Annotated in this window: 47 protein-coding genes (2 of these 47 cut by a window edge); 26 read left to right on the forward strand and 21 right to left on the reverse strand. The window is 37.1% G+C overall.

The window, feature by feature from the left end; all coding sequences use genetic code 11:
* The 4 genes from MM236_RS08160 to alr form a co-directional block, all read left to right on the forward strand.
* On the forward strand, nt 1-372 hold the 3' portion of the coding sequence (locus MM236_RS08160; RefSeq protein ID WP_241274469.1) for an Atg14 domain-containing protein. 108 nt of this gene lie to the left of the window's left edge; 372 of the gene's 480 nt are visible here — the last part of the coding sequence; the start codon falls outside the window, past its left edge; the stop codon is at nt 370-372.
* A 262-nt stretch (nt 373-634) separates the two neighbouring features.
* Nucleotides 635-3,250, forward strand: a complete 2,616-nt coding sequence (gene clpB, locus MM236_RS08165; RefSeq protein WP_241274470.1) for an ATP-dependent chaperone ClpB — start codon at nt 635-637, stop codon at nt 3,248-3,250.
* Between the two features lie 369 nt (nt 3,251-3,619).
* The gene (locus MM236_RS08170; protein ID WP_241274471.1) at nt 3,620-4,753 is read left to right on the forward strand and encodes an amidohydrolase; all 1,134 of its coding nucleotides are present in this window, start codon (nt 3,620-3,622) and stop codon (nt 4,751-4,753) included.
* Between the two features lie 76 nt (nt 4,754-4,829).
* Entirely contained in the window at nt 4,830-5,984 is a 1,155-nt protein-coding gene (gene alr, locus MM236_RS08175) for an alanine racemase (RefSeq protein ID WP_241274472.1), read from the forward strand.
* A gap of 21 nt (nt 5,985-6,005) precedes the next feature.
* Here alr and MM236_RS08180 read toward each other — a convergent pair whose 3' ends face one another.
* The 4 genes from MM236_RS08180 to MM236_RS08195 form a co-directional block, all read right to left on the reverse strand.
* A complete protein-coding gene (locus tag MM236_RS08180) occupies nt 6,006-7,085 on the reverse strand; it encodes a fatty acid desaturase family protein (RefSeq protein ID WP_241274473.1) in 1,080 nt (359 codons plus the stop codon).
* Between the two features lie 174 nt (nt 7,086-7,259).
* Nucleotides 7,260-7,727: a pyrophosphohydrolase domain-containing protein gene (locus MM236_RS08185; protein WP_241274474.1), complete on the reverse strand. Its 468-nt coding sequence runs from the start codon at nt 7,725-7,727 to the stop codon at nt 7,260-7,262.
* Between the two features lie 122 nt (nt 7,728-7,849).
* Entirely contained in the window at nt 7,850-8,632 is a 783-nt protein-coding gene (locus MM236_RS08190) for a hypothetical protein (protein ID WP_241274475.1), read from the reverse strand.
* 407 nt (nt 8,633-9,039) lie between these two features.
* Nucleotides 9,040-9,807 carry a superoxide dismutase gene (locus tag MM236_RS08195; protein ID WP_305037097.1) on the reverse strand — a complete coding sequence of 256 codons (768 nt, stop codon included), beginning with the start codon at nt 9,805-9,807 and terminating at the stop codon, nt 9,040-9,042.
* Nucleotides 9,808-10,147: 340 nt separating this feature from the next.
* On the opposite strand from MM236_RS08195, the gene dapF reads away from it, so the two are divergent.
* The 5 genes from dapF (at nt 10,148) to MM236_RS08220 (ending at nt 17,254) form a co-directional block, all read left to right on the forward strand.
* Complete coding sequence (dapF, locus tag MM236_RS08200) at nt 10,148-10,927, forward strand: diaminopimelate epimerase (RefSeq protein WP_241274476.1); 780 nt, start codon at nt 10,148-10,150, stop codon at nt 10,925-10,927.
* A gap of 150 nt (nt 10,928-11,077) precedes the next feature.
* Nucleotides 11,078-14,455 carry a preprotein translocase subunit SecA gene (gene secA, locus MM236_RS08205; RefSeq protein WP_241274477.1) on the forward strand — a complete coding sequence of 1,126 codons (3,378 nt, stop codon included), beginning with the start codon at nt 11,078-11,080 and terminating at the stop codon, nt 14,453-14,455.
* A gap of 11 nt (nt 14,456-14,466) precedes the next feature.
* Nucleotides 14,467-14,991: a hypothetical protein gene (locus MM236_RS08210; protein ID WP_241274478.1), complete on the forward strand. Its 525-nt coding sequence runs from the start codon at nt 14,467-14,469 to the stop codon at nt 14,989-14,991.
* Nucleotides 14,992-14,994: 3 nt separating this feature from the next.
* Nucleotides 14,995-16,182, forward strand: a complete 1,188-nt coding sequence (locus MM236_RS08215; protein ID WP_241274479.1) for a M20 metallopeptidase family protein — start codon at nt 14,995-14,997, stop codon at nt 16,180-16,182.
* Nucleotides 16,183-16,477: 295 nt separating this feature from the next.
* Nucleotides 16,478-17,254 carry a S1/P1 nuclease gene (locus MM236_RS08220; protein ID WP_241274480.1) on the forward strand — a complete coding sequence of 259 codons (777 nt, stop codon included), beginning with the start codon at nt 16,478-16,480 and terminating at the stop codon, nt 17,252-17,254.
* 60 nt (nt 17,255-17,314) lie between these two features.
* Here the strand turns inward: MM236_RS08220 and MM236_RS08225 are convergent, their stop codons facing one another.
* Genes MM236_RS08225 through MM236_RS08240 form a run of 4 tightly spaced genes read right to left on the reverse strand, consistent with a single transcriptional unit; the run spans nt 17,315 to nt 23,539 of the window.
* Entirely contained in the window at nt 17,315-18,907 is a 1,593-nt protein-coding gene (locus MM236_RS08225) for a hypothetical protein (RefSeq protein WP_241274481.1), read from the reverse strand.
* A 12-nt stretch (nt 18,908-18,919) separates the two neighbouring features.
* Nucleotides 18,920-20,086, reverse strand: coding sequence for a DUF4249 domain-containing protein (locus tag MM236_RS08230; protein ID WP_241274482.1), 1,167 nt, complete (start codon nt 20,084-20,086; stop codon nt 18,920-18,922).
* The gene (locus MM236_RS08235) at nt 20,086-22,830 is read right to left on the reverse strand and encodes a TonB-dependent receptor (protein ID WP_241274483.1); all 2,745 of its coding nucleotides are present in this window, start codon (nt 22,828-22,830) and stop codon (nt 20,086-20,088) included. The genes MM236_RS08230 and MM236_RS08235 overlap by 1 nt, the downstream gene beginning before the upstream one ends.
* On the reverse strand, nt 22,823-23,539 hold the full coding sequence (locus tag MM236_RS08240; RefSeq protein WP_241274484.1) for a hypothetical protein: 717 nt from the start codon (nt 23,537-23,539) through the stop codon (nt 22,823-22,825). Before MM236_RS08240 ends, MM236_RS08235 begins: the two co-directional genes overlap by 8 nt.
* A 236-nt stretch (nt 23,540-23,775) precedes the next feature.
* On the opposite strand from MM236_RS08240, the gene recG reads away from it, so the two are divergent.
* Nucleotides 23,776-25,869 (forward strand): ATP-dependent DNA helicase RecG, encoded by a 2,094-nt coding sequence (gene recG / locus MM236_RS08245; protein WP_241274485.1) that lies wholly within the window; start codon nt 23,776-23,778, stop codon nt 25,867-25,869.
* A 92-nt stretch (nt 25,870-25,961) separates the two neighbouring features.
* Here recG and MM236_RS08250 read toward each other — a convergent pair whose 3' ends face one another.
* Nucleotides 25,962-27,173, reverse strand: a complete 1,212-nt coding sequence (locus MM236_RS08250; RefSeq protein WP_255742351.1) for a DUF4221 family protein — start codon at nt 27,171-27,173, stop codon at nt 25,962-25,964.
* Nucleotides 27,174-27,183: 10 nt separating this feature from the next.
* A complete protein-coding gene (locus MM236_RS08255; RefSeq protein ID WP_241274487.1) occupies nt 27,184-27,423 on the reverse strand; it encodes a hypothetical protein in 240 nt (79 codons plus the stop codon).
* Between the two features lie 394 nt (nt 27,424-27,817).
* Here MM236_RS08255 and MM236_RS08260 point away from each other — a divergent pair, with 394 nt between their 5' ends.
* The 9 genes from MM236_RS08260 (at nt 27,818) to MM236_RS08300 (ending at nt 41,064) form a co-directional block, all read left to right on the forward strand.
* Nucleotides 27,818-28,921 carry a Fic family protein gene (locus MM236_RS08260; protein ID WP_241274520.1) on the forward strand — a complete coding sequence of 368 codons (1,104 nt, stop codon included), beginning with the start codon at nt 27,818-27,820 and terminating at the stop codon, nt 28,919-28,921.
* A 53-nt stretch (nt 28,922-28,974) separates the two neighbouring features.
* Nucleotides 28,975-29,175, forward strand: a complete 201-nt coding sequence (locus MM236_RS08265; RefSeq protein WP_241274488.1) for a hypothetical protein — start codon at nt 28,975-28,977, stop codon at nt 29,173-29,175.
* 64 nt (nt 29,176-29,239) lie between these two features.
* Nucleotides 29,240-30,538: an amidohydrolase family protein gene (locus tag MM236_RS08270; RefSeq protein WP_241274489.1), complete on the forward strand. Its 1,299-nt coding sequence runs from the start codon at nt 29,240-29,242 to the stop codon at nt 30,536-30,538.
* Nucleotides 30,539-30,860: 322 nt separating this feature from the next.
* On the forward strand, nt 30,861-31,448 hold the full coding sequence (locus tag MM236_RS08275; protein WP_241274490.1) for a pseudouridine synthase: 588 nt from the start codon (nt 30,861-30,863) through the stop codon (nt 31,446-31,448).
* A 334-nt stretch (nt 31,449-31,782) separates the two neighbouring features.
* Nucleotides 31,783-32,754 carry an AAA family ATPase gene (locus tag MM236_RS08280; protein ID WP_241274491.1) on the forward strand — a complete coding sequence of 324 codons (972 nt, stop codon included), beginning with the start codon at nt 31,783-31,785 and terminating at the stop codon, nt 32,752-32,754.
* 193 nt (nt 32,755-32,947) lie between these two features.
* Nucleotides 32,948-35,770: a TonB-dependent receptor gene (locus tag MM236_RS08285; protein ID WP_241274492.1), complete on the forward strand. Its 2,823-nt coding sequence runs from the start codon at nt 32,948-32,950 to the stop codon at nt 35,768-35,770.
* 23 nt (nt 35,771-35,793) lie between these two features.
* Nucleotides 35,794-37,779 carry a beta-helix domain-containing protein gene (locus tag MM236_RS08290; RefSeq protein ID WP_241274493.1) on the forward strand — a complete coding sequence of 662 codons (1,986 nt, stop codon included), beginning with the start codon at nt 35,794-35,796 and terminating at the stop codon, nt 37,777-37,779.
* Between the two features lie 71 nt (nt 37,780-37,850).
* On the forward strand, nt 37,851-38,408 hold the full coding sequence (locus MM236_RS08295) for a hypothetical protein (protein ID WP_241274494.1): 558 nt from the start codon (nt 37,851-37,853) through the stop codon (nt 38,406-38,408).
* 475 nt (nt 38,409-38,883) lie between these two features.
* Nucleotides 38,884-41,064, forward strand: a complete 2,181-nt coding sequence (locus tag MM236_RS08300; protein WP_241274495.1) for a TonB-dependent receptor — start codon at nt 38,884-38,886, stop codon at nt 41,062-41,064.
* 820 nt (nt 41,065-41,884) lie between these two features.
* On the opposite strand, the gene MM236_RS08305 is transcribed toward MM236_RS08300, so the two are convergent.
* The 3 genes from MM236_RS08305 to MM236_RS08315 form a co-directional block, all read right to left on the reverse strand.
* Complete coding sequence (locus MM236_RS08305; RefSeq protein ID WP_241274496.1) at nt 41,885-42,769, reverse strand: hypothetical protein; 885 nt, start codon at nt 42,767-42,769, stop codon at nt 41,885-41,887.
* Nucleotides 42,750-43,142 carry a hypothetical protein gene (locus MM236_RS08310; protein WP_241274497.1) on the reverse strand — a complete coding sequence of 131 codons (393 nt, stop codon included), beginning with the start codon at nt 43,140-43,142 and terminating at the stop codon, nt 42,750-42,752. Before MM236_RS08310 ends, MM236_RS08305 begins: the two co-directional genes overlap by 20 nt.
* A 190-nt stretch (nt 43,143-43,332) precedes the next feature.
* Nucleotides 43,333-44,466 carry an ATP-binding protein gene (locus MM236_RS08315; protein ID WP_241274498.1) on the reverse strand — a complete coding sequence of 378 codons (1,134 nt, stop codon included), beginning with the start codon at nt 44,464-44,466 and terminating at the stop codon, nt 43,333-43,335.
* A 526-nt stretch (nt 44,467-44,992) separates the two neighbouring features.
* Between MM236_RS08315 and MM236_RS08320 the strand changes: the two genes are divergently transcribed.
* Nucleotides 44,993-45,385 carry a hypothetical protein gene (locus MM236_RS08320; protein ID WP_241274499.1) on the forward strand — a complete coding sequence of 131 codons (393 nt, stop codon included), beginning with the start codon at nt 44,993-44,995 and terminating at the stop codon, nt 45,383-45,385.
* Between the two features lie 72 nt (nt 45,386-45,457).
* On the opposite strand, the gene MM236_RS08325 is transcribed toward MM236_RS08320, so the two are convergent.
* From MM236_RS08325 to MM236_RS08355, 7 genes are all read right to left on the reverse strand, one after another.
* Nucleotides 45,458-46,039, reverse strand: a complete 582-nt coding sequence (locus MM236_RS08325; protein ID WP_241274500.1) for a hypothetical protein — start codon at nt 46,037-46,039, stop codon at nt 45,458-45,460.
* Nucleotides 46,040-46,265: 226 nt separating this feature from the next.
* Nucleotides 46,266-46,661: a DUF2846 domain-containing protein gene (locus MM236_RS08330; protein WP_241274501.1), complete on the reverse strand. Its 396-nt coding sequence runs from the start codon at nt 46,659-46,661 to the stop codon at nt 46,266-46,268.
* Nucleotides 46,662-46,982: 321 nt separating this feature from the next.
* Nucleotides 46,983-48,014, reverse strand: coding sequence for an ACR3 family arsenite efflux transporter (gene arsB / locus MM236_RS08335; RefSeq protein ID WP_241274502.1), 1,032 nt, complete (start codon nt 48,012-48,014; stop codon nt 46,983-46,985).
* A gap of 210 nt (nt 48,015-48,224) precedes the next feature.
* A complete protein-coding gene (locus tag MM236_RS08340; RefSeq protein WP_241274503.1) occupies nt 48,225-48,836 on the reverse strand; it encodes a low molecular weight phosphatase family protein in 612 nt (203 codons plus the stop codon).
* Nucleotides 48,837-48,996: 160 nt separating this feature from the next.
* Nucleotides 48,997-49,539, reverse strand: coding sequence for a DUF6428 family protein (locus MM236_RS08345; RefSeq protein WP_241274504.1), 543 nt, complete (start codon nt 49,537-49,539; stop codon nt 48,997-48,999).
* A 181-nt stretch (nt 49,540-49,720) separates the two neighbouring features.
* The gene (locus MM236_RS08350; RefSeq protein ID WP_241274505.1) at nt 49,721-50,050 is read right to left on the reverse strand and encodes an ArsR/SmtB family transcription factor; all 330 of its coding nucleotides are present in this window, start codon (nt 50,048-50,050) and stop codon (nt 49,721-49,723) included.
* Between the two features lie 281 nt (nt 50,051-50,331).
* A complete protein-coding gene (locus tag MM236_RS08355) occupies nt 50,332-51,096 on the reverse strand; it encodes an energy transducer TonB (RefSeq protein ID WP_241274506.1) in 765 nt (254 codons plus the stop codon).
* Nucleotides 51,097-51,352: 256 nt separating this feature from the next.
* Between MM236_RS08355 and MM236_RS08360 the strand changes: the two genes are divergently transcribed.
* The 6 genes from MM236_RS08360 to MM236_RS08385 all read left to right on the forward strand — a co-directional run bounded on the left by MM236_RS08360 (nt 51,353) and on the right by MM236_RS08385 (nt 56,827).
* Nucleotides 51,353-51,724, forward strand: coding sequence for a hypothetical protein (locus MM236_RS08360; RefSeq protein ID WP_241274507.1), 372 nt, complete (start codon nt 51,353-51,355; stop codon nt 51,722-51,724).
* A 265-nt stretch (nt 51,725-51,989) separates the two neighbouring features.
* Nucleotides 51,990-52,373 (forward strand): hypothetical protein, encoded by a 384-nt coding sequence (locus MM236_RS08365; protein ID WP_241274508.1) that lies wholly within the window; start codon nt 51,990-51,992, stop codon nt 52,371-52,373.
* A gap of 215 nt (nt 52,374-52,588) precedes the next feature.
* Nucleotides 52,589-53,425, forward strand: coding sequence for an MbnP family protein (locus MM236_RS08370; RefSeq protein WP_241274509.1), 837 nt, complete (start codon nt 52,589-52,591; stop codon nt 53,423-53,425).
* A gap of 4 nt (nt 53,426-53,429) precedes the next feature.
* Nucleotides 53,430-54,494 carry a cytochrome-c peroxidase gene (locus tag MM236_RS08375; protein WP_241274510.1) on the forward strand — a complete coding sequence of 355 codons (1,065 nt, stop codon included), beginning with the start codon at nt 53,430-53,432 and terminating at the stop codon, nt 54,492-54,494.
* Nucleotides 54,487-55,446, forward strand: a complete 960-nt coding sequence (locus MM236_RS08380) for a hypothetical protein (protein ID WP_241274511.1) — start codon at nt 54,487-54,489, stop codon at nt 55,444-55,446. The genes MM236_RS08375 and MM236_RS08380 overlap by 8 nt, the downstream gene beginning before the upstream one ends.
* 124 nt (nt 55,447-55,570) lie before the next feature.
* Complete coding sequence (locus tag MM236_RS08385) at nt 55,571-56,827, forward strand: hypothetical protein (RefSeq protein WP_241274512.1); 1,257 nt, start codon at nt 55,571-55,573, stop codon at nt 56,825-56,827.
* A gap of 260 nt (nt 56,828-57,087) precedes the next feature.
* Here the strand turns inward: MM236_RS08385 and MM236_RS08390 are convergent, their stop codons facing one another.
* Nucleotides 57,088-57,671: the 3' portion of a porin family protein gene (locus MM236_RS08390; protein WP_241274513.1), read on the reverse strand. Its footprint extends 94 nt past the window's final position; 584 of the gene's 678 nt are visible here — the last part of the coding sequence; its start codon lies off the right edge, out of view; its stop codon occupies nt 57,088-57,090.

Consider the following 57,671-nt stretch of genomic DNA (forward strand, 5'->3'; position numbering starts at 1 on the left):
GTAGCTGAAATGAAAAGAGCCGCCAAGGAAGAAAAGCAAGCCTTGAAGGAAGAAAAAGCAGCACTTAAAGCCGAAGCAAAAGAATTGAAAAGAATAGCTGCGGAGCAAAAGGCAGAAGAAAAACGCCTTAAAAATTTGGAAAAGGCGCAAAAAGGGTATGACAAGGCATTGACTAAGAGGCAAAAAGCTGAAATCAAACATTCCCAACAAAATCTTAAAATAGAAAAGGCTGTTCGAAAGGGCACTACAAACGATAAGATTGCCAAAATGGAACTCAAATTGAAAGAGTTGGAAATAGACGTAGAGAAAGCTAATTCCGAGATTGGGAAATATGAACGTGACCTAAAGAGATATAAATCAAAAGAAGATTAATTTTCTAGTCAAGATCATATATATATATATATAAGTTTTTTTTAAAGAGGCTGTACTACTTAAAATAGTACAGCCTCTTTTTTTGTCTGACTGTGATTTAGGGACAGTGTGAGTAATAAGCTTTCATAACTTCTGTATAGACAAAATGACAGTTTTTTCTTAAATCCGAGTATAATATCTGTCAATATTTCCGAAAAATTACACAAAATCCAATTGGTTAATTATTTGAGTATTTCAGTGTAACCACAAAATCAAACAAAAGATGGATTTCAAACAATTCACTACAAGATCTCAAGAAGCTATCCAAAAGGCTGCCGAGATTGCAATGTCGAGACAGCAGCAAGTAATAGAGCCAGGTCATTTGCTTAATGGAATCCTTACAGAAGATGAAAACGTAACAGATTTTATTTTCGAAAAATTGGCAGTAAATAAAAAGATTATATCACAAAAGCTGGAAGATATTATCAAAAGCTACCCAAAAGCTGATGGTCAACAAGCCTATCTTTCAAATGCTACAAATCAAGTATTGAACAAAGCAAAAGATTATCTGAAGACCTTTGGTGATGAGTTTGTTGCGATTGAGCATCTGATTTTGGGGATTTTGGCTGGTTCAGACAAGCCTGCGCAAATTTTAAAAGATCAAGGCTTAAAAGAAAAGTCATTGATAGAAGCGATTAAAGAACTTAGACAAGGAAATAAAGTGACAGACCAAAATGCAGAATCAAAATATAGGGCTTTGGAAAAATATTCCAAAAACCTGAACGAACTTGCCAAAAAAGGTAAAATAGACCCAGTAATCGGAAGAGATGAGGAAATCAGGAGAGTCTTACAGATTTTGGCAAGACGGACAAAGAACAACCCGATTTTACTCGGTGAGCCAGGAGTTGGAAAAACCGCCATTGTGGAAGGTTTGGCACAAAGGATAGTAAGTGGAGATGTACCGGAAAATCTAAAAACCAAGACTTTGATATCCTTGGACATGGGATTACTTGTCGCAGGAGCCAAATATAAAGGTGAGTTTGAAGAAAGGCTCAAAGCTGTGATCAAAGAAGTGACTGATTCAGATGGTCAGATCATTCTTTTCATAGATGAAATCCATACTTTGATCGGTGCTGGTGGAGGTGGGGAAGGTGCGATGGATGCTGCCAATCTTCTGAAACCAGCTTTAGCCAGGGGAGAGCTTCATGCTATTGGAGCTACCACACTCAAAGAGTATCAGAAATATATAGAAAAGGATAAGGCTCTTGAAAGGAGGTTTCAGGCTGTAATTGTCGATGAGCCAGATGCTGCGGATGCGATTTCCATTCTAAGGGGCATCAAAGATAAATATGAATTACACCATGGTGTGAGAATTAAAGATGACGCAGTGATATCAGCTGTAGAACTTTCCCAAAGGTATATTTCTGATCGGTTTTTACCTGACAAAGCCATTGATCTCATGGATGAAGCTGCTGCCAAACTCCGAATGGAAATCGATTCCTTGCCCCAAGAATTAGATGAATTCAACAGAAGAATCATGCAGCTTGAAATTGAACGGGAGGCGATTCGAAGAGAAAATAATAAAGATAAAGAAACTGTATTGAGTAGAGAGATAGCTGAGCTATCGGAAAAAAGACAAAGTATCAAAGTAAAGTGGGAAAGTGAAAAAGCTGTAATCACTGGGATCCGTACAGAAAAGGAAAATATTGACAAACTTAAACTAGAGGCCGAACAAGCTGAACGTGCGGGGGATTTTGGCAAAGTGGCAGAAATCCGTTACGGCAAGATCGTAGAAGCAGAGAAGAAGCTCGATCTATTCAAGTCCCAATTAGTAGAGATGCAGCAAGGATCTCCACTATTGAAAGAAGAAGTAGATCATGAAGATATCGCTGCGGTAGTTTCCAAATGGACTGGAATTCCACTTTCCAAAATGATCCAAAGCGAACGGGAAAAACTACTCTATCTAGAAGAAGAGCTAGGTAAAAGGGTTGCTGGTCAGACTGAGGCAATCACGGCATTGTCTGACGCCGTGCGTAGAAGTAGGGCTGGATTGCAAGATCCAAAGCGTCCAATAGGTTCATTTATCTTCATGGGAACTACAGGAGTCGGAAAAACTGAATTGGCAAAAGCTCTTGCAGAGTACCTATTCAATGATGATAACGCCATGGTGAGGATAGATATGTCAGAATATCAAGAAAGACATGCAGTCAGTAGGCTTGTTGGAGCTCCTCCAGGATATGTAGGCTATGATGAAGGAGGGCAGTTGACAGAAGCAGTTAGAAGAAAGCCATACTCAGTGGTGTTGTTGGATGAAATAGAAAAAGCCCATCCTGATGTATTCAATATCCTTTTGCAAGTGTTGGACGATGGAAGGCTTACAGACAATAAAGGAAGAGTCGCTAATTTCAAGAATACAATTATCATCCTCACGACAAATATTGGCTCTAGCTTAATTCAAGAACGTTTTGCAGAAATTGAAGATTGGAATAAAGAAGAGATCTTGGAAAAAACCAAAACTGAAGTCTATGAACTATTGAAGAAATCGGTTCGTCCAGAATTTCTAAACAGGATTGATGAAACAATCATGTTTGAGCCACTCACTGAGAAGGTTATCAGAAAAATCGTAGATATTCAGTGGAAAGAAATCCAAAGCCGATTGGCAGATTCAAAGATTGATATTGAAGCGACAAAAGAAGTGCTTGATTACTTGGGCAAAGTTGGTTTCGATCCTCAGTTTGGAGCTAGACCACTCAAAAGAACCATGCAAAAACTGGTGCTGAACGAACTCTCCAAACAGATCTTATCAGGATATATCAAAAATGACTCTGCTGTTCTCGTAGATTTAGATGCAGAAAATCAAGTGTATTTCAAAAATATTGAAAATTTATTAGTTAGTTAGTATTAGTAGTGAAGCCTCGGAGCGATTGTTCCGGGGCTTTTTTGTTTGTCGACCTACCATCCTGCTTGCTAGCCTGTAGCAACAAATGTACAACACTCTTTGACCATTACTAAATTTCTCCATTACCCAGTTATTATCAAATGTCCTGTGAAGGTGTTTATATGATTGGAAATTGAACAGAATGAAAGATGTGGAGTTGGTATGTAAGGCGATGAAAGGGAAAGAATCATTGGGATAATTTAAGAAACTGCAGTGATTGTTGTAATACGCTTTTTTTAATTTCTTTTCCTAAGGAACAATCCCCGTACAATTTTTGTCAGTTAAAGAAGTAATGTTATATTCAATTTTTAACCTAAAACCATCAAATCAATGGAGAAAGTGATTTTCAACCAACTCAAAGAATTCAGGAAAACATTGCATCAGAACCCTGAACTATCAGGAGAAGAAAAGGAAACTGCCGCCCGAGTGGCAAATTTTTTTGAAAAGATTAAGCCAGATTTGACTATCAATAAGCTTGGAGGGCATGGAGTGGCTTTTGTATTTGAAGGGAAAGAGAAAGGAATGACTACCCTTATCAGGTGTGAGCTTGATGCTTTGCCAATCGTAGAGAACAACAATATAAAGCATCAAAGCAATGTCTCAGGTGTATCGCATTTGTGTGGACATGATGGCCATATGGCCATTGTTGCGGGACTAGGTTTGCAGCTCAAAGACCATCGACCCTCAAAAGGTCGGGTAGTATTGCTTTTTCAGCCTTCTGAAGAGACTGGAAAAGGTGCGGAATCGGTGATTAAGGACAATAAATTTCTCAAAATTAAACCTGATTATGCTTTTGCTCTTCACAATCTCCCAGGATATGACAAAAATCAGATTGTGATGAAAAAGGGTGCGTTTGCAGCGGCTTCTGTTGGTATGATAATTAAATTGAAAGGAAGAAATGCCCATGCATCGCATCCAGAAGCTGGCAATAGTCCTGCAGAAGCAATGTCCAAGATCATCGTCGCTTTACAAAAATTGCCCGATGCCATGAAGAAGTTCACTATGATCACTGTAATCCATGCTAAGCTTGGAGAAGTTGCTTTTGGGACTACACCTGGAGATGCTACAGTGATGGCGACTTTAAGGGCTTACGAAACTGATACAAGGGATTTGCTCGTCACTTATGCAGAAAAACTTTGTTCACAAATTTCAAAAGAATATGGACTTGAAATTTCATTTGAATATGTTGAGGGATTTGATGCGACACATAATAGTGAAGAAACATGGGAATATGGTAACGAAGCTGCTAAAAAACTAAAGCTTAAGACCAAGCATATCAGAATTCCTTTTCGTTGGTCAGAAGATTTTGGACACTTTTCCAATCATACCAAAACGCTTCTTTTTGGTCTGGGAGCTGGCAAAAAACAACCACAACTTCATGAAAACAATTATGATTTCCCTGATGATATCATCCCAACTGGAGTAAAGATGTTTGAAGAAATCATCAATCAAATCCATAGATAAAGTTTCTTCAGTTTCCTGAAAGTCATAACAACAATCCATTTTCCCTGTTTTTTCATCAGGGTCTATCAAGCCATTTATGAATCATACTTCCTATATCGAAATAAGCAAATCAGCTTATAAAAAAAATATTCAATTCTTGAGATCTGAAGTGGGTGAAAATACCACGATCTCAGCAGTGATCAAGGGAAATGCCTATGGTCATGGGATCGAAAACATAGTACCTATAGCAGAAGGTGTTGGTATTCGACACTTCAGTGCATTCAGTGCAGCGGAAGCGCTCAGGGCTTACAATGCAAGTAAAAAGCAATCTGAAATAATGATTATGGGAATGCTTGAAAATTCTGATTTGGTGGAATTGATAGAGAAGGGTATTAGTTTTTTTGTATTCGAGTTTGATAGACTTGAAGAAGCAATCAAAGTTTCAAAAAAACTTCGGCTCAAAGCCAAAGTGCACATTGAAGTAGAAACTGGGTTTCACCGAACTGGTTTTGAATGGGAAGACAGAGAAAAATTACATAAAATCCTGAATTCAAATCTAGACCATTTGATTCTTGCTGGTCTATGCACCCATTATGCTGGAGCAGAAAGTGTGTCGAATTATGTGAGGGTTAGGGACCAAATAAAAAAGTATTTGGCCTACAAAGATTGGCTTCTCGAAAAAGGTCTTGAATTTGAAAAGTTTCATTCGGCTTGTTCAGCGGCTACATTCAGTTATCCCGAAACAATCATGGATATGGTAAGAATAGGAATAGCATCTTATGGATTTTGGCCCACCCAAGAGACTTACATGTACAAATTCAAGACATTACCTGAAAACAACAAAAACCCACTGAAGCGCTTGATCAATTGGAAAAGTACGATCATGAGTTTGAAAAAAGTCAAGATGGGAGACTTTATCGGTTACGGCTCCAGCTACATGGCTCCAAGAGACATGGTTATCGCACTAATACCAATTGGATATTCCAATGGCTTTAGCAGATTGCTAAGCAATCAGGGAAAGGTTTTGATTTCTGGTAAGATCGTGTCTGTGGTAGGTACAGTGACTATGAACAGCATCGCTGTCGACATTACAGATCTGAGCGGTGTCAAGAAAGGTGATGAAGTAGTATTAATAGGTAAGCAAAAGAAAAATGAAATCACAGTAGCTTCATTTGGTGAGTCCACACAGCAGGTAAACTATGAATTGCTTACCCGTCTGCCTTTAGACATCCCTAGAGAGGTTATTGCGTGATTTTATTTTCTAAATTTTTTATTAAGCTGCTTGTCCAGCTTTTTTAAGGAAGTTGTAGTGAGACTTTAGCGCAGAAAAAAACGATTCATTGTCATGATAAGGCAAGTCAAACTCGTGTGCCGTTTCTTTGACTATTTCTGAGATAGCTGGATAGTGTATGTGGCAGATTTTTGGGAAGAGGTGATGCTCTACTTGAAAATTCAAGCCACCACAAACAAAAGCTGCCAATTTGCTTTTTCTGGCAAAGTTTGCAGTCGTTCTCATCTGGTGTGCTGCCCAAGACTCTTCGATGTTTTCATCTTCTTTCGGATGTGGAATATGTGTCTCTTCTACTAGATGTGCCAATTGAAATACCAACCCCAAGACCAATCCCATAGTGAAATTCATAGCCAAATAACCAATCAAAAATTGCCACCAAGTGATATCCATAATTACTAATGGCAAGATAATGTACATTGTGTAATACAAAACCTTATAGAAGAACAAGTTGAAATATTCAATTTTTGGATGGTTGTTGACATGTGCCCCAATCCTCGTTTGGAAAAATTTGACATAATCCTTTCTGAAAAACCAAGAAATAGAAGCAAGAGAATATAGGAAGAAAGCATAAAAATGTTGATACCTGTGTATTGGTTTGATCTCTTCATCCTTAGAAACACGAATCAAGCCAGGAGCCACGTCCAAATCACCATCATGACCCATAATATTGGTATATGTATGGTGTACTTTGTTATGTGTTATTTTCCAAATATAAACGTTGGCACCGATCAAATTGAAGATATATCCCAGAGAATTGTTGACCCATTGTTTTTTGGAATAGGAGCCATGTAAGGCATCATGACAAATATTAAAACCTATAAATGACATGGTAGCGCCAAGTCCTATTGCTAACAAAAGACTGCCCCAAAGGGAAAATGCTTCAAAAAGAATCAGAAAGTAGAAAGAAACAAACAGAGTAAGGTATAGAATGGTCTTGAATACCATCAGACCATTGGCAGTTTTAGATATATTATTACTTTGGAAATAATGGTCAATTCTAGATTTAATCGTAGCAAAAAACTGAGAATTGTTCGAGTCGACGAACTTGATGGATTGGTTCATATTGGTAATTGGAATAATTTAATTTATGATGGCTGGGTATGGCCTTTTTGTAAGTTTACCATTTGAATTGTTTTCAATCAGCTTCCTTACTTCACAGAATTAAGATATTCTTGGCCTTGCTAGGACTTGCGTTAAAATAGTAATGTGAACTGTTTTAAAGTTAGGGAATAAATATTAGTAAGCCAAAATCTTCTTTAAATCTGCTGGTGAATAATTGACAGATTTAAGGGTTTTTCTATCTCCCTCTCTAAAGACTAGATAAAGTTCCCCTTCCTTTTCATAGAAACAAGAAACTCCTTTGTCTTGATAATGTTTGACAGTCGTTTCTGCTTCAGAAATGTCTTTACAAGCCTTACTCATGTTAGAACGCTGTACCTCGTCAAATAATTCCTTGAATCTATCTGCCAAACCGAATTCCAATATGGCTCCCGAGAGTACGTATTGTATATCACATAACGCATCTGCTACTTCCACCAAATCATTGGTCGCTATGGCCTCCTCTAGCTCCTTTAGTTCTTCTGCAATCAGTGATACACGCAAGTCACACCTCTTTTTGTCGGGAATCTGTGGACTTGTAAGGATTGGGTGCTTGAAGGTTTGATGAAATTCAGCGACTGCCGAAAGTGTACTCGGTTCTACCATAAGAGAATGGGTTTTTGTTTTATGCAATTGAATTTAATCTTAAAGAAAACAAAAAAGGCCGAAATTTAACGGCCTTTTTTCAAAAAAATATTTCTTGAAGAATGTATTTGGGAAACTATGTTTTATTTTTTCTTCAGAACAACTGACGACTCAATGTTACTTTCTATTCTAGATAAAATAGTAGCATTCCCATCAGCACTATTTGGACCTATATCGATTCTTCCATCAGAATTTGCATCTACAGCAGTGCTGAAATCTATTCCTGCAAAAAGCTTACTCATGTCAAATGTAAGAACCATTTCAGTTTCACCATCTACTTCTATTCCTGTTGCATTTTCAGATTTAGCTTTTAGAAGCTTTTCATTTGTCAGCCAAATTGTAGCTACTTTCCCATCAATTTCACCTGCGATCCAGAGAGATTTTTCGAACATTGGGTCATTTTCATTTCCTTCTGTCTTTTTGAATAGTCTAAAATCAACCTCTGTGTAGTTTCCATCAGGGCTTCTGCCTTCTGCGAGTGTAGAAACCGCCACATTGCCATTGTTTACAAGGATGAGGTTTCTCGACTTTGAAGCTTCTGTATGGAATGTCGTATTTACATTTGTTTTGAATGTAATGTCTCCGATGCTTATTCCAGCCAAAAGATCCGCTTTAGCAGCATATTTCATTTCGACGTCCTTTGTTCCAACAGAAAACTGGCTTACTTCAAATCCATTCACATTCACCCTTTCATTGATACGGGCGCCAGCAGTATTGTTATTGGAAGCTGTAGCACTTAGCGCTACATTGCTTTGTGGTTCATTTGCATTTACATCATCATCTTCAGTACAAGAAAAGGAGATTAGCCCGATAGCTAGAGCAAAAGCAATTTTTTGATAGTTTTTCATTAAAATTTTCATCTTCATAATAAGTTGGTTTAGAACCGTACCTACGCAATGCCTATGCCAACGATTGGATTAAAAAATGACATTATATTGAGATTTTAGACCTTTTTACTGTTAACTTTTACTTGGAGGAGTAAAAACAATAAGTTTAGTCTTTATCTGCAACCACATTTTGCCTAATGCACCAAATATCAAGAAACAAAAAATCGAAAATTATAGATGAAATGAAAAAGGTGAAAGTAAAAAGAACACATCTTTTCAACTTTCACCTTTTGACTATTTTTATTTAAATATTATGACTATCCGATTACATTCAAAAAGATATACAAAATGAAATGCATTAGATCAATCGATACCCATACAACTATTTGATTAATAACATTTTTACGCTGTGGAATAAACAAAGATAATCAGCATAAATCAAGAAATTAAGTCAAGGCGTCAAACCTTTCAGATACAGCTTTCCAATTGATGACATTCCACCAATTCCCTATGTAGCCACCTCTATCGTTCATGTATTTCAAGTAGTAGGCATGCTCCCATACATCTATTCCCAGCAAAGGAGTACCCTTGAAATCGGAAACATCCATCAATGGATTGTCTTGGTTTGGTGTAGAACCTACAGCGAGCTTTTGGTCATTTCCAACTACTAACCATGCCCAGCCTGATCCAAACCTCGTTTTACCGGCATCTTCAAATTTTTTGACAAATTCATCGAAGCTACCAAACTCAGCGTCTATTGCTGCAGCAAGATCTCCTTCTGGCTTCCCTCCAGCATCTGGTCCCATTGTTTTCCAAAACAATTCGTGATTATAATGTCCACCTGCGTTATTGCGCATTTTTGTAGAGTACTTTGATATATTCATCAAGACATCTTCAAGTGGTTTGCTCACATCTACACCTTCTTCGGCAGCTGCTTCGGCTAAGTTTTTGGCATAGCCAGCAGCGTGCTTAGTATGATGGATTTCCATTGTCATGGCGTCAATATGTGGTTCGAGTGCATTGTAATCATATGCGAGTTGATTTTGGTCAAAGCCAGTACTTAGCATTATTTTTTCTTCTTCGCTGGCTCCACCTCCACAAGCTGAAAGAAAAGCTGAACCAATGACACTGGATCCAAGGCCTAGGGCAAATGTAGCTTTAGAACTTTGACTCAAAAATACTCTTCTTGATACATTAAAGGATGATTTTTTCATTTTTTTATGGTTTTCCTTTTAATTGATTGCGTTTTTTAGATAGTTTTTTTGGGTAGATTATATTCAATTTGGCCTAAGTTAAAGATTTCATGCCGATAATAAAACCATATTTCGGACAATAAGTCTGATTTTATGACAAGTTGCTTATGTTTGTAGAACCATCTACCCTTGGTTTGGTTTTTGAATTAAGGTTTTTTCCTTAATTCTACCAGTAGGATTAATTTGGTGAATGAATGTTATAATTTAGCTTCCCATCACTAATTGGAAAAAGTAGTTTGAGCTCTCTATAGGTAGAGTTCCATTTATGATGGCAAGTAATGAGCAATTGAGATTTAGTAAAATGGAAATATCTTTTTATAAATATCAGGGAACTGGAAATGATTTCGTCATGATTGATGACAGAAGCGAAGTTTTTCCTGAAGGAGATCTAAATCTCGTACAGCAGCTTTGTGACCGAAAATTCGGGATCGGTGCTGACGGTTTGATTTTGATTAGAAACAAAGAGGGCTATGATTTTGAAATGATTTATTTCAATGCGGATGGCTCGCAAAGTATGTGTGGCAATGGAGCGAGATGTGCTGTTGCATTTTCCAACTTCTTGGAAATAGTAGCCTCAGAAGCATCTTTCCTTGCGATAGATGGTCCACATCAAGCGAAGATTTCAGGTGATATCGTTTCTTTGGGAATGGGGGAAGTAAAAAGTCTTTCCAATTCTGGACAGGATTTCTTTGTAAATACTGGGTCTCCGCATCATGTCAGATTTGTAGAAGATGTAGCACAATATCCAATAGTGGAAACTGGTGCAGAAATCCGATATAGTAAAACATATGAACCTGGAGGGACAAATGTGAATTTTGTAACACCACTTTCATCAGATGAAATTCATGTGAGGACTTACGAAAGAGGAGTGGAAAACGAAACACTCTCGTGTGGAACTGGTGTCACCGCCTGTGCCCTTGTATATGGATACCAAAATTCCCTCAATGAAGTCAATATCAAAACCCAAGGAGGCAAACTGAAAGTGAAATTTACAGCTTCGGCAAATGGTTCGTTCAAAAATATCACTTTGATCGGTCCAGCGAAACAGGTTTTCCATGGAAAATGGAAAAGTGACCAATAAAATTTTCCTTTGAAGGTGAAGTATAAATAATTAAAAGAAGAAAAATGGAATTGTGATTTTTGGGTTTTTTAATACCCCAACATTCATTTCCTTATTTTCTATTGTAATAAAAACAAAGTAATTTTAAGCCGCAATTATATAAAGCATGATATGTTAGAAATTATAGCAAAAGGTCTGGCAAAAGTTTTTGGAACTAAGTCAGATAGAGATATAAAAGAGTTGACTCCGAAAGTAGCGTTGATCAATCAGGAATTTGAGAAACTCAAAAACCTTTCTGATGATGAATTAAGAGGAAAAACAGCCGAGATCAAGTCAATTATCAACAGTGATTTGAAATCTTTTGATGACAAAATAAAAGGTTTCAGAGACCAAATTGAAGCTTTGGCACCAGATAAAGTCCATGAAAAAGATGCTCTTTACAATGAAATCGACAAGACCGAAAAGGAAAGAGATGAAGCCTTGGAAGTTGTATTGGAAAAAGTAATGCCATTGGCTTTTGCAGTAGTCAAAGAAACAGCCAGAAGATTCAAAGAGGTGGGAAGCCTGAAAGTCAAAGCAAATCTTTATGATAAAGAATTGGCAGTCAAAAAGGCAAACGTTGAGATAGTAGGAGAAGAGGCTATCTGGCACAACAAGTGGATGGCTGCTGGCACAGAAGTAGTATGGGACATGGTACACTATGATGTACAGCTTATCGGTGGGATGGTATTGCACAAAGGCAATATTGCTGAGATGGCAACTGGTGAAGGGAAAACTTTGGTTTCTACCTTGCCTTCTTACCTCAATGCTTTAGCGGGAAGAGGTGTTCACTTGGTAACAGTCAATGATTACCTTGCAAAAAGAGATTCGGAGTGGAATGCGCCACTTTTTGAATTCCACGGATTATCAGTGGACTGTATAGATAAGTACAAGCCAAATTCCGAAGAAAGAAAAAGAGCTTACAAAGCTGACATCGTCTATGGAACCAACAATGAATTTGGTTTTGATTACCTAAGGGATAATATGGCACGAGATGCAGGCGATTTGGTTCAAGGCAAGCATCATTTTGCGATGATAGATGAGGTCGATTCAGTATTGATCGATGATGCTAGGACACCGTTGATTATTTCTGGCCCTGTTCCAAGAGGTGACGAGCATGAGTTTATGGATATGAAGCCTAGAGTTTCCACTCTGGTAGATGAGCAGCGAAAATTGGTTCAGGGATATCTTTCTGATGCCAAAAAACTAATTGGTGAGAAAAACGAAAAAGATGGCGGATTGGCACTATTCAGGGCGTTCAGAGGAATGCCAAAATATAAGCCATTGATCAAATACCTTTCTGAACCAGGGATAAGGGTAATTCTTCAGAAAACAGAAAATTATTACCTTCAAGACAACAAGCGAAATATGCCTGAGGCAGATGAGCCGCTTCTGTTTACAATTGAAGAAAAAACAAATGGTGTAGAGCTGACTGACAACGGGATTGAAGTCATCACCAAGAAAAATGAAAACCCAGAATTTTTTATTCTTCCAGATATCGGAGTAGAAATCGCTGAGATGGAAAAAAATCCAGACTTGGACGATAAGGAAAAATTGATTCGCAAAGAAGAAATCATCAAAGATTACGGCGTAAAGGCACAGAGAATTCATACAGTCAACCAGCTATTGAAGGCATACTGTATGTTTGAAAAAGACACTGAGTATATCTTGGTAGATGGAAAAGTGAAAATTGTCGATGAGCAGACAGGTCGTGTGATGGAAGGAAGAAGATATTCTGATGGTCTTCACCAAGCAATAGAAGCAAAGGAAAATGTGAAAGTGGAAGATGCTACTCAAACGTATGCTACGATCACTTTGCAGAATTACTTTAGAATGTACCACAAGCTTTCGGGTATGACAGGTACTGCAGAGACAGAAGCAGGTGAATTCTGGGAAATCTACAAATTGGATGTAGTGGTCATTCCGACCAACAGACCAATAGTAAGACAAGATAGGGACGACAAAGTATACAAGACTGTCCGTGAGAAATTCAATGCTGTAGCAGATGAAATTGTAGAATTGACAAAAGCTGGAAGGCCAGTACTAGTAGGTACTACTTCAGTAGAGATATCGGAATTGCTCAGTAGGATGTTGACGATCAAAAAAATCCAACACCAAGTTTTGAATGCGAAGCAACATGCCCGTGAAGCAGATGTGGTCGCTGAGGCAGGTAAACCAGGGACGGTCACGATTGCCACCAACATGGCGGGTAGAGGTACTGATATCAAGCTGACGCCTGAATCAAGATCTGCAGGCGGTTTGGCTATCATCGGTACAGAAAGGCATGAATCAAGAAGGGTCGATCGTCAGTTGAGAGGTAGATCTGGTCGTCAAGGAGATGTAGGTTCATCACAGTTCTTTGTATCGTTGGAAGACAACTTGATGCGACTTTTTGGATCTGAAAGAATCGCAAAGCTGATGGATAGAATGGGGCTGGAAGAAGGTGAAGTGATTCAGCATTCCATGATTTCCAAATCCATAGAAAGAGCTCAGAAAAAAGTAGAAGAGAATAACTTCGGAACAAGAAAGCGTCTTCTTGAGTATGATGATGTGATGAATTCCCAAAGAGAAGTAGTCTATAAAAGAAGACGAAATGCCTTGATGGGTGAGCGACTGGAGCTCGATATTTTGAATATCATGTACGATGTTTGTTCTGATATCATTCAGATGGCTAAGTCCACTGAGGATTTGGAGAATTTAAGAATGAATATTTTCAGCTCCTTAGGAATTGACCATCCATTTAGAGCAGAGGATCTTGCCAATAAAGATGTGTATGCATTGACCCAAGAGCTTTTTGACGCATCCTACAAAAGCTATGTTTCCAAAAACGAAAGGATTCTCGAAAAAGCACTTCCAATCTTAAAAGATGTACATACGCAAAGAGGAGCGACTGTAAAGGAAATAATGGTACCTATTACTGATGGGTTGAAGCAGATTGGCGTAGTTGTTGGTTTGGAATCTACAGTCACTAATGAAGGTCGAGATCTGATCAGAGCCATTGAGAAAAATGTTACTTTGGCGATCATAGATCAAAATTGGAAAGAGCATTTGAGAGACATGGATGATTTGAAGCAATCAGTTCAAAATGCAGTTTACGAGCAAAAGGATCCATTGTTGATCTACAAGTTTGAAGCATTCGAGATGTTCAAGCGATTTGTAGGAAGATTGAATGAGGATGTGATCTCATTCTTGGCCAAAGCTGAATTGCCAACCCAAGACCCAAGTCAAGTAAAAGCCGCCCAAGCACCAAAAAGCCAAGAAAATGTACAGGCTTCAAAAGCAGAAATCGGAAGTACTCTAAATCCTGGAGCAAATAGACAAGCAGCTGCAGCAGTGGCAAATAGACAAGCCGAACAGCAAGTGATAGCTCCAAGGAAATCTGAAAAAGCTTATGGTAGAAATGACAGAGTCACAGCTCAATATGCGGATGGTACGGTCAAGAAAGATGTGAAATTCAAAAGTGTAGAACTAGATGTGGCAGCAGGGAAGTGTATAATAATTGAAGGTTAAAAATTAAAGTTATGATGAAATCATTTTTAAGTGCAGTTGTGTTGGTTTTTTTGCTGGGGTCATGTAACCTCGTCAAAAAGTCAGGAAGTGACAAAAATGAATTTGATTCATACAAAGAGGATTTATCTACTTCAAGGATTAGCTTTCCTGATTTGAAGGATCAAGAGGAGGCTGTTTCTCCGACAGAATCCTTCAATGGAAGTCTTGCTGTTGACGAAGATTTGAATGATGCGTTGAGAAGACTTGCTGATAAAAACCGCTCAGAAAAGTATTATTCTGGATTTACGGTTTTGGTGTACAGTGGACTAGATAGAGACGCAGCGTTCAAAACCAGAAATGATCTGTACATGAAATTTCCAGACATCAAAACCGAAATGGAGTACCAACAGCCAAGGTATTTGGTAAAAGTAGGGAAGTTCACTAATAGAATAGAAGCACAAGCTTATTATAATAAACTGAAGGAAGCATTTCCACTGACAAGGATCATCCAAGATCGATTTCAGAGAAGTGGATATGTGGATTCTGAAGAAAATTAAAGAATGATCAAGGAAAAAATCAAATCACTCGCAAATCAGTATAAATCCGAAGTCATTGCCAATAGAAGGCATTTGCATGCCAATCCAGAATTATCTTTTCATGAATTTGAGACATTGGCTTTTGTAAAAGAGCAATTGTCGAAAATGGGTGTGACAGATTTTGAAGTCAAAGCAGAAACAGGCCTTGTCGTATTGATCAAAGGTAACAACCCAGAAAAAAAAGTAGTTGCGTTGCGTGGAGATATGGATGCTTTGCCGATTATAGAGCAAAACGACGTTTCATATAAATCAACAAAGCCTGGAATAATGCATGCATGTGGCCATGATGTACACACTGCCTCATTGCTGGGAGTAGCCCAGATTTTGAATGAAGTCAAAAGTGATTTTGAAGGAACAGTCAAACTGGTTTTTCAGCCCGGAGAAGAGTTGATACCTGGAGGTGCTTCTCTAATGATCAAAGACAAAGCATTGGAAAACCCAAGGCCTTCAAGTATAATCGGACAGCATGTGATGCCTCTGATTCCAGTAGGTAAAGTTGGGTTCCGCAAAGGAATGTACATGGCAAGCGCAGATGAACTTTATATCACTGTAAAAGGAAAAGGAGGTCATGGAGCCATGCCAGAGACTTTGGTTGATCCAGTTTTGATTGCTTCACACATGATTGTCGCTTTGCAACAAGTCGTCAGTAGAAATGCGTCTCCAAAGATTCCTTCGGTGCTTTCTTTTGGAAGAATAGAAGCACTTGGCGCTACTAACATCATCCCGAACGAAGTTAAGATTCAAGGAACTTTCAGAACTCTCAATGAAGAGTGGAGAGCAAAAGCGCATCACCACATGATTAGCATTGCCAAAGGAATCGTGGAAGGAATGGGTGGTGAAGTGGATTTTGAAGTTAGAAAGGGATATCCATTTTTGAAAAATGCTGAAGAACTTACTGATCGTGCTCAGCACGCAGCTATTGATTATTTGGGTGAAGAAAATGTAGTCGATTTGGATATATGGATGGCTGCAGAAGATTTTTCTTACTACACACAAGAGATTGATGGTTGTTTTTATCGGTTGGGAACCAGGAATGAAGCTAAAGGAATCACTTCTGGAGTGCACACACCTACATTTGACATTGATGAAGATGCGCTGGAAATTGGTGCAGGGTTGATGGCTTATTTGGCTGTGAAGGAATTGGAAGCATAAAAATTTCAGATAATAATTGATACCAAATATTATGGATTTTGTGTTTGATTCGTAAGCTCAATATGATTATTCGCAATCATGCCACTAATCAATTCAACGATTGTTTTTTGGCAAACTGATACTAATAGATATTGGATATTTATTGATATTGGTTCGAAATCACATGTTAATTCAATTATTTAGATTCTACTGTTATGGAAACGGATATACATATAAGCAAAATATCTATATATATCCTGGCTTATAAATTTCATTAATATTTTATCATTATTTCTGGAGTATTTCAAATCGAATTATGAAAAAAATCAAATCAATCGCACTAGCGCTAGTTTTAGTGTTGGGAATGCAAACCCAGTCTTTCGCATGGGGTGCTATTGGACATTATGTAATCGGTAAACTTGCCGAATGGCAAATGGATGCCGCGACTGTTGAGAAAGTAGAGGCAGTATTGAAGCAAGAATCAATCTCTGGCGTAGGTGTTTGGATGGATAACATTCGTTCGGACCAAAAATACAACTATACCAATACTTGGCATTGGGTGACTACAGTAGACGGAGAATATGATCCAACCATCCAAGAAGAAGCAGGAGATGCTTACGAGGCGTTTTTGAGACTCAAAGAAAGTTTGAAAAGCGGAAAATTGACTCCAGAAGAAGAAAGAGATCAATTGAGAATGTTGATTCACATCGTAGGAGATTTGCATCAGCCATTTCATGTAGGAAAGCCAGGAGATCGTGGTGGAAATGATGTGAAAGTGAGCTTTTTCAACAAGGAAACAAATATCCATGCGATTTGGGATTCCGATCTGATCGAAGGTAAAAAAATGAGTTATTCCGAAATAGCGACAGAACTTCAGAAAAGAATCAATCCAAGTTTGGTTGAAAAGTACACCAAAAATTCACCAGCGGATTGGTTGAGAGAAGCAGCTGCCATCAGACCAGATATGTATGATATTCCTGAAAATGGTAGGATTGGATACGAGTACATCTACAGGCACTACCACCATACAGAAGAGAGATTGATTGCTGCAGGGATTAGACTTGCACAGGCTTTGGAAGAGATATATGGATAATAAAAAAGACCGGATTTTGAAGTCCGGTCTTTTTTTGTTTTAAAATGATTGGGTGAAACATCAGTTTCTGACTTCTATTTTATCAATTGAAGTGCTCCATTCATTGCCGTCAAAAAAGCTATGTCTGATCACATAAGTTCCTGAGAGCTCTGATGGATATATATTATCTATTCCACTTTCAGCTTCATCATTCCAATAGATCAGGTTTCTAAAATCAGGAAAATTTTTATCCTCTCTGTTCGGGTTTACACCTCTATCTCTCAGTTTGATTTTTGAAGCAAATTTGTAATAATCTAAATATAAAGCTTCTTTTGGTAGCTCAAATCCCCCAAAATCCCCAATTTTTGAGGTAAGGCTGATTACACCATCATATGCCTGATCATTGAAATAGAACTTCCTGTTGATCAGATCAATCTTTTCTATTCCCTTTGGGTCAAAGGCTGCGAAGGCATTTGCATCCATAATAGGCATATTGTCAATCAACAAGAGCGGATTTTCCTGAAATACAATTCCTGTTGGATCATTCATTACTTTGAAAAGCACATTTCTATTACTTTTTCTGACATACACTTCTGGAATGTATTCCTTAAGCGTAATTTCTACATTTTCAAATCTGTTATAATCATCAAGGATGTATGTTTTATCTGGTTTGATTTCAGTATTGATCAAACCATTGCCCATTGTCTCTGGCTTGTAATAATATTCCTCCACCCTTCCAGCAAGTATCAGATTTTCTAAGAAGGACTCTTGTTCTCTTTTGAGTTCCAATGCTGGCAATTCAAATCCATCCAAAAACTGTAAATTGAGAAAGGGAGAGATTAATTCAAAATCCATAGCGGAACTTTGATCATATTTTTGAGCCAAAAGAAAATTTACATCCTTGAAAGAAGCTAGTTCAAAGAACATTTCACCTACCTCATTTGGTTTTGCAATGTTAAAATAGTTTTGCCTACCATGAGCTGAAAGGTAATATGGCTGGTTTGAGCTCCCACTCCTTACCCGTGCATGTACTACATGACCATACGGTTCGGGTAGCACTTTATCCATTGGAAGTGGCTTGTAAATATTGTTTGAGATTCTTCCATCATATTTTTCATCCAAAAATGGATTGGAAATTGAAATTGAAAGAATTCCTGATTTGGGGATTTTTATGGTGGATGAACTGTTTTTTGTTAGCGTACTTTCAGAAATCAAATTACGCTTTGTTTGATCTTTGATGACAATAGTATCCTGCGTTTTAGAATTGGTAACAATAGGTGCGGGTTTTTCCGGATTGATGATAGTAATCAATTGATTGAACACACCTTTTTCACCAGTAAATGCACTGCTTCTGGTGTAGCACCTGAACAGGTAATGGTCTGAAATCAAATGAAGTGGTGCTTTAAAGTTGTTTGAACCTTTTCCATTTTCAAGTGGAATAAGCAATTGGTGTACAGATATCCCGTTTCTATTGACAAGTTCGATGTAAGCCATACTTGGTACGAAAGTCGTATCCGTGGATTCTACATCTATTGAAAACCATATAGGTTCTCCAGTGATGGCGATATTTTTGGATAGATGAACAAATACTTTTTCTTCCCAATCAAATTGTTGGGCACTTATTTCTAAATTGACAAATAAGAGAATTAAGCAACTGATAATGATTCTTTTCATGTTTAAATTGGCTTAGTCTTCCCAAAAATCAGGTCTAATTAAAGTACCACCTCTTTCTGTACAGTCTACACAAAACTTTGTAGCAGCTTGAAATGCAGTTGGGGATGGTGTGTTTCCTCCAAAAATCGGATTGACAGGCATTAAATTTCCAGAAGTAAAGTAGTCTGCATAATCACGTGGGGCAATAGTATCTGGGCGAATTGCGCACCCATCGTAATCTTGGATACTTACAGACCAAGGAGAAACTTCTTGATTTGTGATAAAAATTCTTTTCTCAGTGGCTACTCCCATGCTGATATAACCTATAGCTGAGATATTTTCATCTCCCACTTTTTTGATATTTCCACCTATCAATGAAGGAAGTGGACTGAATATCCCTCCAATATCCTCGGTGTTTTTACGCATGATTTCCCAGAAATCAAAAGCATTTCGATCTATGGCAATTTGCCTCACCAAAATACTGTACTTCAAACCAAGTTTTTCTGAAGAGTTTGGGATCAAATTGATCTCTCTATCTAGGATCTGATTGTTACTAAATCTTGCGCTATTTTCTATTATTACGCGCTGAACTCTGTTTTCATTCCAGCAGACTGAGACATTTGTCTCGGGTGTTACTTCTTCCATTACACCTCTATCAGGAAGATATCTATAAGAAGTCGGAATCGCTGACCGGAAGCGCCAATCTTCCTCAAACTGCCAAAGAAAGTAGGGGTTTTCTTGACTTCCTTGCGTATTTACTCTGATGGTGACTCCTGAATTAGTACGTCTCCAACTCAATTCAGCTATTTCAGGAGATTCAAGTGGCTGCATCAAGTCGGAAAGGTATTCATCATTATTTCGTAAGCTTATTCTTAATCTATATTGTTGATTGGAAGGTAAGATAGTGGACATGCTGTATGTGCCTGAAGGGCTTTCAAGTAATCTCCAAGTTCCATTATTTTCACCTTCTAGTTCCACTAAGGCTCCAGGTTCAACATTGAATGTTGAATCATTCAAATTCCCAGTTCGGCTCAATCTAATTACAGACCGCTCACCGTTTGTAGCAATAAATCCCTCTACTACCAAAAGATTGGTATCAGCAGGATCAATATTTGGATTATATTCCTCCCTGCATCCTATCGAGAGGATAGATGCCATCAGTATGAATATAAAGGGAGTTAAGATTTTATACTTTTTCATTAGATTTTGAAATTGTAAGTAATGAAAGGAATAGGACGGGCAAATATGGATAGCTGGTATCCCTGAAGCACTCCATTTACCGGTGTGAAGAATACTGAATAGGGATTTTGCCTACCTAAAACATTATAGACCCCGAGGGACCAAGAAGAGTGTGCTAGTTTTTTGGTTTTGTGATTGCCTTCTAAATTAATAGAGAAATCCATCCTGAAATAATCAGGAATTCGATGGGCATTTCTTTCAGAGAAATAAATCCTTTCCGAACCAGCATAGTCAAACTTGGCGACAGGTAGCGTGATTGGTCTTCCAGTGTTGTAGTTGAAATTCAGAGAAGTGCTTACTCTTTTGCTGAGTTCATAGTTCCCCATGACAGTCACATTGTGAGGTTGGTCAAAATTATTTGGATACCAGTCACCATTGTTGATTTTTTCTGCCTGCTCGTCTGCTGCTGTTCTCAACAAAGATCTAGAGTAGAAATAACTAATCCAGCCATTGAGCTTGCCAGTATTTTTCCTCAACATCAATTCTACTCCATAAGACCTTCCTTCTGTCTTTAGAATATCCTGCTCTACTTGTTCATTGAGCAAAAGAGTAGCTCCAGATCTATAATCCAAAAGGTTTCTCATGCTTCTGTGATACACTTCTGCAGAAAATTCATACATGTCCTTTTTGAAATTTTTATAATAACCTAAGGATATTTGATCTCCCCATTGAGGGTTGATATTGTTGTCTGATAGTTTCCATGTATCTGTCGGAGCTATGGCAGCATTATTTGTCAACAAGTGGATAAATTGTCTATTTGTATTATACCCAATTTTGATAGATGAAGTATTGTCCAAAAGGTATCTTGCTCCCAGTCTGAATTCGGGGCCATGATAAGTCTGGATGACTTTTCCAGAGCCAAAACTCTCTTCTCTTTCTAAGGTGTTTTCCGAAGGAGATTCTCCTTCTTGATAGAACCTTGCAGTATTTGGTCCCAAATAATTGTAGATAGCATACCGAATACCCAAATTCAAATTTAGTTTTTCACTAATCTCAATATCGTCAGCTAGGTAAAGAGCTGATTCCAATGCTCTCTCAGAATTGACTCTCTGCGGTAAAATCCCAGAATCCAACCCAAAAGGATCAAGCTGTCCTGGACTGAGTCGATATTCTTGCGAACTTAAACCATAGCTTAGCTTATGTCGAAACCCAACATCTTGTTTAAAATTTAATCGCAAGAACTTCTGTCTGATTCTGTAACCTAAATTATATGCATTGCTTGGACTGTCCCTACCTTCTATATTGAAATTGTATTCATCCTGACCTATGACCAATTCCGATTCTATGTTTTCGGAAATAAAGTACTTCCAAGAAGCATTGTAATTGAGATTTTCATAACTAAAAACAGTGTCTGCTTCAAATTGGAAACTGTCTTTACTGGTATAGGCATTTAATCTGATTTCGTGTTTGTCAGAAAGACGGTGAGCAATATTAAAATTGAAATCATAGAAATTTGCCCGACCATTGCTGAATGAGGTGTTTTCTTCCAACAGATTTAATAGCCAGTCAGAATAGGTAGATCTCAAGCCTACGGCAAAAGTTGTGTTTTCTCCAAGAGGACCATCTACACTCAACCTTCCTGTCAATAGTCCTATTCCTCCGTTGACTTTTATCTTGTCGGTGTTTCCATATGTTCCGTTTACGTTCAAAACAGAAGATAATCTGCCCCCATATTGCGCAGGAACTCCAGCTTTGTATAGATCTACTCCACTAATCAAATCTGCATTGAAAGCCGAAAACAAACCAAAAAGATGAGATGGGTTGTAAACAGTAGCATGATTGTAGAGAATCAAGTTTTGATCAGCTGCTCCGCCACGGACATTGAACCCTACACTAGCTTCACCAACCGTCTGTACCCCTGGCAAAGAAAGTACGCCTCGGATGACATCTACTTCACCCAATACTGCAGGGATCTTTTTGATAGTGGACATTCCAAGTTGTTGTATACCCATTTCAGTTCGACCTATGTTGAGGTTTTTTTCTGACAATAATAGAAATTCATCCAAGCTGATAATATTCTCCTCAATAATCAGATCGAGTCTGCCATCTGCATTGATCTGTATTTGCCGTTGTTCTACAAAACCACCTAAGTTTTGTACGAACAAAGTATGCCTACCTTTTGGAAGGGTGATACTAAACTCTCCGTCAGCATTTGTTGATGTGCTCGTTGTTTTGGTTTGCTCGTATATCACAGCTCCAGGAACTGGGTTTTGGGTATCATATCCTATCACCTTTCCACGCAAAGTCGCTGATCCAGTATTGTTTCCGTCGGGCTCTCCAATTACATATAGCCTATTTCTCGTAAAAGTTCTATCTCCATCAGCCATTCCATCATTAGAAGAAATCTTTGAGTTTTCAGTGAAAAATGTCGGACTTAAGCTGAAGCTAAGCGCCTTTCCTTTTGTGATAAATACCCTGTCTTCTTTATCTATACTGAATTTGAAATCTGTTTTTTCAAATATCGCATAGAGAACCTCTCTAAGGCTGCTTTTTTCCATAGAAAGATTGACTTTTATATCTTTCAATTCGGCCTGATCAAAATAGAATGAGTAAGGAGTTGTATTACTTACAGTTTCAGCAAATTCACCAAAAGTTTTTCCTATGAATGTTCCAGTAATCAACCGCTCTTGCTGAGAAACTTGCTGTGCCAAGCTTAAATTTGATAAACCTAGGAAGGCAATAAGAATCCATGAAAATCTATTCATTGCCTAGATTGTTTTTATAGAATTGAACAATAGCTGTATGGTAAGTCCTATTGCTTTTTCTGTATTTGACTCCTTTTTCTTTTAGCATTTTTCTTGTAGATTTTTTGTCCAGGCCTAGGATACCGATGATTTCATTTTTACCTTTTATATCGATCAAATCCTTGTCATGAAGAAGGATGAAATTTTCGTATGAATCAAAACGAGAATTTCTTTCCAACCCTTTGATTTCTCTTTGCACTGATTTTCTATGAAAGGCAAAAAGACCATTAGGCACTACTTCTTCCAAAAATCTTTCTTTATAATCTTGGTTATTCCCAATCAATTGGCCTTTGACAAAGCGAACAGCGCCAAGCTCGGATTTAAGTATGAATTCACTTACTTTATTAGATTGAATCATCACTTTTTTAGCATGTGTCGGATTGAGAACTACAATGTTTTGGGAGACCAATTCATAAAGAGCTGGGACATCTCTGTAAACTATCCCATTGAAAACAATGTCAGCGTAGGTGTAAGAATTGGTTTGGAAAAAAGCATGTCCTAAAAAAACACTTGGGTACTCTACATATTCCCCACCATTGAAAATCTCAGGTGTCATAGGAATGCTATTGGTATAAAGCGCCATTGGTAACTGGTTTTGTGCCGACACATGAAGTGTTGCATAAGCATAAAGGAAGATGCCAAAACCAACTTTGAAATAGTATTTTATCATTATGCTAAAAGAAATAGATGTTGTGAATAGGGTGAAAGTCTGCTTAACATGCAATTTAGATAAATTATGCGCTTAAGGATAACCATTAATTTGAAATCGTATTTATATTATACAGCTGGTTATGGCGGGATTTGAAATCAATTTTACTTATTTATCAGTAGCCATTTTTTTATTGGTTTTAGCTTTTTCGAATTGGATAACTTAATTTGTGACTTTTCAACCAAAGCCAATTATCATTGTCCGGATTCTTTGATACCAAGATAGAATTTCTAAAAGGAATGGGTCCGCAAAAAGCCGCCCTTTTCAATAAAGAATTGAATATTTTCACTTTTGGTGAACTGATACAGCATTACCCTTTTCGATACGAAGACCGTACAAAATTCTTCAAAATAAGAGAATTGAATGAAGACCTTGACCATGTGCAGGTCATCGCTAGGGTAAGAAGTGTAGAGACAATAGGAGAAGGTAGAAGAAAGAGGCTCGTAGCCCATATTTTTGACGAGACTGGAGAAATGGAACTGACTTGGTTCAAAGGTATTCAGTGGGTTGTCAAAAAGCTGGTGACGGGAGCTGTCTATGTGTTTTTTGGCAAACCAGCCAAATTTGGCAGGAAGTTTAGCATAGCCCACCCAGAGATGGATGTGTTCACAACTGCCCAAGAAGAGCGGAATTCTTTTCAACCTGTCTATCCTACTACTGAAAAACTCAGGGCTAAATATTTAGATTCTAAAGGGATATCAAGAATTATGGAAGGGCTTGTCGCAACAGCCTATCCTCAGATTCAGGAAACAATGCCCGAGAATGTCTTGCAACGCTTCAATCTGATCCCCAAAAAAGAAGCACTTAAGCAAATCCATTTTCCCGAAAACCCCGAAATCCTCAAAAGAGCTAGGTATAGACTGAAATTCGAAGAGTTTTTCTACGTACAATTGAGGCTACTAAAGCTGAAGCTTACCCGAACGGAAAAATCCCAAGGGCAAATCCTCAATCAGACAGAGTTGCTCACCAAATTCTACAAAGAGCATTTACCTTTTGAATTGACAGAAGCACAAAAGCGCGTGGTTAGGGAATCATTTGCGGATATGAAATCTGGCAAACAAATGAATCGCCTGATCCAAGGGGATGTGGGAAGTGGGAAAACCATGGTGGCATTTATTTGTATTTTGATAGCAATCAGCTCTGGAGCACAAGCTTGCTTGATGGCACCGACGGAGATTTTGGCCAATCAGCATTTTGAAGGACTGAAAGAATATGCCGATTTGATGGGTTTGAATATTGCCCTGCTGACTGGCTCTACTAAGAAATCTGCCCGTAAAGTAATTCACGAAACATTGCTTTCGGGTGATCTCCATATCATCATCGGAACCCACGCCTTGCTAGAAGATATTGTGCAATTCAAAAACCTTGGATTGGCCATAGTCGATGAGCAGCATAGATTTGGTGTAGCTCAACGGGCTAAGCTTTGGGCGAAAAATGAAAGGTTTATTCCCCACGTTTTGGTGATGACAGCTACGCCGATTCCACGTACTTTGGCGATGACATTGTATGGGGATTTGGATATCTCAGTGATTGACGAAATGCCCTTGGGGAGAAAGCCGATCCAAACTGTGCATAGATATGACAAAGACAGGTTGAAAGTTTTTGGTTTTATGCGAAAGCAGATCGAATTGGGAAGACAGGTTTATCTCGTTTATCCATTGATTGAGGAATCAGAAACTTTGGATCTAAAGAATCTGATGGATGGCTATGAAAGTATCTGTCGGGCATTTCCCGAGTACCCAATCAGTATTGTGCATGGGAATATGAAAGCTGCCGATAAGGATTTCGAAATGCAGCGATTTGTCAAAGGAGAAACAAAAATCATGGTAGCCACGACAGTGATCGAAGTGGGGGTGAATGTGCCCAATGCTTCGGTGATGGTCGTAGAAAATGCAGAACGATTCGGGCTTTCTCAATTGCATCAGTTGAGAGGGAGGGTAGGTAGAGGGGCTGATCAGTCTTATTGTATTCTGATGAGCAAATACGAGCTCTCCAAAGACAGCAGAATCCGCTTAGATACCATGGTAAGGACAAACAATGGCTTCGAAATCGCCGATGTTGATTTGAAGCTTCGAGGTCCAGGTGATTTGATGGGTACACAGCAAAGTGGCGTTGCTGATTTGTTGATCGCTGACTTGAGTAAAGATGCAGCAATCTTGACCTTGGCAAGAGATGCGGCCCAAGAACTCCTACAATCCGACCCCGATCTCTCCCAACCTGAAAATGCCTTAGTTCTAAGACAAATCCGCGCTCAAAAGAAGCATGAAATCAATTGGAGTAGGATTAGTTAGGGTTTTAGTTCAATATGAATTTTACTCCTTTTGAATCAATTTCAGCAATTGGTTTACAAAAAGATTTACTTTTTCTGATGAGTTTTTTAATATCACTTTTGTAGTTTTTCAAGTTTAAATGAGATAAAGCGTAAAGTGTTTTCATCCATTGCCATTTTTGTATAGTTGACTTTTGGCTGCGAAATCATTAGACCTTCTTTGCTTACATAGCACATATTGTACAGATATTCATAATTGGGTAAAGATACCTCTCCAATAAGGTTAATGTCCTTGTCAAAAATTTGAACAATTGGTTTCTTTGAGTCTTTTCTTTCACCATTATTTTCTAATTCGGAAAAATTTGGTTCTTCAATTATTCTATAATAAACGTTTCTATAAGGGTCAGCAAGAATATTATATACCGTGTATGAATTTAAGAAACGATTAAAAATTTGTTCTCTCGTTGGCTCTGAAAGAAATACTTGATTAGTTTCTTTGAAAATACCTGTAGGGTTTACAAAACTTGGGTTTTGTACCATATTTTGAGTTTTTCCAATTGAATTTGAATATTGATAAGTGATAATAATTCCCGTGGAATCTAGATTAGGTGCCATCCTTGGGATATCTCCATCCTCCCAAAAACCATCATTCATCTTTTTGGGATAAACTGAAAATTTTGATAAAGAATCCTGAGAATTTATATAAAAAAGGTTTATACTAAACTCTGAAGTAGGTTTGGAAGATGATTCAGGAAGTCCACTAATATAAAGGTTTGAATTTTTCAAGAATAAACTTGGAGAGTAAGTTTTCATCCAAGGGATACTGGCATTGGTTTCAGTTGACATTCCATTTGAAGGGTTTATGAGTCCAGTAGTGAAAGAAATATCTCTTAGTTTCTTTGGATGCTCCTTGTCACTAACATCATAAAAAAGAGCCTTATATCTGTATGTATCTATTAGGCAAATGGTATATCTATTCAGAAATGAATATCCTTGTATTTTACCAACTCCCTTTGGACCATTAACATCAAATGCTATTGATTCAATAAATGAATAAGTCTTTGCATCATAAATGTATATGGAGTTATTGTATTCATTTAAAAAAGTAAGCAAATTTTCACCATTAAAATCATAATGTTGAATATGGTTCATGAACATGCTTGTTTGATCATCTAATGCAAAATCGACGTGACCATTTTTTTTTAAGGTATATTGGAGCTTAGAGTCGTACTCAAGATTACCATTACAGGATAAAAAAAGGCTTAATATAAAAAGGATTAACAAAGGGGGGACTCCCCCTTTGTTAAAGTATTGAAAAGATTTCATATATGATTTTTTAAGGAGTTACTACTACATCAGGTAAACAACTTCCACCTGATCTAGCACAGTATATAGCATCCCAACTCCAAAACATAAAATAATACCGAGTATGTGTAAAATGACGGTATTCGGTTGAGTCAATAGTTTCAGCTTCTTCTTCTGTTTGTGCATTTAATGTAAAAGAATTTGGATTAAAACTTATTCCAATCATTAGGAATAGTGCTATTAAAGTCACTGTTTTTGATAGTAATTTCATAGTGATAAAATTTAGTAAGTGAAATAATTTATTTTGTGGCAAAAGCCTGTAAACAAATCTTAAAAAAATCACTGCGCAGTTATTTTGTAATGATTTGATATTCAATTATAAACATAAAACATAAAACATAAAACATAAATTTTTTTTATGGCGATTTTATAACTTTCTGATAATCAGTAAAAAAAAATTGTATAAAATGTAGTTCTTTCAACCCTCTAGTTAGTTTTTAAGTTGTCATTGTGTTGATAATCTATTGCTTAACCTATGCTTTTCCCCCAATAGTCAGCTCAAAATATCTATGCAACGATTAACAGCATTATTCGATGCAAAGTATGCGGCGATTAATTTTGTATTCGACTATCCTTGTTTATATTCGTTGTAAAATAAGCAACGAATAATGACTTATATCCATCAAAATGCTAATTGGCCATCTTTTCATTGGAAAAATAAAGAGATTATCAATCTATTGAGTCAAGCCAGAAATCTGCAGGGAAGGCTATCGGGAAAAATGGAATCCCTGGGTCTTGATTTAAGAAATGAAGCGATGTTGGACACCTTGACGCTTGATGTACTGAAATCATCTGAAATAGAAGGGGAATATCTCAATCCAGATCAGGTTCGTTCTTCAATTGCTAGAAAGTTGGGTTTAGAAATAGCAGGTTCTGTCGAATCGGATAGGCATGTGGATTGTGTAGTTGAAATGATGGTCGATGCTACTCTTAATTGTTTTCAGCCTTTGACCGTGGATAGACTTTTTGATTGGCATGCTGCATTATTTACCACAGGTAGGAGCGGAATGTACAAAATCACTGTAGCTGATTGGAGAAAAGACTCTACGGGACCCATGCAGGTAGTTTCTGGTGCTTTGGGAAAAGAAAAGGTATATTTTCAAGCTCCTGATGCTGCGTTGGTTGAGAAAGAGATGCGTCAGTTTTTAGATTGGTTCAGTAGCAATAATGAAATCGACTTGGTCTTAAAAGCGGGGATAGCGCATTTATGGTTTGTTACGATCCACCCTTTTGAAGATGGAAATGGTAGGATCACAAGAGCTTTGACAGATATGCTCTTAGCCCAATCCGATAAAAGCAATCAACGCTTCTACAGCATGTCGGCCCAAATCCGAATTGAAAGAAAAGCGTATTATGAAATTTTAGAAAAGACGCAAAAAGGAAATCTTGATATCACAGCATGGATCCAATGGTTTTTAAACTGCCTGATCAATGCATTGCATGCCGCAGAAGCTACCTTGGTTAAGGTGTTGTTCAAGGCAGATTTTTGGGCAAAACATTCAAAAACGCTGCTCAATGAAAGGCAAAGTAAAATATTGAATATGTTGATGGACGAATTTGAGGGGAACTTGACCTCTTCCAAGTGGGCAAAAATCGCCAAATGCTCTAAAGACACTGCTATTCGGGATATAAATGACCTAATAGCTAAAGAAATTCTCAAAAAAGAACCAGCAGGTGGTAGAAGTACGAATTATGAGTTAAAGAGATGAAATTTAATAGATATAAGGTAAATTGCTTTGGTGAAGAAGTATAAAGGGAAGTTTTGGAAAGACATAAATTGACTCCCAATAGTTTTAAAAATCTAGCTCTCCACAATCTCAAAGAGAATTTTAAACAAAAATCATATAAAATCATCGAGATCTCAGATGCTGATGATCCCTATTCCAATGCAATCCCCCATGATGGAGTTGCTTACCAAAACAAGTTGTTCAAAAAAGTAAGGGTGAAAGCTGTCTTGCAGTGAAGCTCAGCATTGATTTTTGTAATCGGAATTAATTTTTAAAAACTTCGAAATCTAATTTAAACTAATGAAAATCCAACTTACAGTATTTTTTGCAATAATTTTTGTTGCAAAAGGACTCTCACAAGATGTGCTAATTAGGGATATTAGCATTATTCCCATGTCGTCGGATACCTTGCTTGTAGAAAAAAGCATATTGATTCAAAATGGTAAGATCAAACAAATTGGCGATTACAAGGATCTTCCAAAAAACAATGAAACTGACATAATAGACGGAAAAGGTAAATTTCTTATGCCCGGACTCGCTGATATGCACGTACATTTACCTGAAGATGATAAAATTGAAAATCTTTTGCTTGCAAACATAGCAGCAGGAGTGACACAAATTCGGATAATGAACAGTAAAGCTTCCCAAATAGAGTTGAAAAAACAGGTGGAAGCAAAAAAGTATCTGGTAAGCCCCAATGTCCATATTAGTCATATTATAAGACGTGGTGAAATATATTCGAAAGATCGAGCCGATAGTTTGATGAAACAAATCAAACTAAGCAAAATTGATTTCATTAAATTATTTAGCGTCACAGATAAAGATACTTTTAACAACCTGACTGATTCAGCCGAGGAGCATGGTGTCATAATCTGTGGACACTATCCCGTTTATTTGGCTTTTGGTAAGGCAGAAATGCATCCAATGGAAGAAGTGCTTGGAAGAAACTTCAAGAGTATAGAACATTTGGCTGGTTATAACTGGATAAGTACTGAAGAGGAGCTTGACAGTTTAATTCATTTGACAAAAGAGAAGCACATTTTTAATTGCCCTACACTTGATTGGGATGTTATGGCTTATAATCTACAATATCCAGAAGCTTATAAGAATAGACTAACCTACCAATTCCTTCCAAAGAAGTTGACCCATAATTGGGAAGAGAGGTATCTATTTTCAATTGAGGAAGCTGGAGGGGAAGAAAAGGTTTTACAGTCCAGAGATGGGTACAAATCCAGTTTCGATCTAAAAATTGGTATTTTGAAAAAACTATATGAAAATGATTGTTTGCTTCTGATTGGTGGAGATGCGGGAAATAGTTTTCAGGCGGATGGATTCAATGTATATGAAGAAATGATTCATTGGAGCAATATTGGGATTGACAATTTTACAATCTTAAAATCAGCAACTGTCACACCTTCTCTTTTTTTTGACCAAAGTAGTGCTTGGGGAACTATTGAAGTAGGGAAAAATGCAGAAATGATAATCCTGACAAAAAATCCATTGGAACAGATCAAAAATATTACAACCATTGAAAAAACAATTGTTGGTGGATTTGTATATAACAACGAAGAACTGTTAAATCAAATTGAACTTTTCTAAACTTGAATTCAATAAGAATTGGAATTAAACCAGGTCTGAATTTTAGTTCAAATTTCTTATCTTTAAAAATCAAAATCTGGAAATACTTGATTTATAAAAACTATAAATTAATTTATTCTGTAGATGTGGAAAATAGATTTATAAAAATTGCTGATGTTTTTGATACTAGACAGAACCCAATTAAAATAGGTCGAGATAAAATTTAAACAATGACTCCATCCCAAGAGAAGGTCAAACAGATATTTTTTAAAAAAGAAGCCTTTACAGAAAAGAGAAAAGTAAATTCCATCTTAAATTTGTTTTGCAAGCAAATCATTAATCTATGCCACAAAACAGATACTTTATCATTTACAAACCCTTTGGAATTCTGAGTCAGTTTAGTGGTGATGCCAACACCTTGAAAGAACTTGGTGATTTTCCTTCTGATGTCTATCCAGTTGGTAGGCTTGACAAGGATAGTGAAGGCTTGCTGCTTCTGACCAATGACAAGTCCCTCAATCACCATCTGCTCAATCCCCGCTTTGCACACAAAAGAACATATCTGGCACAAGTAGAAGGTATTCCTACTTCAGAAGCGATCACCCAACTGGAAAATGGAGTAGAGATAAATGTAGATGGAAAAATGTACCATACCAAAAAAGCCAAAGCACTTTTGCTCGAAGAAGAACCGATTCTTCCACCACGAAATCCGCCTATTCGCTATCGCAAAAATGTCCCCGATTCTTGGATTGAACTCAATCTGATCGAAGGCAAAAACAGACAAGTCAGAAAAATGACTGCAGCGGTCGGTTTTCCTACTCTCCGATTGGTACGATATGCCATGGAAGATTTGCTAATTGCAGGTTATGAAGTCGGAGAAATCCGTGAATTTGATAAGAAGTCAATCTACGAATTGTTAAAAATTACTTAAAGATCAGCTTCCTAGGACTTACATTTTGGCTTAAAACATATTTTGTCCTAATTTAGCCTGAGTTTGAAAAAAGAATCAAGAAAAAACCTATTTGAGATAAGATTGATGAAGCTTGCTCGTTCATTTCATTGATAGTTGTCATCGGAGAAATTAACGTTTTGAATTTTCATCTACAGTAATAAAATGAATTACGTTCTCAAATTTGTAGAAGCTTGTGCGCTAACACGCTGTTGTCAGACGACCTTTGACTATTGACAAGTAGATATATGTCACAAGTTTGATTTAGTTTCAGACTTCATCAACATAAGAAATAAAACAAATAATTAAACATCCCATGCATCAGGAGAAGATACAACAGGTCATAGAAGAAGTAAAGAAAATAGTAGTAGGTCAAGACCGAATGGTCAACAGACTTTTGATTGGCTTGTTTACCAATGGGCACGTGTTGTTGGAAGGTGTGCCAGGTTTGGCAAAGACACTTACGGTAAATACCTTGGCCAAAGTGCTTCATTTAGATTTCAGAAGAATTCAATTCACCCCAGATCTTTTACCTGCTGATTTGATTGGTACCATGATCTACAATCAACAAGAGGCAAATTTTGAAGTCAAAAAAGGGCCTATTTTTTCCAATATAATCCTTGCAGATGAGGTAAACAGATCCCCAGCAAAAGTACAATCGGCACTACTGGAAGCTATGCAGGAGAAGCAAGTTACGATAGGGGATACTACTTATCAGCTGGATAGACCGTTTTTGGTATTGGCAACACAGAATCCTGTAGATCAAGAAGGTACTTACCCACTTCCTGAAGCACAAGTGGATAGATTTATGATGAAAGTTCACATAGATTATCCATCGAAGAGTGATGAATTGGAAGTAATGCGAAGAATGGCCAATATGACTTTCAATTCTGAAGTCAACGCTATTCTCTCCAAAGAGGATATTTTCGCTATCAGGAATAAGATCAATGAAGTGAAAATCGCAGAACCATTGGAAAACTATATCATTGAATTGGTTTTCGCCACAAGATTCCCTGAGAAATATGGGTTGAAGGAAGAGGCAAAATACATTCAGTTTGGTGTGTCACCTAGAGCAAGTATCAATCTGAACTTGGCTGCCCGTGCGGTTGCATTTATGGATGGGAGAGATTTTGTATTGCCAGAAGATATCAAAGAGATCGCTGAAGATGTGTTGAATCATAGAATTATACTGAATTACGAAGCGGAAGCAGACAATATCAATACGCGTGATTTGATCAAGATTATCCTTGATAAAATTCCAATTAACAAAAGCGTAACATTGAAATAGTTCAAATTCAGTTAATTTACACTTACTACACTTTTATTTACCTATAGACGCCATTGCAATATGAAAATATTGTGATGGCGTTTTTCATTTTTAGACCAACTATTTAATGATTTGATAATTTTTTGTACCTACTCAATTTACATTGAGTAATCATCTTTGTCACGTAAAATACTGCTGTACAAAGAAGAATCACATGAATACAAAATTACTCTTAACAATTTTACTCCTACTTGTTTCGAATTACATTTCAGCACAAACAGGCTCGATCAAAGGTGTTGTAAAAGATGTAAATACTGGAGAGACAATTATTGGAGCGAATGTCCGATTGGAAGGGACTGACAAAGGTGCTGCCACTGGTTTGGACGGGGATTTTGAAATATCCAATGTTCCTGCTGGATCGCATACTCTAATTGTTTCATTTATAACGTATTCCACTCAAAAAGTTTCCGTTCAGGTTTCTGCGGGGAATTCAAAGGTTGTAGAAATAAGCCTTGATGAAGATATTTCTGAACTGGCTTCAGTTACTGTGACAGCAGTTAGAGAGACTGCTTCAGACATATCTCTGCTAAGAAATATTAAAGAGAGTGTTCAGGTAGTAAGCGGCTTGTCAGCAGAATCCATTAAAAGGACATTAGATAGTGATGCATCACAAGTAGTCAAAAGAATTCCTGGAGTTACTGTAGTCCAAGATAGATTTATTGTGATAAGAGGATTAAATGAAAGGTATAATACTACCCAGCTCCACAATATAAATACTCCAAGTATGGAGCCTGATGTGAGGTCATTTTCTCTTGATGTTGTACCAAGCAATATTATTGATCAAATATTGATTTACAAAAGTCCATCTCCGGAATTGCCAGGTGACTTTTCAGGTGGTATGGTGAAAATTTTCACGAAAAGTATTCCAGAGGAGACGAGTACTACTTTAGATGTTTCCACGGGTTTCAGACAAGGGACTTCACTAAAAGATTTTAGGGCAGAGGAGAGAAGGTCAAGTCACTGGACTGGTTGGAATGATGAGGTAAATAATTTGCCGGGAAATTTCCCGGAGCGCTTGACAGGCTTGTCAGCAGCAGAGATTGATCAGGCAGGAAGGTCATTGCCAAATAATTGGCGTGAAAGCAACTATAATTCAGGTTTGGATTACAAACTTGGTCTTACATATACTTTTAGAAAAGACATTGGAAAAAAAGGGATGCAGATCGGGAATACTACAAGCATACAATATTCCAATACAAAAACGATTTTTAATGTAGAAAACAATGCTTTTGAAGCCTATGATTTTGATACAAATGAACCTAAGTTAAGATATGCTTTTCAAGATGTAGAGTATGGACAAGAGATTACCAACGGTATTGTTTTCAATTGGGCTTGGAAGATCAATGATAAGAATGTAATCGAGCTTAAAAATCTTTACCAAAGGTTGACCACACATGACTTTATTGATCGTTTTGGAGATCAGATTGCCCAAGGTTTTAAGCAGAATAATTTTGCCTTTTTCAATGAGTATAGAGGGGTTTATTCAGGTCAGTTGGTTGGTAGTCATAAGCTTTTTGATGAAACAGGAAAGTTGGAATGGGTTGGTGGCTATGGTATGACATTTAATGAATTGCCAGATTATAGACGCTATAGAAAGAATGTGGTGGACGAAGAAACGGGTGAGTCAGTACTTTTTATTCCTCGTGGTCAGACACCTGATTTCTTGGGGAAATTTTACTCCACTATGCGCGAGAATATCTACTCAGGCGCTATCAATTTCGAGCAGAAATTTAATCAAAATTCAAATACTGGTTTCAAACCTATGGTTAAAGCTGGAGTGTATTTGGAAAATAGAGAGAGGGAGTTTGACGCAAGAAATCTTGGGTTCAGCAGATCTCCTAACTTTAATGAAGGCCTTATTCAATCCGATATCGATGAATTATTTCAGCCTGAGAATATAAACAGTATAAACGGTATTAGACTTGGAGAAAATTTTACTACTAGTAACTTTTATATAGCTACTAATGAACTAAGGGCTTACTATTTGTCATTGAATATGCCTTTGGGAAAATTTAATTTATCAGGAGGGGTTAGAGTAGAGGACAACAAGCAAGAACTTAGAAGCCCTGATAGATTTCAGCCTGGTACTAGCACACCTCCAATAGATCCTGTTGTGATTGACCAAGTTGATTTTTTACCATCAGTGACATTAGCATACAATATCAATCAAAAAATGGTCTTGAAAGGTGTGTATGGTAAAACACTAAACAGACCTGAGTTTAGAGAAATAGCACCATTCGGGTTTTTTGATTTCGTATTTGATGCCACTATTGCAGGTAACTCTTTCCTAAGAAATGCGACTATCCATAATTATGATTTGAGATGGGAATGGTATCCAAGTTTGACGGAAACAGTTTCTTTCGCTTTGTTCTACAAAGATTTCAGAGACCCTATAGAGTCTTTGTACGGGAATTTTGGAAGTGAGCAATCTACCTTCTTATTCGCCAATACAGAAAGTGCATATGCTAGAGGTTTTGAAGTAGATGTCAGAAAGTCTATGGCAAATGTTATCAAATCCAAGTTTTTCAGCAAAGTGAGTCTCACCGCCAACATTTCTGTTATTGACAGTCAAGTGACGCTTGGTGACTCTTTATCCTTGCTTTTGAGAGCTACTGACAGGCCATTACAGGGACAGTCAAACTTTATAGTAAACACCGGGATCTCTTATGATGATGAAATTACTGGACTTCAAGTAAACCTAAACTACAATGTAATTGGGAAAAGAATTCTTTTGGTTGGCGCAGGAGCTATACCTGACACTTATGAAATGCCAAGAAATGTACTTGATCTTTCTATAAGGAAGTCATTGACTGAAAAACTTTCAGTAAAAGCCGGTGTCAAAGATATCTTGAATCAAGAGTTTTTGCTCTTGCAAGATGGTAATGAAGATGGGGTCTTTGATAGGAAAAATGATCAAATATTTAGAAGGTACAAGCTCGGGACGCAATATTCAATAGGATTTACATACGAATTTTAACTTTACACAATTTAATTAAAATCATGAACAACAACACGAAAAGCAACAAACTGAATAGGATTATTGGTTTGTTTTCAATTTCTGCCTTGCTTCTGACATCATTATTTTTGGTGTCATGTGGTGATGATGAAAGGCCAGCAGGCGCACCTCCTACTGTATCGTCTGACCCAGGTACAATAAGTGGTATTCCTGGAGCTGAGGTTTCAGCATTAGTTTCTGTAAGTGCACCAGAAGGTGTGAAATCATTCAGAATTTTAAAAAATGGAGCACCAGATAGTAATTTCCCTGATGTAAACATCTCTGGCACTACTGGGTCTTATGAATTTAAATATACAATTGATCCTACTTTGAGTGCTGGCGCGGTAGTAAACTTCACATTCGTAGTTACGGATATGTTAGATAGAGCTGCTACTTCTGCTCCATTGGCAGTAAATGTAACTGCAACACCTCCTAAACCAAGAGTTCAAGTTGGTGGAACTACTCAGCTTCCAGGATATGATGAGCATATCGTAGGGGTTGCCGTTTCTGGTATTGAAGGTACTTATATTCAGGAGAGAAATGTTACTTTGACAGCTGATAAGGATTACTATTTGATTGGTTTTGTAAGAGTAGGTCCTATACCTGCTGCAGGACAAACTCCTTCGACTGACGATGGAAGAACAGAAGGTGTCCTTACTATAGAGCCAGGAACAGTTATTTTTGGTGATGAAGCTTCGAAAGGTACTTTGGTAGTTCAAAGAGGTGGTAAAATAATGGCGGAAGGAACCCAGGATGAGCCAATTGTATTTACTTCGGCTAATGCTCCAGGCGAAAGAACTCCAGGTGACTGGGGTGGTGTAGTACTTTGCGGTAGAGCTCGCAACAATGAAGGGCCAAGTGTTCAGCTTGAAGGTGGCTATGCTGCATGGCATGGTGGTACAAATGATGCTGATAACAGTGGTGTATTGAAATATGTTAGAATTGAGTGGGCTGGTATTCCTATCAATCCAAATGAAGAGGTTAATACACTTACCTTAGGTAGTGTGGGTAGAGGGACTGTTGTAGAGTATGTACAGGCTTCATTTGGTCTTGATGATCAGTTTGAGTGGTTTGGTGGTTCTGTTGACGGAAGATATTTGATCGCTTATAGAGGTTTGGATGACGACTTTGATGTAGATTTGGGTCACAGTGGAAACATTCAGTTTGCTATCGGTATTAGAGATGCAAAAGACGCAGATCAATCAGGTTCTAATGGTTTTGAAGTAGATAACAATGGTAGTGGTGAGTTGAGAGAGCCTTACACTTCATCTGTATTCTCTAACATTACTATCATCGGTCCAAAAAAAGTGAGAGAAACTTCTATTTCAGCAGAATTCCAGCATGGTGCACAGCTTAGAAGAAGCAGTAAATTGAAGATTTATAATTCAATCATCGCAGGTTACCCAATGGGAATTTTTATAGATGGAAACAATACAGTTCAATTTGCACAGAATGACGAATTGCAGTTGAGAAACGTATTCCTTGCTGGTGTTAGAGGCTGGGGTGGAAACGGTTTTGGAAAGGCTTATGATACAAATAGAGCTTTTGATCACCAAAGTGCTTTGAATTCTGCAAGTTATCCTGACTTGCAAGCAACTGGTTTGCCATTCTTGGATGGTAATGGCGTAGCTAGAGGTAACCACCCTGGTTCTGAGCCAAGAGGTCACTCTATCAGATGGACTGTTCCTGGATTCAATGCACTAGCTTGGTTCAATACTGCAGCTTTTGGAAATCAATTCTACGGAGCTTGGGATGAACTTGGTATCAGCCCTTCTGTTTTCGATCTTGGTACTCCTACATTTACTGTTGAAGCAGGTAAGCCTGTAGCAACTGGTGCTAAGTGGGACAATGTGCCTTTTGTTCAATCAAGCACTAAGAGTACTTGGTTCGGTCAGTTTGAGCAAGTACCTCATGCAGGTGCTTTCGGAACTTCTGAAGACTGGACTCAAGGATGGGCAAATTTCAGCAGAAATACTGTTTACAGAGACTAATCTATTAATACCTTAATTTTAAGGCCAAGTCAGCATTGCTGGCTTGGCTTTTTGAATAAAATATAATTTCCATGAAGAATTTTGCATTAGGAGTGTTTTTGTTGATAGCTGTTTTTTCTATTGTTGCCTGTGATGGTGAGGATAAAAAACATCAAATATCACATTACTTTGATAAAAGTGAACAAGATACTTTGCTTACCAATATTGTTACATATATCTATAAAGTCCCAAGGGGTGTAGATCCAAAAAAGAAATTTGATTTGGAATATAGAAAACTCTATGTTGGTCAAATCCAGAATTTTGAATTTTTAAATTACTTTATTGATCAAGATAGTACTCATTATTTCCAACTTATCAGACCCGCTAGAAACGAAAAGGGATATAGAAGAGGCGTCTTGGGTAAGTTCAAACTAGGAAATGACTTCGAATTGATCGACTTTGAAGAAATTGCAAACACTCCTATGCTTCCTGTAGATGAAATCAAAGAAAAGGGCACATATCTTTGGAAAGACTTGATGTATTTTAAAAATTTGGATCGCTACTTTCTTAACAAAGAATATGTGGAGTTTCCTGATGATAGGGCAAGATATGACAAAGTAAAAAACGAATGGACTTATGAAAAGCTTTAAATTTTTATTTTTTTCATTACATTTAAAGGATGAAAAAGGGCTTTTCCTTTCTTTTAATAGTGTACATGATATTACTGATGGTCGCGCCTCTTCACGAAGCAGATCACTGCGATCATGGACCTGAGCACACAGAGCAACATGAATCGGATCATGCAGAAAATCAGTGCTGCCCGCCTTTTTCGGTGTGCAAAGTTTGTTCGCTTTTTGTTTATCAAATGATTTGGCAGTTTGAAAGTCTAGAATTTGAGCCTGACCAAATTACAAATACTGTTTTGATCCAATCAAAATACCCAACATCCAACATCCAAATCTGGCAACCACCCAAGCTTGCTTAAATTTTTCTAATTCCTTTTGTAGAAATATACGCACTTAAGGAGTCTATACATCCTCTTTTTCATAAAGTAAGATTGCAATTTCCATTTCTTACTGAGAGGATTGTAAAAATTTATTTTTAATCATATTACAATATTTACTTATGAAAAAAATCTGCATGCTTGGCCTATTTTGGCTGAGCTTTACTTGCTGTTTGATGGCTCAAGACCTTCAGGTAGTAGTCAAAGACGAACACGAAAATACCCCATTGATAGGAGTCTCTATGCTCATCTTGGAGAATAAGCAGGGTGCTGTTTCAGATGAGAATGGCTTGATTGTTTTCCCAAACCCACCAGTTGGAAAATTGACATTGAGGTTTCAGTTTCTTGGTTATGAAAGGAAGCAGATCACGATCAACTGGCCGGATGATGTTGGTGAAATACCGCTGGAAGTGCTGTTGCATGAATCTCATGACGAGATGGAGACTGTGACGGTATCTTCCACCAGAAGTTCGCGAACCATCGAGGATATCCCTACCAGGGTGGAATTTATCGCAGGGGAAGAGTTGGACGAAAAAGTCAATATGAAGCCTGGAGACATCAGGGTGCTTTTGAGTGAAAGCACTGGGATTCAAGTACAGGTGACTTCCCCAACTTCAGCCAATGCTGGTATCAGAATTCAAGGGTTGGATGGCCGCTACACGCAAATCTTAAAAGATGGATTTCCGCTTTATTCTGGTGCGGCAAGTGGATTGGGTCTCTTGCAGATCCCACCTTTGGATTTGCAGCAAGTAGAGCTGATCAAAGGATCGGCATCTACACTTTATGGTGGAGGAGCTATAGCAGGTTTGGTCAATCTGATCTCAAAAAGACCTACTGAAAACGGAGAGCTGAGTTTTGTGCTCAATGGTACCAATGCTGGTGGTTTTGATGCCTCTGGGTTTTATGGAAAGCGAAATGATAAGATCGGTACCACAATCTTTGCTGCTTACAACACCAATTCTCCTTTTGATCCATCGTCAATTGGATTGAGTGCCATTCCGAAGTTTGACCGCTTTACTTTCAATCCAAAAGTCTTTCTTTATCCTTCCAAATCCACAGACTTGGAATTTGGGGTAAACTTGTCTTTGGAAGACAGAGTTGGAGGAAATATGGATTATCTTAAGGGAAATCGGTCAAATCCAGATGCTTTTTTTGAAAGTAACCAAAGTGAAAGGCTCAGCACTCAGTTTGTCCTAAACCATCGCTTAGAAGAAAAGAAAAGGCTTCAGGTAAAAAACAGTTACAATGTTTTCAACCGCAAACTGGGGACAAATGCTTATGATTTCAATGCGGTGCAGCAATCTACATTTACTGAAATCAATTACCAGATAGATGGTGAAGCTACAGATTGGGTGCTTGGAGGGAATCTCTGGACGGAAGCATTCAAGGAAGAACAGACCAATAATTTTCCGGTGAGAGATTATGATTTGACTACTTTCGGTGCTTTTGTTCAGAACAATACCAACTTGAGTCAAAAGTGGGTATTAGAATCTGGTTTGAGGACGGATTATGTACTGGATTATGGGCTGGCAGTATTGCCGAGGATAGCCTTGATGTACAAGGCAAATGTGAATTTCAGTTCCAGATTTGGTGGAGGTTTGGGATACAAAGCACCGACGATTTTCACTGAAGAAAGTGAAAGGTTGCAGTATCAGAATATCCAACCAATCGATACTGATTTCAATACTTTGGAGAAAAGTTATGGACTCAATTGGGATGTGAATTACAAGACTTCATTGTTCAATGACCAACTGTTTTTCAGTGTCAACCATTTGTTTTTCTACACTTATCTGAACAATCCATTGTTCTTGGAGCAAGTAGGTGGAACAGATTATCGTTTTATAAACATTGACGGATATAGTGATACCAAAGGAACAGAGACCAATGTCAAATGGATGTTTAGGGATTTCAAATGGTTTATGGGATATACCTATACCCATGCTAGGATCAATTCCAATGGAGTTGTTAGAGATAATCCATTGACTCCAAAACATAGAATCAATTCCGTGCTATTCTACGAAGTACATGATAAGTGGAAAATAGGCTGGGAATCCTATTATTTCAGCCAACAGCGCTTGAGTGATGGTTCGGTGGGGCAGTCCTATTGGATCATGGGTTTTATGGCGGAGAAGATTTGGGAGAAATTTTCGGTATTTATTAATTTCGAGAATTTCCTAGATGCCCGTCAAACCCGTTTTGATACCATTTTCACAGGCAGTATAGACAATCCAAATTTCAGGGAAATCTATGCGCCATTGGATGGCTTTGTGATCAATGGAGGAGTGAAGCTGAGGTTGAAATAAGAAAATCAGGCCTAATATTTCGATTATAATCTAAAAAATACGCCTAATTTTTCGATTACATTCGAAAAATTAGGCGTATTCACTGAGGATTTAACTTTTCCAAAGTTCTAAACTTTGGAAAAGTTTTATTTTAGATAAGACCTAAAACTGTTCTCAACCAAAATCTTCATTATAAAAACCCAGTAATAGTTGTATGAAGAAAATCATTTTAGTTTGCCTGATTAAAATATTTATTAGTAGTTCTAAAGTAGTTCTTAAAATTTAGAAAAACATGAATTAGAATAGCTGAAAACTGTATTCGTGATTTTGTAAACGCTCAAATAAACTTGTTAACATCATACAAATGTCAAGTAAACCATATTTACACTCCTAAAACATGGGCTTTTTTGCAGGCTAAAAATATTAGAAAGATAGTTTAAACTATTTTGTATCCATTTATATTGAGTTCACAGTTTTGGGAATAGTAATAGGTTTCTCTGAATTTACAATACCCGATAGGTCCTCCCATTTCTTTCATTTCGCGAATGTGTTCCATTAAAACGCTTCTAGAAATTCCTATTTTTGAAGCAAAGCTAGAAGGGCATCCCGTTCCCTTCATTTTTATAAGTGTTTGCATTCGATTTAAACGTTCCAAATATTTGTTAAAACACATAATAATATTGTTATAAAAGTTTATATTTAAAATGTTACTATTCAAAAAATAAATAATGAGAACCTCTAAAAAACATTTTTTTAGAACATCTTTAATGGTAGAATTGTCTTATAATTTTAATGATTTTATATAGTTTTCATTTTAATTTTTTCTCATAGAAACAGTTTTTTAATTTATATTATATTTTCTTTTCACATCTTTTATAACTTCTTCCTCCGCTAAATCTACCCCCATTTGAGAACCGAAAATTTGGTATCCATATTTTCGAGAGTAGATTCTGTCAATAAGCATTTTTAATGGAGTTTCTTTTAGATCTTGGTTTTGGACTGCAGTATATACAATTGGAAGATATTTTTCTTGCATATCAATATTGGCATGTTGAATAATTAACCACATGACATGTTCAAATTTTTCACCAACAGTTGATCTTCCAATATATTTACCAAATTGATTATACAATGAGTCTATAATTGTTTGATTTTTAATATCTAGTGGAGTTTGAAGCTCCGGAATAAACTCATTTTTTCGATATTTTTGATCATGCTTGTCAAGCAAATACATTATTTCTACTAAATCTCTATCATACTTTTCACCCGACAAGTATTCATCAATATTGAAGCTTTCTACTTTCAACTTTTCTTTATTATATATATGTTGAAACTTACTGTGCAAAGAATCAAATTCATGTTGGGTTAATTGAAAATGTTCAGGAGATTTAACAGCCATAATAAATACTGTAGCTGTTGATTTCAAGTCTTTTTCTTGTGCAAGGTTTAATTCCTTCATTATATTTTCTTTTGGTTCTCTCAATAAGGAAAAAGCAGTAGCAATATTGAAATGGTCTGCATATACAATGTTGGAACTATCTTTTTTGATGGATGCATAAGTTTGTTCTAAGATGTAATTGGCTTTTCTAAACTTTTCATCAGAGACATCGCTCTTTTGCACAGGAAAATAATCTATTCGGGTATAGTAATCTTGTCCGTTGGTTGACAAACAGATGATAAAAAACATGAAGAAAAGTAACCAAAATCTAAAAATTTTCAAAATCATATCTTCGAAGTTTTTCCTTTACTATTTCGCTGTATTTCTGGGACAGTCTCCAGTTTTTCTGTTTTTCGATAATAAAATTTAAAGTTTTAATGGACTCAACTTTATTTAGTCTCAATGCCGAATCTATCAGAGCTTCAACTTTCGCTGAATCTGATCCTATTTCAGCATAAGAAACCGAAAGTTGGATATGCTCATGATAACCTAAAGTATCCATAGCTTCAATTTTACGAATCTTTTCCTTTTCCCTTTCAGAGAACCAATCAGGTACGTCAACAAGATTTTTTTCTGATTTATCTTTTTCTATTTGGCAATAACTTTTTGAAATTATAAAAAAAGCAACCAAGAGTAAGCTTAAATATTTTAACTTTTTCATAACTCTTTTTTTAAAAAGTGGAAAATAGGACATTATCAAAGTAATGATTTTAGTTATAAAAAACAACTATAAAATAAGGTTTATTTTCTGGAGATTGGTTTTCAACACAAGTGGCAGATCAATAAAGCTTGAAATTTTTGTAGATTTTGGGGTTTAACTTTTCCAAAGTTTTAAACTTTGGAAAAGTTACTTATTGAAATAGAAATTCTTCAAAATTGCTCTTACTGATCAATGAAGTCCGGTGTTCAGGGTAAGCTTGGAGAAAAGATGCTGGAAATCTTGCTTTTTGATCTTTCCATTTGAATTCATAAGCATCAAGTATTCCACCTTCTTCTTCAATATAATCTATTTCTGCTTTGTCATGGGTTCTCCAAAAGTAGGTGTTGACAAACTTACGATTGTAATGGTTGGATTTCATTCTCTCTGTGATGAGGAAGTTTTCCCATAGAGCTCCCTTATCCAAACGCATTTCAGGAATTGTAAAATTATTGATCAGGACATTTCTGATTCCATTATCGAAGAAATAGTACTTTTTGCCCTTTTTGATTTCATTCCGAAGGTTTCTATTGAATGCAGGAAGTTTGAAGATAACAAAAGCTTTTTCCAATAAGTCAAGGTACTTTTCTACAGTGGCTGTATCAATGTTTCCAACCGTCTGGGCAAGTTCGTGATAACTGACTTCACTTCCGATCTGAAATGCCAAAGCTTTGAGCAACTTATCTATATGGCTTGGTTTGCGAATATTGTCAATTTGCAAAATGTCTTTGTAGAGATAGCTTTGGGCTATTTCTACCAATATTTCCTTTTCATTTCCAGGGTTGTTGACTACATCTGGATACGAGCCATAAATCAATCTGGTATCCAAAAGCCTCTTTGCTTCCAAAGGAGACGTGTTTTGGGCTATTTCAGAATAGCTCAAAGGAAAGAGTTGGAAAGTTTTCTTCCGTCCGGTAAGCGGTTCTGCTGTATTGTTTTGGAGATCAAATGCAGACGAACCTGTTGCGATTATTTGGATTTCAGTTTTGCTGTCGTATATCAATTTTAGCTTTTTACCAATATCTGGGATTTGTTGGGCCTCGTCGATTATGACCAACTTATTGTTAGGACCTATTAATTGAATCAGTTGGGTACTTGTCTTCGCATCGGTGAATGCCTCAAGAATGTCTGCTTCGTCGGCATTGAGCCATGCGGAAGGTTGGTTGATCTTTTTTGTCAATTCTTCCAACAAGGTGGTTTTGCCCACTTGACGGGCTCCAAGCAGCAGGATCACTTTTCCTTTGAAGCAATTATCTATGATTTTATTTAAAAGCTCTCTATTGACCATAAATACTAAAATTGACTCATAAATTTAGAAAAATAAATCATGTAATCTAAATTTTAAGCCTAATATTCAGATTATAATCGAAAAATTACGCCTAATTTTTCGATTACGTTCGAAAAATTAGGCGTGTTTACTGAGGGTTTAACTTTTCCAAAGTGCACGGCGGCAATTTTCCCCTAAATGACACTTTTTTCCTTCCTAGTGCCCCTTGTGGAAATCTTAGTGTTCCTTGTGGTTAAAATTGAAGTCAATGTTTTATGAGATAATCACCAAAATCATACATATTTCAACTTAACCAAAACATTCAATATAAAATAACAGTACTATTTGTATGAAAAAAAGTATGTTAGTTATCTCAATTTTAGCACTATTTTCATCATGTGTAACCGTCAATTTGAATGGTTACAAGTTAACTGAAGAAGTGAAGCAATATGATTCCTTGTTATTGTTATTTACAGATTCTGAAGAAACTTTTTTTTAATGGAATGAAGAAAACTATAACTACGTAATCAATGCCAGATTCAATAATTTGGATGAACAAAAAAATAGGGATAGATTTTCATATCATATTCGGAGATATTTTGGAGAGACTAAAATTTTTAATGCGGATCAGATTTTTCCTTTTCACAGACCCGTTGAATATACTGATTTTATGGAAAACATAGAAAATATCAGCTTTGATGCAATTCTATTAATACATACAAAAGACAAAAGAGCAGAGCAGTTTGTAAGAGACGGAGATACTGAAATAAGACTAAATGCTGAATTTCACATGTTTTTGATAGATAAATACGATTACCAAAATGTATGGATTGCTGAATCAGATGCCATTGGAAGAGGTACAGATCAATTTACAGAATTGTATGATCGTATATCTAAAGAACTTGCAAGTAAACTTAAAGAGAATGGTTTTATAAACTAAATAGTTGTCAATTCTAAATTTCCTCAGCCATCTAACCAATCTTTTCATTGAGTAAAATTACTTTCTATTGAGTTATCTCTTAGATGGAAGTGTACCCGAAAAGGAGATGCCGATAGAATTGCCCGAGAACGACTCACCTTGTTTATTTTTATAGGTCATAGGAGTATATGTCAAGGCTGCCCACTTGTATCCAAACTCAAATCGCGGTCCAGATGTGCTGGTGTAAGTGACATCAGGGAAAAAGCCATCACCTCTTAGTTTTGGGTTCAAATGCGTTGTAATACCTACCCCAAGTCTGAAGTCATCATTTATTTTCCAAAACGGAGTCAAGTGGACTGGGAACCTCAAAAACATAATGTTTGCATCATCTGCTGCTGTGGGAGTCCACTTCAAACTTATTGCAGAGCGAACCATAAACTGTTTTAAATTGGCAAATTGAAGTTCTCCTCCAAGGCCAAGGTTGATACCCTGCCCAGCCCGCATCTTTTGATCACCACCATTGGTAAAGAATACTTGTAATATTTCATCACCACCAAACTCGAAGCCCCCTTCGAAAAGCAATTTGACGCTAACTGCTTTCTCAGCCTCTTGTGAGAAAACAAGCGAATTAGTAAAAAAAAGACAGAAGCTCAAAGCAAGAATTATTTTTTTCATATGATTTTTTTAAGGTTATTAAAACTTGAAGAATACACTTGATTTTAGGAAAGGGGTGCGTTAATTTTTTATGGCAGGAAGTTTTTGATGAGTAAACAAAAAGGGCTGTTGCTGTGCTATTTATGGCAATAAATAAAGAGGTTCTATTTGAGGACTAGAATGTTTCAGTGATCAAGCAAAAGGATTTATTTGACCTATTTAGGTAGACCTTTTTTATAGACAATCTTTATTTTCCAGAAGACCCTATCAATTTTTTCCCTTCTTCTTCGGATATTTGATTACAGTAAAACTTCCCTTTTCCAAAGGCTTTTGTTTTTGTAGTGAGGGTAATATAATAAGTTTGGCCTGAATCAATTTTTAGTGAGAGAACTGTTTCAGGGTCTGGCTTAATTTTTCCTCTGTATTGGGTATGGATTTCGTAGAATCCTGGATCGATTTGGTGAGTAGAATACTTTCCTTCGCCCAACTTGCTTATTAATTTTTGATTGAAATAGGTGTAGTAAGGGACAAAATCATCAAGTCCATCAGGTCTTAGCAAATAAACCGTGGCTTTTTCACTTTGAGCCTGAATTTGAAATTGGACTGCAAAAAGAAGTGCAAATAGGCAAAGGGTTTTTTTCATATAGGAAGAATAATCTCTTGAAAATTAGATAGAAATTAAATCATTGTCAATAGGCATTTTGTAAATTTATTTCTAAAGAAAAAATATTTTAATTAATTCTAAATCAATAGTTTTACTCTTAATTTTTAACAGAAATTGAAAAGTAGAAGTTTTAATATGAAAGAATAAACCTAACCAGAATTAAAGTAAAAAGTGAAAAGCAAAAAATGTAATTTCTTTACTATAATACTTTATGATTTCAATCAAAGCGTAGATCATGCTGTACCTATTACCATCAATCTAGTTCTGTTATTTTCAAAAATTAATTCAAAAAATTCTCTCCTAATACTTCCACTTATTCGCCAAACTCACCAAGTGAAGCATCACTGGCACTTCTACCAATACACCAACCACCGTCACTAAAGCTGCAGGACTATCCAAGCCAAACAAAGCAATGGCCACAGCTACTGCCAATTCAAAGAAATTACTGGCTCCGATCATGGATGCTGGTGCGCAGACAGCATGTCGAAGTTTCAATTTTCTTCCTCCAAACCAAGCCAAGAAGAAGATAAAATAAGTCTGAATGATCAATGGAACTGCAATCAGCAAGATGATCAATGGATTGTTCAGAATATTTGGTCCCTGGAAGGCGAATAATAGCACCAAAGTAAGCAATAAGGCGAAAATACTGACAGGCTTGAATTTTGGCAAAAATTCATTTTTAAACCATGTTTCACCTTTGCTTCTGATCATTATTTTGCTTGTAATTACTCCTGCCACCAATGGCACAACCACAAAAATCAATACGGATGCAACCAGTGTACCATATGGAACTGTCACATTTGTGATTCCCAATAAGAAACCAACCAAAGGAACAAAGGCTACTAGGATGATCAAGTCATTGACAGAAACCTGAACCAAGGTGTAATTGGGATCTCCATCTGTCAAATAAGACCACACAAAAACCATCGCTGTACAAGGCGCCACACCCAATAGGATAGCACCTGCTATATATTCTCCAGCAAGCTCAGGATCAATATAAGCTGAGTACAACTTGTCAAAGAATATCCAAGCAAAAAATGCCATGGTAAATGGTTTGATCAGCCAATTGATCACCAAAGTCAGGATCAATCCTTTTGGAGCTTTTCCTACTCCTTTGATACTACTAAAATCAATCTGTAACATCATCGGATAGATCATCAACCAGATCAATATCGCTATTGGAATATTGACATTGTAGATCTCCATATCCGACAAAAAGGTGATATCCTCACCTGCTAAATGTCCAATCAGAATACCTGCAACGATACAAAGCCCAACCCAGACCGTAAGATACTTTTCAAAAAAACCGATTTCTTTTTTATTTGTTGACATTTTTATTAATCATTAATTGAATAAGGATGTATTAGAAATAGAATAAAATTAATTGAGAAATATTTTTGAAATAAAGTGGAAATAGGGTTTTCACCATATTTCAATTTTATTTCGCCGAAGGCATATTTCAATTTATTTCACGAACCTATCTACCGAATGGCAGAGAATATTTCGTGAAGCATATTTCTATTTTATTTCATAAGATTTATTTCATTTTTTAATTTTAGAAAACACAAATAACATCTCCGAAGCAATCTGAAGTGATCTTTCATCATATTTTTCAGTTTCTTGATCTGTGTCGTCAAATGCTTTTGGGTCTTCATACCTGACGGGGATCCGGGCTTCAGCACCTGGGATATACGGACAGTTTTCATCTGCATGGGAACAGGTCATGATTGCTGCAAAGGCACTAGGGGCATTGGCTACATCATCATATACTTTGCTGAATGCCACTATTGGTTCTTCGTCATCTGAGTATAAGACAAAATACTTTGGGTTGTCTTCACCTTCTTTGCTGACTTTGAAACCAAATCTTTTGACAGAAGCAACCGCCCTTTCGTTGAAAGCAGTTACTTCTACGCCACCTGAGTAAGAGCTAATGTCAATTCCGTGGTATGTAGCTGCGACTTTTCCCCAGATTTGGGAAAACTGACTTCTTCTGGAATTGTGCGTGCAGATATAATTCAGGTTGATTTCCTGATCTTGATCGATTTTCTTTTGGATGTAATCAATCAGAACTTGAAGGACAGCTTTTCGCTCTTCAGTTATCGGCAGCGTCTGCGCCTGCTCGATTTGGGATTGGAGGATGGGGTATAGGTTCATGGTGTACTGATATAAACTTTGGGGTTTCCAAAACCCCGAAGGTTTTTAGTTAAAAGTGTGGTTATACATTCAAACCTTCGAGGTCTTTGTGTTTTGAAGCTTTTTAAATAGTATTTCGGTTTCTTTAAACCTTCGAGGTCTTTAAGACCTCAAAGGTTTCTTAACAACATCCCGATCCAGGTTCGCAGCTATTCGCTGTCTGAAGAGATGCTAGGGAAACTCTTATTTTTGGTTTTTCAGAGACTGGTCCGCAGCAAGCAGCAGCTTTTTCCTCAGGAGTAGTTGCGCGGTCTTTGGCTTTGCAGGTCGTCTGGTCAGGTGTCAGTTGCACGATCAAAGCATTGCCGGTGTCTTTGATATTGTGAACTGGTAGCACTGCGGTTGGAAATAGCGAGTTGCCATACTCAAATTTAATTTCAGTGTCAGGATAGGTCTCTCTTACTTTGTTCACTACTTCAAAGATTTTCAATGCCTTTGTGCTGTCGACAGCATGGTCAGGTTCTGGGATTTCATTTTCCCAAAGCTGAATGTGTACTTCAGACCATTGATTCCGGATACCACCACAGTCTACAGTATCATAATTGACATTTTTGATCTCGGTGATATGGTAATCAGTTCTCACATATTGACCTGATTGATATTCGAAGAAAAGTGCCTTTTCAGGGTTTTCTTGTAGGATCTGTATAAATTCTTTAGTTTTCATTTTTTTAGATTTTAGATATGAGACGCAAGACATAAGACTTTTAAATTTAAAGCGCTGTCTTTGGCTCACGATATATTTTAAATGAACTTGATAAATTTATTTTAAACTGTGATTTGACGGGATACTTGAAACTACAACTAACCTAGTCTTGAATCTTGCATCTAATTTCTTGTATCTTAATCTAGCAGCATCCAGAGATCTTAGGAAAGCCATCAAATAGTCCTTGAAACAAATTCTGTACTTCTGTCCATCGGATCGGGTCGATGCAGTAGCATACTGATACACCTTCGATGCTTCCCTTGATCAGGCCGGTTTCTTTTAGCTCGCGTAGGTGTTGTGAGATGGTTGCTTGGGCTAGTCCAAGTTCTTGAACCAAATCTCCATTGATGCAGGTGTCAGATTGAATCAAATATTCGAGAATGGCAATTCGTGCCGGATGTGCAAAGACTTTAGCTATTTTGGCCAATTCGTTTTGGTAGTCGGTGAAGAGATCTGTTTTGGTAACACCCATTTTAGAAAGGAGGAATTAAGAAGGTGGAAGGATGAGTTGAAACACACTTTCGTGAAATATAATGCTTGAAATATTGTAGAAATAAAGTTGATATAGAAATGGTTACGCATTGCTTTTCTATTTATAAGCCAAGGTTTAATCCTAGCATTTTTCAAATGTAAATCAACTAAATTTCTTTGAAAGCCTATTTCAAATTCACTTGTTATTACATTGCAATATTACGATAGAAAGTTGTATGATCAAATAAATTTGTATTGTATTTTAGATTGTGTTAGAAAAAGTCAGTTTAGGACAAATTTTACTGGAAAATACATCCATGCAGTCATGTTTTTGCCATTCAAGTCTCTCGCAGGAACAAATCCTTTATCATATTTCTTAATGATACGTTCCACTTCTTTGACTAAAACGGGGCTGATGATTTTTGAATTTAAAATTTTGCTCTCAATCACCTCACCTGAGTCGCTGATTTGCATTCCAACCATAACCTCACCTTGAGCCCCGACTCTTCTTGCGGCCAAGGGGTAGGTTAGGTTGCTATTTAAAAATTCCTGCCAAATCATTTTACTTTTGAAGCTGGGTTCAAAAATGTTTCTATCAATTATTTCCTCATCTCCATCAGAATTCAAAAATAAGCCACTACAATTGTTGTAAAGGCAAGCCAAATCCAAAATAAGATTATCGTCTACTATGATTTTTGTGACAGCCGTATCAGCATTTGTAAAACTCAATTTGGTGAATTGAAGCTTTCCATTTGCATCTAGTATTTGTTCTTGTGTCCACAGCAGCACTTCCTTTTCCTCACCTCCAAAAGTATGCTTAATGACCTTGACCAGTCGATTGTCCAAAGTAAAAATCTTTTCATTTAGCTCTTTTTCAATTGCAGAGCTTATGACATTATTGAAAACGTGTTCTCCACCTCCAGTTTCAATAGCAAAAAAGTGCTCGTTCAATGGGATTATCTTCCTTTCCTGCCCATAGGAAGCAAAGCGTAACCCTAAGATTAAAATGAAAAGTATCAGTTGTATTTTGGTAAAAATTTTTCTCATAAAGCTAACATATTAGATTTTTTAGAAATTTCCAATACCTTGGAGGGTTTCATTTATTGATACTAGCTATTATGTTTCAAATGAATTTGAATTTATAATTTGTTGAAAAAATATGAAAACTCAAATCGAACTCTGAAAAGAATGTCGTAACAACTTGACTAATCAGTGGCGACTATATAGAAGGATGGAGATTAAAGTGAGATTTGTTTGATTTAAGTTGGTAAATGATTTTTTGACTTATAATTTTGCTTACCAAATGAAAAGCCTATTTCATATATTCCTTTGTGCACTTCTGCTTATGAACGGCATGGTTTATTCCGTGATACAAGGATCCTATGAATTAAATAAATCGGCTATAATAGAGAGTTTTTGTGTCAACAAAAGCCAGCCTGAGCTTAAGTGTGATGGTAAATGTTACCTTGCTCAACAATTGAAAGCCGAAAGGGAAAAGCAAGAGCAAAACAGTAAACATTCCTTTTCCATTGATTTTGGACAATTCATAGTGACTCAGGTTGACGCCAACCTTCCAACACCTGTGGCTATAGAAATACTGCAAGACTATTTGAAATATAATGAGGCTGTAACTGACTTTTTTGTCGGAGTAATAGAAGTTCCTCCGCGAATTTGATTTTTTCGGTTGATACCGAGTTCTTCATTGAAGAAGAGATGCCAAATTTTGTGGCTATATAATTCACTGTCGTTTTGATAAGACCCGTAAGGTTTTCGGTAAAAAAGCTTGATTAATTATGGCGATAATTTAGCTGTTTCCATGATCCTAGCTTGATAGGCCTTATTCTCAACCAAACTACATTGCTTTATAATTAATTAAAAAATTCGTGAAATCGAACTCATTTTAGTGGGTTTTTAGCATCCTATTTAGTTGGGATAACAATATGCTACGTACACTTTGGATTTTGTGTATGGCTTGGATGATTGTACTGAATAGTATGGTTTATTCGGTCATTTGTGTGAATTTTCAACTCAACCGCTCCTTTATTTCGGAGATGTTTTGTGAGAATAGGGACATTCCAATGTCCGAATGTAATGGACATTGCTTTCTAAACAAGCAGCTTGATAAAGCAACAGATCAGCAAGAATCTGATTGGATGGATTTTAGAGCTGATTTCAATTTATTTACATTAATTGAGTCAAATTTTTCCTATCAAAAATGGTATTTCTCAAGCATCATAGATAATAATATGCTTTGGGAAATGCCAACATATTTGACGCACTTGTTCCAAATAGACAAACCACCAACTTCTACTTCATTTTTTTGATGAATGTTCAACCTTAGATCTTTTAGGATTTATTGAAAACTTGATTTTTAGGGATCAAGCTAGTAAAGCCTTGAAGGATTTGTCATTTAGGATTCAATTGTTTACATGAAATTGGAGCTAAAAAAAGGTAAAAATCATCATGCTTTTCAGAAGGCTATCAAAAGCCTTCTACAGTAAAATATTGTCAAAAAATTAAAAGTAGAAAAAAATCAATCATGAAAAATATCAAATCAAAATTAGCAATATCAATAGTATTTCTTTTTTCCTCCCTCTTCTTTTCTTGTCAGGAAAATGAGGATCCTAATTCTATTAGTCAAGGAGAAATGATTGTCAAATTTGATAATTATGTAGGTAATCAGAACATGGTTATAGACGAAGTAGGAAGTACAAATTATAGGTATTCAAACGCCAATGGACAAGAGTTTAATTTGACGAGGTTTGGCTATTACATCAGTCATGTAAGACTCGAAGGGCCAAATGGCGAGGTTTTCATAGATGAAATGAATGCATCTGCTGACGCAAAACAAATCAAAGGTTACTATCGGGTAGTTCAAGGAGAATCCGATACCTATAATATCCATCTTAAGAATATTCCTGCTGGACAATACAACAAGATCATTTTCAATCTTGGAGTAAAAGAAGACGGAATCCAGGAAGGTGCTGTAGGAGGTATTTTGGATAGGGCTGCGGGTGCTTGGTTTTGGAACTGGAATTCCGGATTTATCAATTATATCATTGAAGGGCATTCTCCAGCATCATTGAGAGATGAAAATAGGCTTCAGATCCATATTGGAGGCTGGAAGAATATTCCTTCTGCAGACGAAAATCCACAGAGATTCTTTGATAACAACGTGGAGGTTTCTTTGCCTTTTGATGCAACTGTCATGGTTAGTGAAACAATGCGACCTTCTCCACACATCATTATGGACTTGTTGAAAGTAATAGGAGATACTGACTTGGCTATTCAAAACAACATCCATTCTCCAGCAGCTGCAGTACCATTCGTGCAAAAGTTGGCAGAGGCATTTGTAGTGGATCACACCCATCAATAAAACGATGAAATATAATTTAACTACAAGAGACAGGCTGATATGGCCTGCTCTCTTGTTTGTAGTAATTGTGTGGGTAGGATGTGTTTCGGAATCTGATGAACCAATATTGAGTTTATACAGATTTGAAAAACCTTCTCATTTTCCAGAACCCACCTACACCTTCCAAAACAATGACGTGAATGAAAAGGGTTTTAATCTTGGGAAAATGCTGTTTTTCGACCCTTCACTTTCCCGAGATGGTTCAGTGTCTTGTTCTTCCTGCCATGTCCAAAGCCATGCTTTTGCAGATACATGGCTGCATCCATTCAGTTTTGGAGTGGAAGACCGAGAAGGTGTCAGGAATTCTCCTCCGCTCTTTAATTTGGCATTTCAAACTGAATTCTTTTGGGATGGAGGTGTGACCCACTTGGATTTTGCGCCAATTCTGGCAATAGAGTCTGAGATCGAAATGGACGAAAGTTTTGAAAATCTAGTTCATAAGCTGAATAATCATACACAATATCCTAAATTATTCAAAGAGGCTTTTGGGGTGGAAGAGATTACAGGTCCTTACGTATTGCATGCTTTCAGCCAGTTTATGCTGCTGATGGTATCTGCAGATTCGAGGTATGACCAATTTGTCAAAGGAGACCAAAATGCACTGAACCAAGAGGAAATCGAAGGTTTGCTATTATTTAGAAAGCATTGTGAAAGCTGTCACCGAGAACCACTCTTCACCGATTTAAGCTATCGAAACAATGGTGTCCAGAAAACAATCACAGATCTTGGCAGAGAGGCTATAACAGAAGTTGCGCAAGATCGTGCCAAATTCAAAGTTCCCTCACTTCGCAATATCGAAGTGACAAGTCCATATATGCACAATGCTAGGTTTGAGGGTTTGCTTCAGGTTCTCAATCATTATACAGAAGGAATACAGGAGCAGGTCAACATTGACCCATTGGTCTTCAAAAATGGCAAACCGACGATTCAGCTTACAGATCCAGAAAAGGAAAAAATTATTGCCTTTCTAAAATCTCTCACTGATGACAACTTTATTAACAACCCTATTTTCTTTAACTCCAATGAATAGAATTTATAAATATATTTTCTCAATACTTATTCTTATAGCAATTACCAATCAAAAAGTAATCGCTTGTGAGGCCTGTGGCTGTGCATTGGGAGGATTCAATTTTGGGATAATTCCACAAAATGAAGCCCACTTTCTTGGGGTCAAATATTCAAGATCAAGCTTCTATGCAGAGATGACTCATGCGGGACAACGCGAGTTTTCAAACGATCTTTATCAGAGATTGGACATCATGGGTAGGATTGCCCTCAAAGAAAGATGGCAGTTGAATTTTGTGTTGCCATACATGTATAATCAAATGGATGGCAGCCATGAAAATGAAGCATTAAGTGGTTTTGGTGACCCCATGCTACTCTTGAATTATAAAGTGTTGGATCAAAAAGGTAATCCCATGGAAAAATGGCTGCACAACTTGTGGATAGGGGGAGGTATCAAAGCCCCTTTGGGAGACTTTGAATATTCCCAGACTTCGCAACTGATCAATCCAAACTTTCAATTGGGAAGTGATTCTTGGGACTATTTGACGATGCTCAATTTTACTTCAATGAAAAATCGATGGGGTGTAAACTTAGAAGGTGTCTATAAATTTAACTCTGAAAATTCTCAAGAATACCGTTTTGGAAATCAATATAATGTCCAAGCTAGTATTTTCTATAAACCAAAAGCAGAAAAAATCCTCCCAATTCCATTGCTAGGAATCTATCATGAAAATGGAGGAAAGCATACTTTCGAGGGTTTTTATCAAGTAAACAGCGGAGGAAGTGCAACATTCGCTCAAGCAGGTCTGCAAGTACAGTTCAGAAATATGATGCTGCATGGAAACTATCAATTTCCTATCCAGCAAAATTTCAATAGCGACCAACATGTGCACATTGAAGCAAAGGGGCGATTCTCGTTGACATTTATCACTTTCATAGATATGACGAAAAGTAAAAATGTGTTTACACTAAAATGAAAATTGATAAAAATCTTAATTCTAAAGTTCTGATGCTGTTTAAGATATTGATTTTGATAAATAATTTAAATGCAACAATGTTGCGTTTAAATTATTTGGATTTACCTTTGTAAAAAAAAGACTTATGAAAAAGTATTATGCATTTGCGAGTGCACTATTGTTTGCATCTTTGATTGGGTGCCAGGAGAAAGAGGATCCTATTATAGAAGAGCCGAATTTTGGGGAAACAGAAAGCGAGTGGATCAGATTGGCGCTTTGGAATGAAAATTCCAAGTTGGGTATGTTGAATCCTATTTCTGAAGACTTTGCTCAGCCTGACCTTTCTGCTTTCAGTGCTACCAGTGCAAACTATGTAACTTCATCTGGTAGATATATTGTGTCTATCGAAAGAGCAGAAGGGAATGTTAGGTTTTTCGATTCGGGTTTGGAAAACCACAGTGACCACGGCCATGCTTACGCTCCAAAGTGGTTATCTGCCACAGCAGTAGCTCCGTTGCCAACCCATTTTTCTTCAACTTCTGGGAATGTTATCATCTTCAATGATGGAGATGGAAGTATTACATTGGCGAGAGAGTCCAACATGGAAGCTCCAGGCTTTAGTCCAACGGTTATTTCTGATCTTGGCAATGGTGTGCACCACGGTGCGGCGACATGGTTGAAAGGAAACAAACTTGCAGTGACTTTCAAAGATGAAGGGACTACAGGAACCCTTCCACAAAGAGTGAAATTGTTGGGTTTAACTGGTGACTTGATTGCTGAAAATGCAGAAGTATCTGTCACGGGAATCCATGGAGATGCATCCAATGGTGATTTTGCAGTATTCGGTGGGACTGAAGGTGTGATTGTGGCAGGGTCTGATGATCAGATTAAGTTAATTCCTAATCCAAGCCCACTGCAATCTACTTCTGGCAATTGGATGGGAACGATTAAAGCTAACGACAACATCAACAAATTCTATGGCTATGCAAGCCAACAAGGCATTTTTGAGATAGATCCTGTTGTCAATACCATCAAGCCGATCTTCTTGTCAAACAACATCAATACTTACTTTCTGAGTGCTGATGGTGGGTATTTGATTGTTCAGACAAAAGATAATGTGGTAAAGGTATTTGAAACTTCTTCAGGAAATGAATTGGCTTCCAAAACGGTGATTGAAGCAGAAAATGTAAGTGCGAGAATCGGCGGAGAAGAATGGGAGCATTACAGAATCATGAGTGAAGAGAATCCCGTTTTGACTGCTTCGGAAAACTTTCTATATGTATTGGATGTTGACAAAACCAAAATCCATGTCAGAAATCTAAAAACCCTCAATACAGTAGCTGTCATGGATGCTCCTTCAGGTACTGTGAATTTAGCGAGGATTGGATTTCAGACCAAGTGATTTCAACCCATAAACTAAAAAACCCAATCTTTTATGAAGATTGGGTTTTTTTAATTTATGATTTGTTTGCTCGAGTTATCAAGATTTTAACCGTTCGGAGCGTACTTCTTGTTTATAGATTACTTTATCAAAGAATTTCTGCCCAATTCATTTCATAAAACATTAATTGTCAATTTTCTAACAATCGTATTGGGGTAGTGCCAGCAAACATATTTTTAATCTGAAAATCGCAAACATTGATGCGACTGACTTTTTAATCATTAGAATCCAAAACCAATGTATAATTGAGCCACTGAGTTTTTAGAGTTATTGGTTAGATTGCCAGCTAAGCCACTTTTTCCTATTTCCCTTAAGCCATAATTGTAACGGGCGCCAATCGTGACATTTTGAACATCAAAACCAACTCCTGCCAAAATTCCATAATCGAAAGGATTGAAGTCATCTCTGTCCAATTCAATCGTATTTATTGTGCTTAAGTCAGATTCCCTGAGGTTTTTTACATTCGCGGAAGCAAGATAAGATAAGTAAGGGCCTGCATGTAAATTTAGAGGGCCAACATTCACGGCAAATGCAAGCGGTAATTGGATGTAATTCAGGTTGAACCTAACTTCACCTTCTCTTATTCCGAGAGCACTTTCAAGGTTACTTCCACCGTAGGAGACTTTTGATCCTACATTGGTATAAAGAATTTCTGGCTGAAAGGATAGAAAATTGTTTACTGGGATTTTTGTAAAGAGCCCAAAATGTAAGCCTAATTTCATACTTTCATCTTCTGCTGTCGGTTGATCGACAAAGAATTGGGATAGGTTTGCCCCACCTTTGATACCTATACGAGGACCTGGGT

It is taken from the genome of Belliella calami (assembly GCF_022549695.1).
GTDB lineage: Bacteria > Bacteroidota > Bacteroidia > Cytophagales > Cyclobacteriaceae > Belliella > Belliella calami.

Coding starts and splice junctions, on each gene's coding strand:
- secA (WP_241274477.1), top strand. CDS start 11,078: ATGTTAGAAATTATAGCAAAAGGTCTGGCAAAAGTTTTTGGAACTAAG.
- MM236_RS08225 (WP_241274481.1), bottom strand. CDS start 18,907: ATGAAAAGAATCATTATCAGTTGCTTAATTCTCTTATTTGTCAATTTA.
- MM236_RS08235 (WP_241274483.1), bottom strand. CDS start 22,830: ATGAATAGATTTTCATGGATTCTTATTGCCTTCCTAGGTTTATCAAAT.
- MM236_RS08345 (WP_241274504.1), bottom strand. CDS start 49,539: ATGAAAACTAAAGAATTTATACAGATCCTACAAGAAAACCCTGAAAAG.
- MM236_RS08210 (WP_241274478.1), top strand. CDS start 14,467: ATGATGAAATCATTTTTAAGTGCAGTTGTGTTGGTTTTTTTGCTGGGG.
- alr (WP_241274472.1), top strand. CDS start 4,830: ATGAATCATACTTCCTATATCGAAATAAGCAAATCAGCTTATAAAAAA.
- MM236_RS08195 (WP_305037097.1), bottom strand. CDS start 9,807: ATGAAAAAATCATCCTTTAATGTATCAAGAAGAGTATTTTTGAGTCAA.
- MM236_RS08365 (WP_241274508.1), top strand. CDS start 51,990: ATGCTACGTACACTTTGGATTTTGTGTATGGCTTGGATGATTGTACTG.
- MM236_RS08385 (WP_241274512.1), top strand. CDS start 55,571: ATGAAAAAGTATTATGCATTTGCGAGTGCACTATTGTTTGCATCTTTG.
- MM236_RS08280 (WP_241274491.1), top strand. CDS start 31,783: ATGCATCAGGAGAAGATACAACAGGTCATAGAAGAAGTAAAGAAAATA.
- MM236_RS08300 (WP_241274495.1), top strand. CDS start 38,884: ATGAAAAAAATCTGCATGCTTGGCCTATTTTGGCTGAGCTTTACTTGC.
- MM236_RS08305 (WP_241274496.1), bottom strand. CDS start 42,769: ATGATTTTGAAAATTTTTAGATTTTGGTTACTTTTCTTCATGTTTTTT.
- MM236_RS08370 (WP_241274509.1), top strand. CDS start 52,589: ATGAAAAATATCAAATCAAAATTAGCAATATCAATAGTATTTCTTTTT.
- MM236_RS08325 (WP_241274500.1), bottom strand. CDS start 46,039: ATGAAAAAAATAATTCTTGCTTTGAGCTTCTGTCTTTTTTTTACTAAT.
- arsB (WP_241274502.1), bottom strand. CDS start 48,014: ATGTCAACAAATAAAAAAGAAATCGGTTTTTTTGAAAAGTATCTTACG.
- MM236_RS08230 (WP_241274482.1), bottom strand. CDS start 20,086: ATGAAAAAGTATAAAATCTTAACTCCCTTTATATTCATACTGATGGCA.
- MM236_RS08380 (WP_241274511.1), top strand. CDS start 54,487: ATGAATAGAATTTATAAATATATTTTCTCAATACTTATTCTTATAGCA.
- MM236_RS08255 (WP_241274487.1), bottom strand. CDS start 27,423: ATGAAATTACTATCAAAAACAGTGACTTTAATAGCACTATTCCTAATG.
- MM236_RS08190 (WP_241274475.1), bottom strand. CDS start 8,632: ATGAAGATGAAAATTTTAATGAAAAACTATCAAAAAATTGCTTTTGCT.
- MM236_RS08180 (WP_241274473.1), bottom strand. CDS start 7,085: ATGAACCAATCCATCAAGTTCGTCGACTCGAACAATTCTCAGTTTTTT.
- MM236_RS08270 (WP_241274489.1), top strand. CDS start 29,240: ATGAAAATCCAACTTACAGTATTTTTTGCAATAATTTTTGTTGCAAAA.
- MM236_RS08360 (WP_241274507.1), top strand. CDS start 51,353: ATGAAAAGCCTATTTCATATATTCCTTTGTGCACTTCTGCTTATGAAC.
- MM236_RS08220 (WP_241274480.1), top strand. CDS start 16,478: ATGAAAAAAATCAAATCAATCGCACTAGCGCTAGTTTTAGTGTTGGGA.
- MM236_RS08250 (WP_255742351.1), bottom strand. CDS start 27,173: ATGAAATCTTTTCAATACTTTAACAAAGGGGGAGTCCCCCCTTTGTTA.
- MM236_RS08290 (WP_241274493.1), top strand. CDS start 35,794: ATGAACAACAACACGAAAAGCAACAAACTGAATAGGATTATTGGTTTG.
- MM236_RS08240 (WP_241274484.1), bottom strand. CDS start 23,539: ATGATAAAATACTATTTCAAAGTTGGTTTTGGCATCTTCCTTTATGCT.
- MM236_RS08310 (WP_241274497.1), bottom strand. CDS start 43,142: ATGAAAAAGTTAAAATATTTAAGCTTACTCTTGGTTGCTTTTTTTATA.
- MM236_RS08330 (WP_241274501.1), bottom strand. CDS start 46,661: ATGAAAAAAACCCTTTGCCTATTTGCACTTCTTTTTGCAGTCCAATTT.
- MM236_RS08375 (WP_241274510.1), top strand. CDS start 53,430: ATGAAATATAATTTAACTACAAGAGACAGGCTGATATGGCCTGCTCTC.
- MM236_RS08285 (WP_241274492.1), top strand. CDS start 32,948: ATGAATACAAAATTACTCTTAACAATTTTACTCCTACTTGTTTCGAAT.
- MM236_RS08275 (WP_241274490.1), top strand. CDS start 30,861: ATGCCACAAAACAGATACTTTATCATTTACAAACCCTTTGGAATTCTG.
- MM236_RS08215 (WP_241274479.1), top strand. CDS start 14,995: ATGATCAAGGAAAAAATCAAATCACTCGCAAATCAGTATAAATCCGAA.
- dapF (WP_241274476.1), top strand. CDS start 10,148: ATGGAAATATCTTTTTATAAATATCAGGGAACTGGAAATGATTTCGTC.
- clpB (WP_241274470.1), top strand. CDS start 635: ATGGATTTCAAACAATTCACTACAAGATCTCAAGAAGCTATCCAAAAG.
- MM236_RS08340 (WP_241274503.1), bottom strand. CDS start 48,836: ATGAACCTATACCCCATCCTCCAATCCCAAATCGAGCAGGCGCAGACG.
- MM236_RS08170 (WP_241274471.1), top strand. CDS start 3,620: ATGGAGAAAGTGATTTTCAACCAACTCAAAGAATTCAGGAAAACATTG.
- MM236_RS08185 (WP_241274474.1), bottom strand. CDS start 7,727: ATGGTAGAACCGAGTACACTTTCGGCAGTCGCTGAATTTCATCAAACC.
- MM236_RS08355 (WP_241274506.1), bottom strand. CDS start 51,096: ATGAGAAAAATTTTTACCAAAATACAACTGATACTTTTCATTTTAATC.
- MM236_RS08315 (WP_241274498.1), bottom strand. CDS start 44,466: ATGGTCAATAGAGAGCTTTTAAATAAAATCATAGATAATTGCTTCAAA.
- MM236_RS08295 (WP_241274494.1), top strand. CDS start 37,851: ATGAAGAATTTTGCATTAGGAGTGTTTTTGTTGATAGCTGTTTTTTCT.
- MM236_RS08350 (WP_241274505.1), bottom strand. CDS start 50,050: ATGGGTGTTACCAAAACAGATCTCTTCACCGACTACCAAAACGAATTG.